The organism is Streptomyces sp. NRRL F-6492, from assembly GCF_001280125.1.
In the GTDB taxonomy this organism is placed as follows: Bacteria; Actinomycetota; Actinomycetes; order Streptomycetales; family Streptomycetaceae; genus Streptomyces.
Genome location: NZ_LGEG01000024.1, coordinates 55,394 through 105,479 on the forward strand (window position 1 = coordinate 55,394; position 50,086 = coordinate 105,479).

Below are 50,086 nucleotides of genomic sequence, written 5' to 3' on the forward strand. Positions count from 1 at the left end.
GCGCCGGGTTTCGAGGTGCCACGCCGTGTACTCGAAGGTCTCGAAGAGCTTGGCGAACTCCTCGAAGGTGATGACCCGGGGTACGCGCTCGACCTCCTTGGGGCCGTGGTTCACCAGGAGTTCGCGCGGAACCACCACGGCGGCGTCCCCGGTGCCGAAGTGCTGCAACCGGGCGATGTCCTCGGGGTCGGTGAGGGGCTTCCCCTGAACGACGATCTCACCGGTGTCGAGGTCTTCGTGCAAGGCGGGACACGCACCGTTCTTGCTGTCGGTTCCGTTGAAGCGGAGTCGTCGCGGCATGGCGTCCTCTCCTCGGGGTGATGTGCGTTCAGCATCCCTGCGGCTCGGATGCTCGCGCCACAGGACGTAGACCTCCACGTGAGAACTTTCGAGAACATCCGGTCGGTCCACGAGAACGGTCGAGAACATGGCGTGGTGTGCCCGACCGGGCGTCCCTACCTTCGGGTTCATGGCGAACGACAACACGACCATGAGCGACCCGGTCCACCTCACGCTCCCCTCCCCGGACCCGGAACCGGTCGAAGGCTGCGCGGGCTGCGTCGAACTCGCGAACGTGCGGGACCACGCACGGGCCGGCGGGGACCTCACCACCGTCTCCGACTGCAACGTCTTCCTGCGACGGCACCCCGAGGGGCACTCGTGATCACGTGTCGACACGTCGGCAGACGGGTCCGGGACAGCACGGGAAGGACCGGCATCCTGTGCGACGTCATCGCCGACTACGAGGATCCGGCAGAACTGCCCGGCGAGCGCCGGAAACAACCCATGGCGTTCCTGAGGCCCGAGCGCGGGGGCAGGGAGTGGCTGGTCCCACCGGACACGGTCCTCCCCGTGACCCTGTACGGAAGGGTGTCTGCCACTCCCCTGTAGGGAAGCAAGCGAATGCCGGCCATCTGTCCCGACCGGGACGAGCCGCCCCCTGATCAGGAGGGAACCGCTTTACATGGGCAGGACCGAGTACTACAACGACCCGAACGCCCCCAAGGCCAACACCTTGATCCCCGCCAGCAACCTGCTGGTCGTCGACGACAGCGGCGCCGTCCTGCTCCAGCGCCGCCGGGACACCGGCCAGTGGGCGCTGCCCGGCGGGGCTCAGGACATCGGCGAGACGGCGGCCGAGTGCGCGGTGCGCGAGTGCCTGGAGGAGACGGGGATCGTCGCCGAGGTCACCGGCTTCCTGGGCGTCTACACCAACCCGCACCACATCGTGGCGTACACCGACGGCGAGATCCGCCAGCAGTACGAGAACACCTACATCGGCCGCCCCGTCGGCGGCGAGCCCACCGTCAACGACGAGGCCGACGGCGTCCGCTTCGTCCGGCCGGCCGACCTCGACCGGTACGACATCCACCCCAGTATGCGTCGGCAGATCGGCGACTACCTCGCCGGCACCTACCCCCACCTCGGCTGAGCCGTCGGCAACGCCTGTGCCCCAGGAGGTCAGGGGCTGGAGTCGGGTGTCAGGTGTAGACGAGGGGACAGCCGCGCCGGATCGAGTGCTGGGCGGCGCGCAGGAACAGTGCCACGTAGAAGGCCGTGTCCAGGTCCTCGCCCCACGGCCCCGTTCGGGCGGCGGCCGGAGTTTTCGCCCGGTGTCCGAACCACGTGCTCAGGTCGAGGTTGTCGCACGTCGCGGGGATTTCGGGAGGCAGATCGAGGACCGCCGCCAGTTTCTCGGCGAGCGGCAGTACCTGGGGGGCTCCGGCGACCATGGACTCGTGGTCGTCGGAGTCGACGGGCAACCAGATCTCCTCGTCGAGCGAGAAGGGCACGAGCACGGTCCAGCCGCAGAGGGTCTCCAGTTCCCCTCGTGACAGGTGCGCCTCGCACAAGGTGAGGAATCCGGTCATGGGCGGGGCGAGCTTCTCCTCGAAGGCCTGCCCGGATCCGGGTGCGAAGGCCGTCTCCGGGGGAACGTCCTCGTAGGGCGGCAGGCCCCGCCGCCCGAGTTCGGCGTTGAGGGCCGAGGCGACCTCGCCCCATCCGTCTTCCCCGTCTTCGAACCACTCTTCCGCGCCGACACTCACCAAGTACAGCCCCATGCGGGGACGTTACCGCGCGTGTCCGACATCGGTCGGGGTGAGGGCCGGGTCTCCGTCCGCGGGGGGCATGGGCGGAGGGTATGCGGTCTGCGCCCGCCGCAGCCTTTCGTGTGGAAGCTCGGACGACTTCGTAGGAGCGTCGGGATGCGCACGCGGCCGACGCCTGCCTTGCGACAGGACCGGACCGAGAACCTGACCGCTCACTCCCGAGGAACCCACCACTGTGCCCGGTGCCCGAGCACCCGGCTTTGTCCGGGATCGGCTTTCGGACAGAGCGTCGGCGGACCGGCGGCTGCCGTCATACGAGGCGGGCCAGGTGAGCTTCTCGCTTCGCCGCGGTTCGGACTGTTTGCAGCTGCCCGTTCCCGGTGGCCTGTTCCAGGAGCCTCTCCCTCAGATCGACCTCAACTCGGTAGGAGCGTCAAAGCTGTTGTGCTTGTGTTGATCGCAGCGGACCGACCAGCCGCTTGCATCTCAAGGGGGAGATCCTCATGGCATCGATCTCTCGTAAGGCCACCCTGGCGGGGGCCCTGGCCCTCGGGGCCGGGATGCTCATCGTTCCTCAGGCGCAGGCCACGACGCCTGGAGAGGAGGCCTGTCCGCCGGACGTGTGGACCAAGGTCGTGCGGATCAAGTCCGGCTATGAGCACATCGGTCCTACCACAGGGAAGAAGAACGGAGGAGGGGGCACGTCTCGTCTGACCTACGCCATGACGACGACCACCGCGAAAGAAACCAAGTGGACCTCCGGACTGACCGGCAGCGCCTCCTGGGGAATCGCGAAGGTCGAGGCGTCGGTATCCCGCGACATCGTCAACAAGACCGAGAAGGGCGTGACGGTCACCAACTGGATCGAGGTGCCCGCGGGCAAGTACGGCTACACCACCCCGAAGATCGAGCGGACCGACTACGTCGTCGAGCGCTGGCAGGACACCGCCGGCTGCGGCGCGAGGTTCCTCGGTAACGAAGGCAGCCTGGCCGCCATCACGGTCTACCCGTTCTTCTCGGAGTGCATCGCCAATAGCCCTTGCACGCCTAAGCCGTAGCAACACCGCGCGGGGGCCGATCCCACAAGGACCGGCCCCCGCACGTGTCCGCCACGACCCGTCACACCGCGCCAAGGAGCTCCCGTGCCCGCAGCCACCCCCCGTCTCCGTGTCGCCCTGCCATGGCTCACCACCGCCGTCCTCGGCGCCCTGGTGCTGACCGGATGCGACAGCGACGAACCCCAGGCGGCGCCCCCGCGAGGCATCGTCCTGAACCTCGGAGGAAGCATCGGCGTCCTCGACGAGATCGACTCCCCTGTGAAGATCGCGGCGAAGCGTCCCGCAGGAGCCGAGCCGGACGAGGACATCTACACGCTCAACGAGCAGAGCCAGCTGTCCTCCGGCGAGATCGTCGGCATCGACGACGGCACCCTGGTCTCCCTGGATCCGGCCCGCCCCGAACGGGCCACCGTCCTCGGGCCCGCCGTGACCTGGTTCCCCTCTCGGCAGGGGCACAAGGCCTGGGCCGTCACCGAACAGCCGGCTGCTACGGCGTGTGCGGGCGAGACCCTGCCCGCATCGGTGACCGCCCGCTATGCAGTACGGCAGCATGATCTTTCCGGACGGCCCGGGCCGGCAGGCCACACCCTTCCTTGTGGGATCCGGCCTCTGGCCGACAGCACCCAAGGCGTGATCGGTCTGCTCACCACGGCGGATGAACCCGGCACGGGCAACGCGAAGAAGGCGCGAACCGATGTCGTCCTCCTCGACGGGAAGACCCACCTTCTTATTCGCACGCTGGCCGAGAACGCCTCCGTCGTCAGCACCGGGCCTTCACGTGTGATCTGGCGGCAGGCGGACTGTGACAAGAGCGGCTGCGTCACCGCCTACGACACCACGGCGGACAAGAACACCTCTCTGCCCGACTGCGCCGTCGGCACCCCTGCCGGACGGGGCGTGATCTCCGCCGACGGACGGTGGTACGCCACGGTGCTCAACACCACCACGGCAGTCAACCACCTGGCAGTCCTCGACCTTGCCGAAGGCCACTGCAAGGATCTGGGCCGACAGGCGAACCTGACGGAGGCGGACCTGGACGGGCCCCTCAAGGTGGCCTGGTCCAAGACCAACCTCCTCGTTCTCGACACCACGAACGGTGCCCTCACCAACTTCGATGCCGTCTCCGGCGAGCAGACCGACCGCACATCGAACTTGTCGATCACCGGAACGGCACAGATCTGGGGTACCCGTCTGAACCGATCCGGTCCTGCGCGGTCCTGGTGACGGCGGTGCCTTCGGTGCCTTCGGTGCCGATGAGTGCTGCCGGGGAACGCTCGGCCGCCTTCCCGTCGGAGTAGTGGCTCTTGGCCGTCTCAAGAGCCGCGGCGCAGGACCGCAGAGCGCTGGCAGCCTTGTCGTACCCCTCGGCCAAGTCGGCCAGGAGCCTGCGGGCCTCTCCGACACGCTTCACGTCCTGTTTGCTGCCCTCGCCGCGCCAGTGCGTCCTGGTCTCGGCGCGACCGGCCGGGCTGTCGACGGACATGAGGCAGGTCCCTCAGACGCCGGTGCTCGTCCGCGCTCCGTTCGACGAGAGCCGGGCTGCAGTCCGCCGGGAACTCGACGTCCTCGCGGTGGCCCATGCCGATCACCGGGCCTCCGGAGAAACGAAGTCACCATGGAGCACGGCTTCCAGGAAGGCCGTGGCTCTCTCGTCGTCCACGGTCACGAGGGTGTTCCCGGCAGAGCTCAGTTCGGTGGAGAGAGCGGTGAAGAGGGCGACGCCGTCGAGGAACCGGTCGTTCGCGAATGCGCTGAACCGGTGCACCTGCGCGGCGACGTCATCGTGTGCCCGGGGAGCTCGCGCCATCGTCGAGAGCTCTCCGGCCGGTCGCCCCTCGTGCAGGAGTCCCGCGATCTCCACCAGAAGGTTCGCGTTGCCGTTGATCGAGTCCCTGTCGTACTCGGGGCCCTCACCGCCCCCGACGTTCGGCCCACCTTGATCCGCCACCTGATTCAGGCGTGTTCCGGTGGACTGACGGGCCAGCGCCGCAGCCTTCAGTCGAGACCACTCTTCCTCGAACGACATGCGGTCCCCCCCAGCCGGCGCGCCGGAGAGGGACAATCCCACTGATACTGGCGGCGCTCGCTCTGACGTCCGGATCGACGTCGAGGAGACGCCCCGGCATCCCCGGGGAGGGGCGCGACCCGCAGCACCCCGCCCCTCACACCCCCACCGCCGCCCCCTCCTCGTACGGGAACAGCGCGAGCGGCGTCTCCCCCTGGAAGAAGGTCTTCGCGCGGATCAGGGCCTCCTCGTCGGCGCGGACGCGGCCCGGGCGGGAGCCCGTGCCCGTCAGGACGCCGCCGAAGCGCATCCGGAGGTAGGCGGCCGAGTGGTGCAGGGAGGTGACCAGGCCCTCGGCGACGACGTGCTCGTCGTGGGACAGGGCCGTCACGCCCCACAGGGTGCGGTCCGCCATGCGTGCCTTGAAGTCCGAGCCGGGGAAGTTCAGCCAGCCCGACCAGTAGTCGAGGTAGCGCTTGGTCTGGGCGGAGAAGCTGTACCAGTACAGGGGCGAGACGATGACGACGTCGGTCGCCGCGACCGTCGCCTCCAGGAGCATCTTCTCCGTCTCGTTCACCGGCGGGCCCGCGATCTCGTGCCGCCCGTCCTGGAAGTCCGGCAGCGACAGCTCGTTCAGGTCCACCCAGCGCTGCGGGACGCCCGCCGGCAGGTGCGCGGCCGCCTCGCGGGCCAGGATCTCCGAGTTGCCGTCCGCGCGCGAGCTGCCCAGGACGAAGAGGAACGAGCGGTTCGAGAAGTCCGGGGAATCCGGGGAATCCGGGGCGTGCGGGGTGTCCAGGGGCATGGCTGGGGCTCCGTCTCGTCGTGAGGTCTCCGGTGCCAACTCCGCCTCCCGCGCAGGTATTCCGGCCCCTGCCGTCACCCGGCCCCGGCCTCGGCCGCCCGCCGCGACTGCCGCCGATCGGCTGAGGATCGAAGGCCGTACCGGCCCGGTGCGCGGACGGCCGGTGGCCGGGGGCCTAGCTTGCGGAGTGCCGCGCTCGCGCGGAGTACCCCGTCGTTCTACCGAGAGGTCTTCCATGCGTTCCCTGCTGACCGCCCTCGCCGCCGCCGCCCTCGTCCTGGGGGCCGCCGGTGCCGCCAGCGCCGACGTGTACGTCGACTACGAGCCGGAGGACTCGTACACGATCGTCTTCGGCGACTGGCTCCAGTTCGCGGGCGGCGACGTCTTCAGCGCCGGTCACGACAACACCGTCGGCTCCGACGACTGAGACCGGGGCGGGGGGCCTCGTCGAGAGGCCCCCGGGTCCGTCAGGCCTCGTTCTCCTCGCCCCGCTCGCGCCGCTTCAGTTCCTCCTCGCGGCGCCGCAGGTCCGCCTCCCAGTCCTTGAGGAGGTCGTCCTCCTCGTCGCGCTTCCCCGGCGCGTCGTCCTTGAGGGACTTCAGGAACTCGGGGTTGTCGTCGGGGGCCACCCAGCCGCCGCCCCTCGTGCCCCCCGGGCCGGGGCGGCCCTTCGGCCCGCGCTCCTTGCCCGCGACGATCCAGCCGATCGCGCCGACGATCGAGAACAGCAGCACGACGATCGCCCACACCGGCTTCGGGAGGTGCTTGACCTCCTCCTCCGGGGTGTTCAGGCAGTCGATGAAGGCGTAGATCATCAGCGCCAGCGGCAGGATGAACAGCAGCGCCCTGAGCATGTGGGACAGCCCCCTGGAAGCGGTGGCGGGGGCGCGCTTCGGCGGCCCCGGTGACAGGTCCAGGGTAGCCGGTGACCGATACTTGCCCCTATGGCTTACGACGATCTCCGCTCGCTGCTCAGGGCTCTTGAGCGTGATGGCGACCTCAAGCGCATCAAGGCCGAAGTCGACCCGTACCTGGAGGTCGGGGAGATCGTCGACCGCGTGAACAAGGCGGGAGGCCCGGCGCTCCTCTTCGAGAACGTCAAGGGCTCCTCGATGCCGCTGGCGATGAACGTCTTCGGGACGGACCGCCGGCTGCTCAAGGCCCTCGGCCTGAAGTCGTACGGCGAGATCAGCGAGAAGATCGGCGGGCTCCTCAAGCCGGAGCTGCCGCAGGGCTTCGTCGGGGTCCGCGAGGCCTTCGGCAAGCTGGGCTCGATGGTCCACGTGCCGCCGAAGAAGGTGAAGTCCGGCGACGCGCCCGTGCAGGAGGTCGTCCTCACCGGCGACGACGTCGACCTGGACCGGCTGCCCGCGCTCTTCACCTGGCCGAAGGACGGCGGCTCCTTCTTCAACCTGGGGCTCACCCACACCAAGCACCCCGAGACCGGCGTCCGCAACCTCGGCCTCTACCGGCTCCAGCGCCACGACAAGCGCACCATCGGCATGCACTGGCAGATCCACAAGGACAGCCGGAACCACTACGCGGTGGCGGCCGAGCGGGGCGAGCGGCTGCCGGTCGCGATCGCCTTCGGCTGTCCGCCGGCCGTGACGTACGCCTCGACGGCCCCGCTGCCGGGCGACATCGACGAGTACCTCTTCGCCGGCTTCGTGCAGGGCAAGCGGATCGAGATGGTCGACTGCAAGACCGTGCCGCTCCAGGTCCCCGCGCAGGCCGAGGTCGTGATCGAGGGCTGGCTGGAGCCGGGCGAGATGCTCCCGGAGGGCCCCTTCGGCGACCACACCGGCTTCTACACCCCGCAGGAGCCCTTCCCCGCGCTGCGGATCGACTGCGTGACGATGCGGAAGCGTCCGCTGCTCCAGTCGATCGTGGTCGGCCGGCCGCCGAGCGAGGACGGGCCGCTCGGGCGGGCGACGGAGCGCTTCTTCCTGCCCCTGCTCAAGATCATCGTGCCGGACATCGTGGACTACCACCTGCCGGAGTCCGGCGGCTTCCACAACTGCGCGATCGTCTCGATCGACAAGAAGTACCCGAAGCACGCGCAGAAGGTCATGCACGCCATCTGGGGCGCGCACATGATGTCGCTGACCAAGCTGATCGTCGTGGTCGACAAGGACTGCGACGTCCACGACCTGCACGAGGTCGCCTGGCGGGCCCTCGGCAACACCGACTACGCCCGCGACCTCACCGTGGTCGAGGGGCCGGTCGACCACCTCGACCACGCCTCCTACCAGCAGTTCTGGGGCGGCAAGGCGGGCATCGACGCCACCAAGAAGCTGCCCGAGGAGGGCTATACCCGGGACGGCGGCTGGCCGGACATGGTCGAGTCGGACCCCGATGTCGCCGAACGGGTGACCCGTCGCTGGAAGGAGTACGGGCTGTGAGCAGCGATGCCATGCTCGGCAACGGCAGTGCGGAGCCCGTCGGCCCCCGCAAACGCGGGGGTGTCCCGGCCTTCCTGCGGCTCGTGATGATCGAGCACTCGGTCTTCGCGCTGCCCTTCGCGTACATCGCCTCGCTCACCGCGATGTTCCAGACGGACAGGAGGATCCACTGGTGGACGCTGCTGCTCGTCACCGTCTGCATGGTGGGCCTTCGGACCTTCGCCATGGCCTGCAACCGGATCATCGACCGCGAGATCGACGCGCGTAATCCGCGCACGGCCGGTCGGGAGCTGGTGACCGGGGCGGTGTCCGTGCGCTCCGCGTGGACCGGGGCCGGGATCGCCGTCGTGGTGTTCCTGGGGGCCGCCGCCCTCCTGAACCCGCTCTGCCTGGCGCTCGCGCCGCTCGCCGTGGTGCCGATGGTGGTCTATCCGTACGGCAAGCGGTTCACGAACTTCCCGCACGCCATCCTGGGCCTGGCCCAGGCGATCGGGCCCGTCGGCGCCTGGCTGGCGGTGACCGGGGAGTGGTCCTGGGACGCGGTGGTCCTGGGGCTCGCGGTGGGCGTGTGGATCGGCGGCTTCGACCTGATCTTCGCCTGCCAGGACGTGCAGGCGGACCGGGCGCACGGCGTCATGTCGGTGCCGGCCCGCTTCGGGATCCCGGCCGCCCTGTGGGGCGCGCGGGGCTCGGCGGTCGTGACGACCGGACTGCTCGTCTGGTACGCGCTCGCCACCGGCGCCGGGGTCTTCTTCTGGGTCGGCCTGGCGGTCGTCGTGGTGGCGTTCTGCTACGAGCACACGATCGTGAAGCCGCACGACCTGTCCCGGCTGAACCGCGCGTTCTTCACGACGAACGGCTTCATCGGGATCAGCCTGTTCGTCTGCGCGCTCCTCGACCTGCTGGTCCGCGGGCTCGCCCCGTAGCCCCGGCGTCCCGGACCCGTCCCGCACCGCCCCGGATCGTCCCGGACCCCTCACGGATAGGCTCGACGGCATGAACGACGGCAAGCGCACCCCCTGGATCGTGGGGGTTTCCGGGGCGTCGGGCACGCCGTACGCCGCCGCCGTCCTGAGGGGGCTGCTCGCCGCCGGGGAGAGCGTCGACCTGGTGGTGTCGCGGGCCTCGCGGCTGACCCTGCTCGACGAGACCGGGATCTCCTTCCGGGACGCGCACTGGCGCGAGGACCTGGCGGCCTGGCTGGCGCGGGGCGCCGACGGGAAGCCGGACACCTTCGACGCGGACCTGGCGGACGTGCGGTACTGGCCGGCCGGCGACCTGGGCGCGGGCCCGTCCTCGGGGTCGTACCCGGCGAAGGGGATGCTGGTGGTGCCGGCCTCGACCGCCGCGGTGGCGGGAGTGGCACTGGGGCTCTCGAAGGACCTGCTGCAGCGGGTCGCGAGCGTGACGCTGAAGGAGCGGCGGCCGCTGGTGGTCGCCGTGCGGGAGACCCCGCTGAACGGGCAGACGCTCCGGCACATGGTGGCGCTGGACGAGGCGGGCGCCGTGGTGCTGCCCGCCTCTCCGGCGTTCTACGCGGGGGCGACGCACATCCAGGATCTGGTGGACTTCGTCGCCGGGCGGGTACTGGACGCGGCGAAGGTGCCGCACCGGTTGTACCGCCGCTGGGAGGGAGAGCTGGGTGCGGCTCTCCGGTCTGATTAGCGCTTCTTCGCGCGCTCCCGGGGGGCGCGCTTCGAGGCGGGGACGGGCTGGTGGGCACGCGAGCGGTTGGCCAGGTCCTGCAGCTCACGCATGCGGGCGTAGGCCATCTCGATCGTGTACACGGTGAACACCACTCCTGAAGGTTCCGAACCCGAAGGTTCTCAAAGATCGACTGTGATCTGTTGAAAGATTCACAGGGTGTCGCCCCTGTGTACCTTAGATTCTATACCCAAACTCGCGGTATCGCTGGACAATGGAAGGCCTCATACCTATGGACGCCGTGGACAGGCAGCTCATCCAGGCCCTGCGCGAGAACGGACGTGCCTCGTACGCCGAACTCGGCCGGCTCGTCGGGCTCTCCGGCCCCTCCGTCACCGACCGCATCAACCGCCTGGAGGCGGCCGGGGTCATCACGGGCTACCGCGCCACCGTCGACGCCGCCTCGCTCGGCCTCGGCGTCACCGCCCTCATCGGCATCTCCCTCTCCGACGCCGCCGACCACGAGGACGTGGCCCGCCGGCTCAAGGACCTCGCCGAGATCGAGGACTGCTGGTTCATCGCCGGCGACGACTCCTTCATGCTCAAGGTGCGCGCGAACGACGTCGACGGCCTGGAGAAGACGATCCGCCGGCTCAGCGGCACGAAGGGCGTCTCCCGCACCCGTACGACGATCGTGCTCTCCACCAAGTGGGAGAACCGCGTCGGGGAGCTGCCCGAGGAAGGCTGACGGCGGGGCTGGGAGTACGGTGAACGACGAAGTCCGATGTCGGAGGAAAAGGGAGGCGGCCGCATGGACGCGGGGCTCAAGCGTGAGCTGGAGCAGAAGGTCCGGGACGGTGAGCGGCTGAGCCGTGAGGACGGCATCGCCCTGTACGAGTCCGACGACCTCGCCTGGCTCGGCGGTCTGGCCCACGAGGTCCGGACCCGCAAGAACGGCGACGTGGTCCACTTCAACGTCAACCGGCATCTGAACATGACCAACGTCTGCACCGCCTCCTGCGCCTACTGCTCCTTCCAGCGCAAGCCGGGCGAGAAGGACGCGTACACCATGCGCATCGAGGAGGCCGTGCGCCTCGCGAAGGCGATGGAGAACGAGAACCTCACCGAGCTCCACATCGTCAACGGGCTGCACCCCAACCTGCCCTGGCGCTACTACCCGCGCTCCCTCTCCGAGCTGAAGAAGGCCCTGCCGAACGTCTCCCTCAAGGCGTTCACGGCCACCGAGATCCACCACTTCGAGACGATCTCCGGGCTCTCCGCCTCCGACATCCTCGACGAGCTGATCGAGGCCGGTCTGGAGTCGCTGACCGGCGGCGGCGCCGAGATCTTCGACTGGGAGGTCCGGCAGCACATCGTGGACCACCGCACCCACTGGGAGGACTGGTCCCGGATCCACCGGCTCGCCCACGAGAAGGGGCTCAAGACCCCCTCGACCATGCTGTACGGGCACATCGAGGAGCCCCGGCACCGCGTCGACCACGTGCTTCGGCTGCGCGAGCTCCAGGACGAGACGAACGGCTTCCAGGTCTTCATCCCGCTGCGCTACCAGCACGACTTCGTGGACATGAAGGACGGCAAGGTCCGCAACAGGCTCCAGGCGCGCACCACGATGGCGACCGGCGCCGAGGCCCTGAAGACCTTCGCGGTCTCCCGGCTGCTCTTCGACAACGTGCCGCACGTCAAGGTCTTCTGGGTCATGCACGGCGTCCAGACCGCGCAGCTCGCGCTCCAGCACGGCGCCGACGACATGGACGGCTCGGTCGTCGAGTACAAGATCACGCACGACGCCGACAACTACGGCACGCCGAACAAGCTGGGCCGCGAGGACCTGCTCGAACTGATCAGGGACGCCGGCTTCCGCCCGGTCGAGCGGAACACGCGGTACGAGATCATCCGCGAGTACCCGGGCCCGGACGCGGAGCTGCGCGAGTCGCCGCAGCCGATGCGGGTCTGACGTCCGCCGGAGTTCGCGGAAGGGCCGGTGAGGGGTTCCCCACCGGCCCTTCCTCACGTCTCCGTGCGCTCCACCGGGATCCACAGCTCCGCCCGCGCCGTCGTCCGGTCCTCCGAGGGGTGGACGGTGAGCAGCTCGGGACCCGGCCGGCTCGCGTACGGGTTGGACGGGAACCACTGGGTGAAGACGTCCCGCCAGAGGTACTGGAGGGCCTTCGGGTAGGGGCCCTCGTTCTCGAAGACGGCCCAGGTCCCGGCGGCCACGTCGAGCGCGTCGAACTCCTCCGGGACGCCGGCGCCGCTCACCGCCCCGTGCCAGTAGTCCAGCTCGGCGCCCTCCTCGCGGCTGCCCGAGAGGTGGGTCACCGCCGACAGGACGCCTCCGGGCTCCCCGTCCGAGAGGCGGGCGAGCCGGGCCAGGCCCTCCTGGCCGATGGACCGGACGTGGGCGGCGATCGCCGGGTTCTCGCCCTCGTGGACCAGGGGGACCCGGGCCCCGCGCCCGACGATCCGGAAGGCGTCCTTCTCCACGATCCTGTACCGCATGGTGCTGTTCCCTTCGACGACGAGGCGGAAGGACATGCGCGGCTGGGAGCGCAGCGCGGCCCCGGTGCGGCGGGCCTCGCCGGGGCCGACGCCGTGCACCGCGCGGAACGCGCGGGCGAAGGCCTCCCCGGAGCCGTAGCCGTACCGCACCGCGACCTCCAGGAGCGTCCGCCCGCCGGCGAGCACCTCGGCGCCCGCGACGGTGAGCCGCCTGCGCCGGACGTACTCCGACAGCGGCATCCCGGCGAGCGCCGAGAACAGCCGCCGGAAGTGGTACTCCGAGGTCGTCGCGATCCGGGCGAGCACGGCCGGGTCGAGGTCGTCGCGCAGGTGCTCCTCGATGTGGTCGAGTGCCTGGTTCAGCCGCTCCAGCACGTGGTCCGTCCTTCCTTTTCCGTGCCCTCACCGTAGGAGGGGGGCCCGGTGCCGGACCCGACGTTTCCGTGCCCGGTCCGGTCGGGTGCGGCCCGCCGGGCCGGTCGGGTGCGGCCCGCCGGGCCGGGTCGGGCCGGGTCGGGTCAGGTCAGCGGGAGCAGCATGACGATGTCGTCGCGGTCGTCCCCGGGGGCGACCCGGATCGCGCCGGGGACGCGGCCGACCTCCTTGTAGCCGGACCCGGCGTAGAAGCGGTCGACGCCGGTGCCGCCCCGGCAGGTCAGCCGGATCGCCTCGACCGCCTCGAAGCCCCCGGCGGTGCGGGCGGTGCGCTCGACCGCCGCCATGAGGTCGCGGCCGTACCCCCTGCCCTGGTGCCGGGGGTGGACCATCACGGTGTAGAGCCACACCCAGTGCCTCATCAGGGGGTGGGCGTTGAAGGTGAAGAAGGCGGTGGCGGCGACCTCGCCGTCCCCGTCGCGGCCGACGAGCAGGCGGGTGTCGCCGCGGGCCATGTCGACGAGGTGCCCGAGCAGGGCGGGGCGGATCTCGTCGGGGGTCACGGGCGGGACGAAGCCGACGGCGCCGCCCGCGTTGGAGACGTCGGCCCAGAGGGCGAGGACGCCGTCGCGCAGGGCGGGTCCCACCGCCGGGTCCACCTCGAACGTAAGGGTCATGGGGCGAGATTATCCATTACCCGAGGGGTGCTCAAGAGGGCCGATGGCCGAGGAGCCGCGGCCCCGTGCTTCACTGGGAGGACGCTCGTCCCATAGGGGATCTTTTCGGAACGGAAGAGTGGACTGACATGCTCCGTTACACGGTGCTGCGGCTCGGGATCTTCGCCGGGTGCTTCCTCGCCCTGTGGGGCCTCGTCTACGTCGGCGCGCTGCCGCGCGGCCTCGGCGACTCCAACCTGCTCTGGGTCCTCGTCCTCTCCATCGTCGTCTCCGCTCCGCTCAGCTTCGTCCTCCTGCGCGGACAGCGTGACGAGATGAGCGCCGAGATCGTGGGGAAGGTCGACCGCGCGAAGGACCGCCTCGCCGAGAACCGGTCCCGCGAGGACGTGTAGGAGGGCGCCGCCCTCCCGCCGTGGAGACCGCGTAAGGATTCCGTAAGTTTCATCACACATCTACCCCCGGGTAGGAGCTTCCAAGGCTCCGGCCTGGGGGTTTCTGTGTTTCGGAGGCGGAAGGGCGCCTCCGTACCCCAAAGAAGAGCTTTGAGGTTCTCAAAGTTCAAGTGTTAACGTGTTCGACATGAAGACCGCAGCGCGCACCTCCGACGCCATGAGCCCTCCGCTCGTGGCGCGCCTGCACGTCGACCTGTGCCGCTGCATGTCCGCGGTCTGTCGCCGCGAGCTCTGACCTTCCCGGCATTCATGCGGCGGCCCGCGCCCGAGCGCGTTCCCGTGGCCGCACCCCCGTCCCGTATTCCCCCGATACGCACCTGTGGAGTGTGTCTCTGTGTCCGCGTCCGTTGAGACCCCCGAGGCCAAGCCCTCGTCCCGGATACCCAAGGTCCCCTTCTGGGCCCAGATCATCGTCGGTCTGGTCCTCGGCGCCCTGCTCGGCTGGATCGCCCGCAGCCAGGACGTCTCCTGGCTGAAGGAGACCCTCGGCCAGGTCGGCGACATCTTCGTCCAGCTGCTCAAGCTGGCCGTCGCCCCGCTCGTCTTCTTCGCGATCCTGGTGTCGATCACCAACCTGCGGAAGGTGAACAACGCCGCCCGGCTGGCCGGCCGCACCCTGCTCTGGTTCATGATCACCTCCCTGATCGCGGTCGCCATCGGCCTCGCGATCGGCCTGATCACCAACCCGGGCTCCGGCACCGGCCTCACCCCGCAGGACGGCAAGCTGCCGAAGCGCGAGGGCTCCTGGATCGACTTCCTCACCGGCATCGTCCCGACGGACGTCATCACGCCCTTCACCGAGCTGAACGTCCTCCAGATCGTCTTCATGGCCGCCGTCGCCGGCATCGCCGCCCTGAAGCTCGGCGACCGCGCCAAGCCGATCCTCGCCCTCTCCGAGTCGGTCCTCGAACTGCTCCAGAAGGCCCTGTGGTGGGTCATCCGCCTCGCCCCGATCGGCACCGTCGGCCTCATCGGCTTCGCCATCGCGGACTACGGCTGGGACCTGATCGGCAAGTACGCCACCTTCACCGCCGACGTCTACGTCGGCTGCGCGATCGTCCTCTTCGGCGTCTACCCGCTGCTGCTCGCCACGGTCGCCAAGGTCAGCCCGCTCCACTTCTTCAAGGGCGCCTGGCCCGCCATCCAGCTGGCCTTCGTCTCCCGCTCCTCGGTCGGCACCATGCCGCTCACCCAGAAGGTCACCGAGCGCCTCGGCGTCCCGAAGGAGTACGCCTCCTTCGCCGTCCCGTTCGGCGCCACCACCAAGATGGACGGCTGCGCCGCGATCTACCCGGCGCTCGCCGCGATCTTCATCGCGCAGATCTTCGACGTGCAGCTCGGCATCCAGGACTACCTCCTGATCGCCTTCGTCTCGGTGGTCGGCTCGGCGGCCACGGCCGGCCTGACCGGCGCGACCGTCATGCTGACCCTGACCCTCTCCACCCTGGGCCTCCCCCTGGAGGGCGTCGGCCTGCTCATGGCGATCGACCCGATCATCGACATGATGCGCACCGCCACGAACGTCGCGGGCCAGGCGCTTGTCCCGGTGATCGTCGCCGCCCGCGAGAAGATCCTCGACCACACCGCGTACGAGAACGCCTCGTCGTCCCCGGTCGACGACCCGACCGAGGCGCGTACGGAGGACGAGAAGGTCCTGGTCGCGGCCTGACCGGTCGACCCGTACGGAGAAGTCCCCGCTGTTCCTCGTGCCCCCGCCCCTGCCGGGCGGGGGCACTAGGCTGCTCGGGGGCGGTCGGACGATCTTGTGGACGGTGGGAAGCGGGGGTGGGTGCCATGGCCGGCGGTGCGAAGGCGCGGCGGCTGCCGCGTGCCGTGCGGGAGCGGCAGATGCTCGACGCGGCCGTGCGGAGCTTCGCGCGGCACGGGTACCAGACGGCCTCCATGGACGAGATCGCCGAACTCGCCGGGGTCTCCAAGCCGCTGGTGTACCTGTACCTGAACTCCAAGGAGGAGCTCTTCACCGCCTGCATCCGGCGGGAGGCCGGGGCGCTGCTCGCCGCCGTGGCCGCCGGGGTCGGGGACGGGGAGCTGCCGCCCGACGAGCGGCTGTGGGCGGGACTGCTCGCCTTCTTCACGTACGCCGCCGACCACCCCGACTCCTGGGTGGTGCTGAGCCGGCAGGCCCGGACGCAGGGGGAGCCGTTCGCGACCGAGGCGTCCCGGATGCGGGAGGAGATCGCGGTCTACGTGGCGGGGCTCATCGGCGAGGCGGCGCGCGGGGCGCACGGGGCCGGGACCATCACGGAGCGGGACGTGACCGCGCTCGCGCAGGCCCTGGTCGGCTCGGCCGAGTCCCTCGCGACCTGGGCGAACGAGACGCCGGGGGTGACGGCGAAGGAGGCGGCCGCGACGCTGATGAACTTCGCCTGGGCCGGGCTCGGAAACCTCATGAAAAGCGAGCGCTGGTCTCCCCGTTGACCCTTACCGCACAGTAAGGTTACCGACTGGTTAAGTCGTTGCGGGCCTCAACGCGCCCGCGTGTCAGCCCAGTTCGACCCCACTCGTCCCTCTCGGTACGTCCTCGACCCGCTCTCGTCCCGCTCTCGTCCCGCCCGCGGATCGCCCGCAGGTCGCCCGCCGATCGACCTCAGCACGTCCTCAGCACGTCCTCAGCACGTCCTCAGCACGTCTCAGTCCGTCGCGAAGACCGAGGAGCCGCACGTGTCCGTCGCCACCGCCGCAGCCGGGACCGAGCCGGTCGAACCGCACAAGTTCCTGGTCGACGGGAAGGTGCGGGAGGCCTCCGTCCCCGCCCTCGTCCCCCGGATCGCCCGGGGCTCCCTGGCCGACCTGCCGTACGACAACGCCCGCCAGGACCCCGAGGCCCCGCTCTTCTCCCGCAGGGGCCCCGGGGGCGAGTGGTACGACGTCCCGGCCGCCGTCTTCGCCGCCGAGGTGCACGCCGTCGCCAAGGGCCTCGTCGCCCACGGCCTCCAGCCGGGCGACCGGCTCGCCCTGATGGCCCGCACCACCTACGAGTGGACCCTGCTCGACTTCGCCGCCTGGGCCGCCGGACTCGTCACCGTCCCCGTCTACCCCACCTCCTCCGCCTTCCAGACCCGCTGGATCCTCCAGGACTCCGGCGCCGCCGCCTGCGTCGTCGAGGACCCCGCCCAGGCCCGACTCGTCGCCGCCGAACGACCCCGACTGCCCGGCCTCGCCCACCTCTGGACGATCGACGCCGGCGCCGTCGACCTGCTCCGCCGGGCGGGGGAGCGGATCTCCGACGAGGCCGTCACCGCCCGCCGGGGACTGCTCACCCCGGAGACCCTCGCCACCCTCGTCTACACCTCCGGCACCACCGGCCGCCCCAAGGGCTGCGCCCTCACCCACGCCAACTTCTTCGCCGAGGTCGACAACGCCGTCCGGCTCCTCCACCCCGTCTTCGTCTCGGAGAGCAGGGAGCCCGCCGCCACCCTGCTCTTCCTGCCGCTCTCCCACGTCTTCGGACGGATGGTCTCCGTCGGCTGCGTGCGCGCCCGGGTGCGGGTCGGGCACGCGCCCTCCGTCGAGGGCGAGGAGCTCCTCACCGACCTGGCCGCCTTCCGGCCCACCTTCCTCCTCGCCGTCCCGTACGTCCTGGAGAAGGTCTTCAACACCGCCCGCGCCACCGCCGAACGCGGCGGGAGGGCCGCCTCCTTCGACCGGGCCGCCCGGATCGCCCGCCGCTACGGCCGGGAGGCCTCGCCCTCGCTGCCGCTGCGCGCCGCCCGCGCGCTGTACGACCCGCTGGTCTACCGGCGGATGCGGAACGCGCTCGGCGGACGCGTGAAGTACGTGATCTGCGGCGGCTCCCCGCTCGGCGCCCGGCTCGCGGAGTTCTTCGCGGGCGCGGGCGTCGAGGTCTTCGAGGGGTACGGCCTGACGGAGACCACGGCGGCCTCCACGGTCACCCCGCCGCGCCGGCCGCGCACCGGGACCGTCGGCTGGCCGCTGCCGGGCACCGCCGTCCGGATCGCCGACGACGGCGAGGTCTGGCTCAAGGGCGGCCACGTCTTCGCCGGGTACTGGGACGCGCAGCGCGGGGCGGCCGTGCCGTACACCGACGACGGCTGGTTCCCCACCGGCGACCTCGGCTCGCTCGACGCCGACGGCTATCTGCGGATCACCGGCCGCAAGAAGGACCTCATCGTCACCTCGGCCGGCAAGAACGTGGCCCCCGCCCCGCTGGAGGACTGGCTGCGGGCCCACCCCCTGGTCGCCCAGTGCGTCGTGCTCGGCGACGACCGCCCGTACGTCACGGCCCTGATCACCCTGGACCACGAGGGCCTGTCGCACTGGCGGCGGATGCGGGGCAAGGAACACCTGGCGCTCTGGGAACTCACCCGCGACGAGGAACTCCTCGCCGCCCTCCAGCGGGGCGTGGACGACGCCAACCGCCTCGTCTCCCGCGCCGAGTCCATCCGCGCCTTCCGCGTCCTGACCACCGACTTCTCCGAGACCTCGGGCCACCTGACCCCGTCCCTGAAGCTCCGGCGGGGCGCGGTGCTGCGGGACTTCGCGCGGGAGGTCGAGGAGATGTACCCGGCGGGGAGCGAGTAGGCCTCGCCGAACGGGCGCCACGGCCCCGACGACCGCTACGGCCAGAGGAGTTCGCGGATCCAGCCGTCGGGCGTCGACGGGTCGCGGCGGTAGCGGAGCCGTACGTGGCGGCGGCGTTCGTCGCCCTGGAAGAACTCGACCTCGGCCGGTTCGACCGTGTACGGGGTCCAGGTGGGGGCCGGGGCGTCCGGCTCCGCCTCCGCCCGGTGCCAGGCCGCCGTGCTCGCCGCGGCGAGGGTCTCCGGGGAGTCCAGCACCTCGCTCTGCCGGCCGACCAGGGCCGCCGCGAGGGCCCCGGTGGTGCGGGCGTGGAGGTCCGCGTACGCCTCCTCGGGGGTGCCGGTGGCGACGGGGCCCCTGACCCGGACCTGGCGGCCCTGGACCGGCCAGTAGAAGCCGAGCGCGGCCTCCGGGCGGGCGGCGAGCTGGCGGCCCTTGGCGCTGGTGGAGTGCGAGGCGAAGTGCCAGCCGCGCGCGTCGGCGCCGTGCAGCATCACCACCCGCACGTCGGGGCGGCCCTCCTCGTCCACGGTGGCCAGGGACGGGGTGTGCGGCTCGGTCTGGCCGGCCGCGACGGCCGCCGTGAACCAGTCGTGGAAGAGGGCGAGCGGGTCGGGCGGGGCGCCCGCCGGGTCGAAGGCGGGCAGCGCGGTGTCCCAGACCCGCAGGGAGCGCAGGGCGCGGTCGAAGTCGGTCGTCATGGGGTCACGGTAGTCACGGGGGCGGAGGGTTTCCGCCGCGGAGACGGCGACGCCGGCGGCGGTCCGTGGGGGCGGGCCGCCGCCGGCGTCGGCGACAGGACGGATGGAGGGGAGGGGGGCTATCTCACCGGCTTCTTGCCGGTGATGCCCAGGTGCACCAACAGGGCCAGGTTCGGCTTCAGTTCGGCCTGCTTCACGCCCCAGGTCTGGAAGCCCTTCTGGTGTCCCGCGACCGCGGCCAGCATCGTCACCAGGGAGCCGGCCATGGCGGCGGGGCCGACCTCCTTGTCGACCTTGCCCTTGGCCTGGAGCTCCTTCACCGCGTCCGTCAGGGAGTTGGTGACCGAGTTCAGGATCTTCATGCGGATCTTGTAGAATCGCTTGTCGCCCTCGGCGGCGCCGAGGTCCACGACCCGGAGGATCGCGTCGTGCTTCCGCCAGAAGTCCAGGAAGCCCTCGACCAGTTCCTCGGAGGACTGCCAGCCGGCCTTGCCGACCCAGGAGCGGCCGGAGGCCAGGCCGGCCAACCCGGCGCCCTCCTTCGCCATTTCCTCCGCGATCTCCAGAACCGCTCCCTCGACGTCCGGGAAGTACTGATAGAACGTCGCGGGTGAAGTACCCGCCTTCCGGGCCACGTCGATGACCTTGACGTCCCGGTAGGGCGAGGAGCTGAGCATCTCACCGAGGCAGTCGAGCAGCTTCTGCCGCGTCGCCTGACCGCGTCGACCGGCCACGCGGCCGTCGACGGTGCGTACTTGTCCTGTCATGCCGTCAGCTTACCGACGGGGCCTCGGGGCGCGATTCGGCCGACTGCAAATGGGGTGCACCCCGGTGCGAACGCGTTCTGCGAGGTGGGAGTGAGTGCGGGGCGGAGAGTGAGGGAGAGGGGACGGTCGGTATTGAGCCAATGTTCATGACGGGGGCGAGGCCGTGGCGGTGTCGGGCCGGTGCCGGCCGGCGGTGGAGAGGGGGCGGCGGCGCCGGGGGAGCGAGGGCCGATCGGGGGACCCCGTACCCGAATAGAGTTATGAACAGTCTGTGGACAACTTCGGTGGACAACCCGGGCGCCGCAAGGGTCCCACCCCGTCGAACCGTCTCTTTGTTCGCATGTCGGGGCATGCGCGGCCGGCGCCGCCGCCCTAGCGTGGAGCCATGGCCGTACGTACTGAGGGCACCCCGTGCTGGGTGGACGCGCAGCTCCCCGACCTGGAGGCGGGCAAGCGCTTCTACGGCGAGCTCTTCGGCTGGACCTTCGACCCCGACCGCGACGAGGCCCTGCTGCGCGGGCGGCGCGTCGCCGGGCTCCTCCCCAAGCGGGACGGCCGCATGCCCACCACCTGGACCGTCTACCTCGCCACCGAGAACGCCGGCACCCTCGCCGCCCGGATCAGGGCCGCCGGCGGCCGGATGGTCATGGATCCGTACCCCGTCGGCCCCTTCGGCGTCCTGGCGCTCGCCGCCGACCCCGGCGGCACCGTCTTCGGCCTCCGCCAGGCGGGCGAGGACGACGGCTTCGCGGCGGTGAACGAGCCGGGCGCCTTCTGCTGGATGGAGGTGTACACGCGGCGGCCGGACGCCGTCGACACCTTCTACGCCACCGTCTTCGGCTACCTCGGCCGCCAGGCCGACCCCGAGGAGGAGGGCGCGGGCCCCGACCTCGACTACCGCGTCTGGTCGCCCCCCGGCTCCCGGCCCGGCGACGACAGCGCCTTCGGAGGCCGGGCCGTGATCACCGACGACTTCCCCGCCGAGATGCCCGGCCACGTCCTCGCCTACTTCGCCGTGGACGACTGCGACGAGGCCCGCGACACCACCGTCCGGCTCGGCGGCCGGGTCGTCACCCCCGCCCGGGACACCCCGCACGGCCGCGTCGCCGTCCTCCGGGACAACCAGGGCGCCCTCTTCGCGGTGCTCGCCGAGCCGAAAACCGACCGTACGGGCGGATAGGTCCGCAACCGTCCGGCCCGGCGCGCCCCGCACCGGACCGCCCCCCGCGCCGGGCGACACCCCGATCCGCCCCCGGGTTCGCCACCGGGCCCCCGGACAGGAAGAATCAGGGCCACGGGGCCGTACCCTCATGGCCCGTACGGGGAGGTGGCAGGCAAGTGGAGCAGCTGACGCAGCACGACCCGAGACGCATCGGGCCCTTCGAGGTGCTGGGCCGGCTCGGCGCGGGCGGAATGGGCCTGGTCTATCTCGCGCGCTCGGCCTCGGGCCGGCGCGTGGCGATCAAGACCGTGCGCACGGAGCTCGCCGAGGACCAGCTGTTCCGGGTCCGCTTCACCCGGGAGGTGGAGGCCGCACGGGCCGTCTCGGGCTTCTACACGGCCGCCGTCGTCGACGCCGACCCGCGCGCCGCCGTGCCCTGGCTGGCCACCGCCTACGTGCCGGCGCCCTCCCTCGAAGAGATAGTGAACGAGTGCGGGCCGCTCCCGGCCCAGGCCGTGCGCTGGCTGGCGGCCGGCGTCGCCGAGGCCCTCCAGTCCATCCACGGGGCGGGCCTGGTCCACCGCGACCTCAAGCCCTCCAACGTCCTCGTCGTCGAGGACGGCCCCCGGGTGATCGACTTCGGCATCGCGTCCGGCGTCTCCAACACGCGCCTGACCATGACCAACGTCGCCGTCGGCACCCCCGCCTACATGTCGCCCGAGCAGGCCCGCGACTCGCGCAGCGTCACCGGCGCCAGCGACGTCTTCTCGCTCGGCTCGATGCTGGTCTTCGCCGCCACCGGCCACGCGCCCTACCACGGCGCCAACCCGGTCGAGACCGTCTTCATGCTGCTCCGGGAGGGCCCCGACCTGGAGGGACTGCCCGACGAGCTGCGGCCCCTCATCGACTCCTGCATGCAGACGGACGTCACCCGGCGGCCCAGCCCGGCCGACCTCCAGGCCCAGCTCGCCCCGCACCTCTTCGGTCCCGGCAGCGACGACAGCGGCACGGCCTCGGCCTGGCTGCCGCTGAGCGCCACCGCCATGATCGAGCGGCGCCGCGGCGGCGGCCGGACCCCCGCCGCGCCGCCCGCCCCGCCGGTCCCCCCGCCGCCGGCGGACCCGCCGGGCCCGTTCCCCGACCCGTACGGCCCGGAGCGCGGGCCCGGGGGCGGCGGCAGGCCCGAGCCCGCCCCCGTCGGCGGCCGGCACGCGGGTCCCGCCGAGAGCGCGGGCGGCCCCGTGCGCCTCGGCGGCGGGGCCGTGCCCATCGGCCCCGGCCCCCGGGTCGCCGACACCCGGGCGGCGCTCGCCGTCGGCCGGGGCGCCGACGCGGGCCCCGCGACCGGCTGGATCCGGCCGCCCGGCGGCGGCCCGCACGGCGCCGAGCCCGGCCCGCCGCCGGGCTCCCGCCCGCTGAACGTGCCCGCGCAGGGCGGCACGGGACCGAACCCGCCCCCGCCGGAGCCCGGCCACTGGAGGCCCTGGCGCTTCCGCATGTCCAACGACGTCTGGGGCACCCCGGTCGTCGACGGCGACCTGCTGTACGTCACCTCCTTCGAGGTGCACGCCCTGGACACGGGCAGCGGCCGGCGCCAGTTCAAGACCCGGGACGTGGCCTGGTCCATGGCCGTCGCCGGGGGCCGCATCCACGCCTCCGACGGGCCCACCCTGTACGCCCTCGACGCCGGCGACGGCGGCGAGCGCTGGCGGCTGCACACCGACGCCTGGGTGTACGCGCTGAAGGTCGACCGGGGCACGGTCGTCACCGGTACGCGCGGCGGCGGGGTCCAGGGCCGGGAGGCCTCCAACGGCGCCAAGCTGTGGGAGGTCACCGGCGCGCAGACCGACTTCGAGACCCCGGAGGCGGGGCCCGCCGTGCACGGCGACACCGTGTACGTGTGGCGGGACGCCCGGCTCCAGGCCCTCGACGCCCGGACCGGGACGGAGCGCTGGTCGTACCCGATCGGGGACGCCGCCTCCTGCGGGGGAGTACCCGTACGGGTGGCCCCGGCCGAGGACGGCCACGTGTACGTGTCGGCCGGGACCCGGGTCCTGTCCATCGACATCGCGGGCGGGCACGTCCGCTGGCACTTCGAGGCCCCGGCCGTCTTCCTCTCCCCGCCCGCCTTCGCGCCGGGCCCGGCCGTCACCGGCGGCGGGGTGTACCTCGCCGACCACCTCGGCACGGTGTACGCGCTCGACGCCACCACCGGCCAGGACCGCTGGCGGATCGCGACCGAGCAGCGCCAGTCCACCGAGCCGGTGCTCGTCGCGGACGGCAACGTGCACGTCGGCAGCGGCAGCGCGCTCTACACGCTCGACGCGGTCACCGGCACGCCCCGGTGGCGGTTCGCCGCGGGCGGCGAGCTGGTCGGCTCCCCGGTGGTCGCGGACGGCCGGATCCACTTCGGCTCGGCCGACCACGTCCTCTACACCCTGGACGCGACCGGCGGCCAGCTCCGCTGGAAGCTCGCGACCGGCGGCGAGATCACCGGCTCGCCGGTGGTGAAGGGCGGGGTCGTGTACGCGTGCAGCAAGGACCGCTGCGTGTACGCGCTCGACGCGGTGAAGGGCACGGCGACGGGCCGGGGGCCGGCGGCGGCGCGCTGACGGGCCCGGCGCCTCAGCGGGGCCCGGGACCGTCCTGGTCGGGGTCCCGGCCCTGATCCCGGCCCTGATCCCGGTCGGGCATCTCGAAGGTCCGGGTCGGCTCGGACCCGTAGGGGTCGTACGAGCCGGGGGCGGCGGACTCCCGGGGATCGCCCGCGGGCGCCCCGTAGGGGTCGGCGACGGGGGCCTCCCGGGGGTCGGGACCGCGCGCTTCGCGGGGGTCGGGGCCGTCGGCCGGGGGCGCGTACGCCCGCGGCTCCTCCGGCCACGTCCGCCCCGTCCGCTCCTCCGGATCCTTCCGGGCCTCCCGTCTCCGCCCCGACATGACGAGCGCGCCGAGCAGCAGCAGGATCCCGCCGCCGAGGGCGTTCGCGACCCCGTCGCCGAGGCCCGCACCGCCGCCGCCGACCGTGAGGCTGCCCTCGTACTGTCCGACCCGCACCATCCAGAAGACGGTGAAGCCGAGGACGACGAACCCGGCGAGGGCGACTAGGGGGCGGGAGCGGAGCACCACGCCGACGAGGGCGAGGAGGGCGGCGAGGGCGAAGGGCAGCAGGAGCGACCACCAGAGGTCGGCCTTCGCCCCGGTGATGCCGGTGAACAGCTCGCCGAGGGCGTAGTCGCGTCCGTGACGGCCGTCGTACCAGGCACGGAAGGGGCTCAGAACGGCGGCCGTCGCTCCGGCGAGAGCCAGGACGGCGCCGACGACATTGCGGATCATCGAAGCGGCCTCCTGAGTGGTCCGGCTCTCGCTCCCGACGCTACGCCCGCTCGGAGGGGCCCGCCATGCGGCGCGGACGGCCCGCTCCGGCACCGCCTCGACGCGCGCCGGCGGCCGGACGCGCCGAAGGGGCCGGGCAGGTGCCCGACCCCTCCTCGTGCGGTGGTCCGATCGCGTCGCGCACGGGCCCTGTCCGGCGGATCCCCCCTGGTTCCGCCGGACGTCCCCCGAGCCCGTGTGCTCCCCCGTCGACCGGACCCCTCGGGCCCCGGCGGCTCCCCCGAAGTCGCCGCCGCGGCCCTTCCCCGTCGGGATGGACTACTTGGCCGGTTCCGACGTGGCGTGCATGTTGTCGGTCGTGGCCGTGCCGGCGTTGCCGTCGATCGGCTCCGTGGTGGCGTGCATGTTGCCGTTGACGCCGATCTTCGCGGCCACGGAGTCGGCGAGCGGAGCGCCGGTCGCGTGCATGTTCTTGCTGACGATCTCTTCGCCGGCGGCGCTCGGCTCGGTGGGGTCCAGGTCGGCCATGCTGATCATCTCCCGTTGTTACTTCGGATGGGGCGGGTGGGACCGTCCGGCCGTTCCCCCGTGGACTGCTGGGCGGTCCCACCCGGAGCCGTTCACCCTAGTGCGACGGTGTGACGGCCTTACCGGCGACCCGTCTGCCCCCCGACGCGACGGATCGTGGGGAGAAGACTGCCCCAGGCCCATAAACGAACGATGAACGGGCAGTTCAGCGGCTACGCGGCGGCGGTCTCCAGCAACAGGGCCCGCACGTCCGATTCCTCCGGCGAGCCGAGTTCGACGAAGATGTCCAGCGCCTCCTGCCAGCAGACCCGTGCCCGGCCGTGCTGCCCTATCCCGGACAGGGCGCGGCCGAGGACGACGAGGACCTGTCCGCGACGCCACTCGCCGCCGACCCCGCGGAGGACGACCAGCGCCAGTTCGGAGTTCGAGGCGGCCTGGGCGTACCGGCGGGCGGCGATGTCCACCTCGGCGATCCGGAAGAGCGACATGCCCTCCCAGAGGCGTTGCCGACTGTCCCGGAAGACTTCGAGGGCCTCGGCGAGCCGGGACGAGGCCTCGTCGAGCCGCCCGCTCGCGGTCAGCGCGAGTCCCAGCGCGTAGCGGCCGTTGGCGCCCTTGAGCGCGTGCCCCATCGAGGCGTACATCTCGGTTCCGCGCTGGGCGAGTTCGACCGCGACGTCCGTCTGGCCCATGGCCAGGTGAATGCGGGAGAGGTTGCACAGGGCGCTGGCCTCACCGGCTTCGTCGTCGCAGGCGCGGAACGCCGTGGTGGCCTGGGTCAGGAAGCGTTCCCCGTCCTCGGTGCGCCCCTGGTAGAGCGCCATGATCCCGAGGGCGTTGGCGGCCCAGCACAGCGGGAGGGCGTCCCCGGTCGAGGACGCCAGGTCCATCGCCTCGTGAGCCTCGCCGTCCGCCTCGTCGAACCGGCCCGTCACGTGCTGGACGTACGCCAGGGTGAGCGCCGCACGGCCCTTCGCCCGGACGTCGCCCGCCCGTCCCGCCGCCTCCCGCAGCACCGTCGCCACCGCCTCGTACTCCCGGGAGTTCGCGCCCGATTCCGCGAGGTCGAGGGAGGCCCACAGCAGGTCGACGCCCCGCCGCAGCGTCCCCGGCGAGGCGGCGGACCGGCGGACCGTGGCCAGGAGGCAGTCGGCCTCCGCGTAGAGCCAGTCCTGGGCCTCGTGGCGGTCGGTGAAGGCCAGGCCGTCGTACGCGGTGGGCTCCAGGTGGTCGACCAGCCGGTCGCCGGGGCGTTCGATGGCGTACACGCGGGCGGCGGTCGACAGGTAGAAGTCGAGGAGGCGGGAGAGCGCCGCCTCCCGCTCCGACGGGGGCTGCTCGTCCCTCTCCGCGCACGCGCGCGCGTAGAGCCGGACCAGGTCGTGGTACCGGTAGCGGCCCGGGGCCGCCGATTCGAGCAGGGACGTGTCGACCAGGGCCTCCAGGAGGTCCTCGGTGTCCCGGAGGGGCAGGTCGAGGACGGCGGCCGCCGCCGCGAGCGAGATGTCCGGGCCGTCGGCCAGCCCGAGGAGGCGGAAGGCGCGGGCCTGGGCCGGCTCCAGCTGGCCGTAGCCCAGCTCGAAGGTCGCCTTGACCGCCAGGTCGCCCGCCTGGAGCTCGTCGAGCCGCCGCCGCTCGTCCGCCAGCTTGGCCGCCAGGACCGACACCGTCCACGTGCGGCGGGCCGCGAGCCGGGACGCGGCGATGCGGATCGCCAGGGGCAGGAAGCCGCAGGCGGCGACCACGTCGAGGGCGGCCTCCCGCTCGGCCCGGACCCGCTCCTCGCCGACGATCCTCAGGAAGAGCTGGAGCGCCTCCTCCGGGGACATCACGTCCAGGTCGACCAGGTGCGCCCCCGCCAGGTCGACCATCCGGATCCGGCTGGTGACCAGGGCCGCGCAGCCCGCCGTGCCGGGCAGCAGCGGGCGGATCTGGGCGGCGTCGCGGGCGTTGTCCAGGAGGACCAGGACCCGGCGCCCGTCGAGCGTGGAGCGGTAGAGCGCCGCCCGGTCGTCCAGGGAGTCGGGGACGGCCGAGTCCGGGGTGCCGAGCGCGCGCAGGAAGGAGCCGAGGACGGTCTCGGGCGCGGCGGCGCGGGACCCCGCGCCCTGGAGGTCGACGTACAGCTGCCCGTCCGGGAAGTGCGGCCGGGCCTCGTGGGCCACGTGCACGGCGAGGGTCGTCTTGCCGACGCCGCCGATGCCCGCGAGCGCCGAGACCGCCATGACGTGGCCCTCGGCGGTGGCGAGCCGGGCGCCCAGCTCCCGTACGAAGGAGGCGCGGCCCGTGAAGTCCGGCACGGTCGCCGGGAGCTGCGCCGGGCGCGCGACGGGCGCGGCGGCCGGGGCGGGCTCCTCGACGGGCCGGGCGAGCTCGGCGTCGGCCCGGAGGATGCGCTGCTGGAGCCGGGAGAGCTCGGGGTTCGGGTCGACGCCCAGCTCGTCGGCGAGGAGCCGGCGGGTGTCGGCGTACACGGCGAGCGCCTCGGCCTGCCGTCCGCCGCGGTAGAGCGCCAGCATGAGCAGTTCGCGCAGGCGCTCGCGCAGCGGGTGCGCGGCGGTGAGCGCGGTCAGCTCGGAGACGGCCTCGGCGTGCGCGCCGACCTCCAGGTCGATGTCGAGCCGGGTCTCCAGGAGGGTGAGCCGCCACTCCTCCAGGCGGGTCCGCTGGGTCTCGGCGTACGGGCCGGGCACGGAGGCCAGGACCTCGCCGTCCCACAGGTCGAGGGCCCCGGCGAGCCGTGCCCGGGCGGCCGCGCGGTCCCCGCAGGACCGCAGCTTCTCGGCCTCGGCGGCCAGCTCCTGGGCCGTGGTGAGGTCGAGCGCGGTGGCGGAGGCGCGCAGGGCGTAGCCGCCGGACTCGCTGACCAGGACCTCGGGGCCGAGGGCCTTGCGGAGCCGGGAGGCGTAGGTGCGGACGGCCGCGAGGGCCTGGGAGGGCGGTTCCTCGCCCCAGAGGGCGTCGATCAGCTCGGCGGCGGTGGCGGTGCGTCCGCCGCGCAGGAGGAGGGCGGCGAGCAGGGCGCGCTGCTGCGGCGATCCGGTGGGCACGGCCTCGTCGCCCCGCCAGGCCCGCACGGGCCCGAGCACTCCGAAACGCAGCGTCCCGCCGCCGGCGGCACCCGCGCCGCGGCGCACGCCCGCGCCCTCGTCGGCCCCGGTCACCGGGGCCACCGGGGCCACCGGGGCCGCCGTCCCCGCCGGAATCACCGGGGCCTCCGGGGCCACCGGAACCTCCGGGGCCTCCGGAACACCTCGGCCCGCCGGGTCCACCGGGGCGTTCCCGCCCGTTTCCGCAGCCCGCTGCGCCGGGACTCGCGGCCCGTCCTCACGGTCCATAGCTCCCCCTGCCGTACCGCCGGTTCCGCCCATGACAGTCTGCCTTGTCCGGAGGGAGTCCGTCAGCATCGGGCCGACCGGAGCGGAGCCGTTGCCGGACCGTTGTACGGAGCGTCAACTGATGTCCCGTCAGGAGCGCGGGAGCGGAGTCCGGCGGGGGCGCGACGGAGGGCGTGGCGGGGCGCGACGGAGTCCGGTGGGGTCCGACGGGAGCCGGAGGGGGCCGGAGGGGGCCGGCCGGGTCCGTCGGCGCCCCCGGTGGCCGCGCGAAAAATTCCTCGGGAAAATTTCGAAACGGACATTTGGGACTGCGCTGCGGTTCCCGCATATCGGACATCGATCGACGGACCTACCGGTTGGTCGGGTGGTTCGGTTGGTCGATCTTTCAATCATTGGTGAGCGTCCGCTTCGACCCCCGCAATGCAAGGCGGTGATCGATCACCCAAGCGGATTTCACACTTCCGGATGTGGAAACCGCAGCATTTAACGTCCTGTTCATGACTCAGGTGGAAGCGCGGCCGCGGGCCGGAGACACGGTAAGGGGCGCCGACGCCCCGGGCGACGCCCACGGCGTGCGCACCAAAGGACTCGGCGGGAACTCCGTCGGCCTCCTCGGCAGCGCCGTCATCGGCGTCTCCACCGTCGCCCCGGTCTACTGTCTGACCTCGACGCTCGGCTCCACGGCCGGCGAGGTCGGGCTCCAGATGCCCGCCGTCTTCCTCGCGGGCTTCCTCCCGATGCTCCTCGTCGCCTTCGCGTACCGGGAGCTCAACAAGGCCATGCCGGACTGCGGCACCTCCTTCACCTGGACCGTGAAGGCCTTCGGGCCCAAGATCGGCTGGATGTGCGGCTGGGGCCTCGTCATCGCGACGATCATCGTGCTCTCCAACCTGGCGGGCGTCGCGACCTCCTACTTCTGGCTCCTCGCGGGCGAGATCACCGGTAGTGACTCGGTCGCCGCGCTCGACGGCAACAAGGCCGTCCACATCGTCACCTGCCTCGCGCTCATCGCCGCCGCCACCGCGATCAGCTACCGCGGCATGACCGCCACCAAGGGCGTGCAGTACACCCTCGTCGGCCTCCAGCTCGTCGTCCTCGCCGTCTTCGTCGGCATGGCCCTGACGAAGGCCGGCTCCTTCGAGACCTCGGTCGACTTCTCCTGGTCCTGGATGAACCCCTTCGCGGTGCAGTCCTTCGCCGCCTTCACGGCCGGACTCTCGCTCTCGATCTTCATGTACTGGGGCTGGGACGCCTGCATGGCGACCAACGAGGAGACCACCGGCAGCGCCAAGACCCCCGGCCGCGCCGCCCTCATCGCGATGGTCGTCCTGGTCGGCTCCTACCTGGCCACCGGCATCGCCGCCCAGATGACCGTCGGCTCCGGCGAGCAGGGCCTCGGCCTCGCCAACCCGGAGACCTCCGACAACGTCTTCGCCGCCCTCGCCGGCCCCGTCATGGGCCCCACCCTCGGCGTCCTGCTCTTCGTCGCGGTCCTGGCCTCCGCCGCCGCGAGCCTCCAGACCACCTTCATCCCGGTCGCCCGCACGGTCCTCGCGATGGCCACGTACGAGGCGCTGCCGAAGTCCTTCACCGAGGTCCACCCGGTCTTCAAGACCCCCGGCCGGGCCACGGTCGTCGCGGGTGTCGCCACCGGCGTCTTCTACACGGTGATGACCCTGGTCAGCGAGCACGTCCTGGTCGACACCATCTACGCCCTCGGCCTGATGATCTGCTTCTACTACGCGCTCACGGCCTTCGCCTGCGTCCGGTACTTCCGCAAGGAGCTGTTCCGCTCCTTCCGCGACTTCGCCTTCAAGGGCCTGATGCCGCTGCTCGGCGGCCTCATGCTCACCGCCGTCTTCGGCAAGACCCTGTACGACATGTGGGACCCGGCGTACGGCTCCGGCTCCGCCGTCCTCGGCATGGGCTCGGTCTTCGTGATCGGCGTCGGCCTGCTGCTCCTCGGCGTGGTGATCATGCTGGTCATGCAGCGCCGCAGCCCCGCCTTCTTCCGCGGCGAGGTCCTGACCAAGGAGACCCCGTCCCTGGTGGTGGCGGACTGACCGGAGACTCCTGAGTCGCGCGGACGCGAAGGCGGCGGGCCCGTGGGGGGTCCCGCCGCCTTCGTCCGTTCCGTACGCCCGTACCGCCCGCCCGCCCGTACCGCTCAGCGGCGGCCCGGCAGCAGGCGCTCCACCGCCGCGTTCGCGAGCGGCGGGGCGGGCGCGCCGGCGGCCCCCGCGGCGCCGGCGGCGGCGAAAGCGGTCAGGGCCACCGCGGTGAGGATCCTCTTCATGTCCGCTCCAGCGCGGAGGGGACGGATCCGGTCACGACCTTCCTAGGATGCCGTCCATGAGATCCGTGGAAGAGACGACGGTGAACTGGGCGCTGCGCCCGGGCCGGGCGGCGGACGTCGAGTCCGTCGCCGAGCTGCGGGCCGAGGTGCTGCGGGACGACCTGGTCCGGCTCGGCCGCTACGACGAGCACCGGGTGCGGCAACGGCTGCGCGACGGCTTCTCGCCCGCGCACACCTCCGTCGTCGAGGTGGACGGCGCCTTCGCGGGAAGCGTCACCCTGCGCCCGCACGAGAGCGGCGAAGGGCTCTGCCTGGAGCACTTCTACCTGGCCCCCGGAGTGCAGGGGCGGGGGCTCGGGACGGCGGTGCTGCGCGAGCTGCTCGACCGGGCCGACGCGGACGGGGTGCCCGTCCGCCTCGTGGTCCTCCGGGGGAGCGCGGCCCGCCGCCTCTACGAGCGGGAGGGCTTCACGACCGAGTCCGAGGACCCGGTCGACGTCCTGATGGTGCGCGGGGCCCGTACCGTCAGACCGCCACGCCGGCCGGCTGCCGGACGGTGACGTTGAGCCGGTTGAAGAAGTTCGTCAGGCCGATCATCAGCACGAGCGAGGCGAGCTGCTTCTCGTCGAAGTGGTCGGCGGCCGCGTCCCACACCGGGTCCGGCACGGCGTCCGTGCTGTCGGCGATGCGGGTCGCGTGCTCGGCGAGCGCGAGGGCCGCCCGCTCCTCGTCGGAGAAGTACGGCGCCTCGCGCCACGCGGAGACCGCGAACAGCTTCTCGTCGCTCACGCCCGACTTCCGGGCGTTCTTCACGCCGTAGTCGACGCAGAAGCCGCAGCCGTTGATCTGGCTGGCCCGCAGGTGCACGAGCTCCAGGATCTCCTCGGAGACCCCGCCCTGGCGGGTGGCCTTCACGAGGCCCTGGATCGCGGGGCCGGCGTCGGGCAGGACGTAGGCGGGGTTGGTCATGCGGGCCTCGGGGGTGTGCGCCATGGTGATCGCTCCTCGGCGTCTCGTTCGGCGGGTGCCTTCACCGCAATGACGGGGCGGGCACCGGGGATGTGACACGGCCGGGAAACTTTTCCCGAAAGTCCTCCCGGACCCCGGACCCCGGATCCCGGACCGCGTACGGCCTCCGGCCTTCGCCCCTCGCCTCCCTACGCCTCCGCGATGAGCGCGGTCGCCACCGTGCGGAAGCCGAGCCGGCCGTAGAGCCGGGCCACGTCCGCGTCCGAGGCCGACAGGAACACCAGCTCCGCGCCCCGGGCCCGGGCGTCCGCGACCAGGGCCGCCGTGACCGCGAGGCCGAGCCCCCGGCGCCGGGCCGCCGGGACGGTGCCGACGCCGACGACCTCGGAGACGTCCCCCACCGGCTGGTGCTGCCCGGCCGCGAGGGCGGCGGACCCCTCCGCGCCGACGGCGAAGGCCGCCGCGAGCCGGGTCAGCCCGGCCGTGATCCGCTCGGCGGTCCGCTCGGCCGTCCCGGGCTCGGGCGGGAAGCCGAAGGCGGCGTACGGGGCGGCGACGGCGCTGGGGAGGCCCGGGTCGTCCGCGTCCAGCATCCGCACGGTGACGCCCCCGGGCTCCGGCACGGCGAGCCCCTCGCCCGCCAGGACCATCAGCGGGTGCTCGTGCACGGTGAGCCCGCTCGCCTCCACGGCCGCCCGCAGCCCCGGCGCCGTCTGCGCGACCCACTCGAAGGCCTCGGGCACCCCCAGCTCCCGCTGCCGGGCCCGCACCCGCTCCACGGCCGCGACCGGGACCTCCCCCTCGTGCCCGAGCGCGGGCCGCGCGTAGAAGGGCCAGCCCTCCCCCTCCCGTACGAACAGGGTCAGCGGCCCGAACTCCTCGGCGCGGGCGGAGGACCGGGGCACGGCGTCGTAGTACGCCTCGATTCGCTTCAGCACCGGGCCACGGTAGGGGGTGGGGCGCGAGGGGCGCAGGCGGATTTCCGGGCCGAAGGGGAACCGGGGGTGGCACGTGCCCGTCATCGGGGGCGGACCTGCCGGGGGACGGAGGGGGAAGGCGCGTGAGCGGGACGCACGACTGCCCGGGTGCGGGAAGGACGACCGGGTGCGGGCGGTGCCCGCCGTGTACCTCGCGGGCCGGGACGCGGCGACCGGCCGCGAGCGGGACCGGGACGGCGACGTGCGGACCGTGACGCGGACGGTGACCACCGGGCTCTCCGACGCCCTGGCGCCCGTGCCCCCGGCGCCGGCCCACGGGCTCGGCCGCCCGGGCGCCCCCGGCCCGCCGCTCCCGGCGTACCCCTCGGAAAACCCCGCCCCACCCCCTACCGTGCCGGTATGCGGATCTCGACCACGATCTTCCTGACCGACGAGACCATCACCCCGGTGCGGCTCGCGCGCGAGCTGGAGGAGCGCGGGTTCGCCGGGCTCTACCTGCCCGAGCACACCCACATCCCCGTCGAACGGACCACGCCCTACCCGGCGGGCGGCGAGCTGCCCCGGGAGTACGGCAGGACCCTGGACCCCTTCGTCGCCCTCGGGCAGGCCGCCGCCGTCACCGAACGCCTCGGGCTCGGCACCGGCGTCACCCTGATCGCCCAGCACGACCCGATCTCGCTCGCCAAGCGGATCGCCACCCTCGACCACCTCTCCGGCGGCCGCCTCACCCTCGGCGTCGGCTTCGGCTGGAACCGGGAGGAGGCCGCCGACCACGGCGTCGACTGGGCGTCCCGCCGGCGGCTCGGCCGCGACCGGATCGACCTGATGAAGGCCCTGTGGGCCCCCGAACCCACCGCGTACGCCGGGGAGTCGGGGGAGTCCGTGCGCGCCTCCGAGGCCTGGCCCAAGCCGGCCGGCGGCGCGCCCCGGATCCTCCTCGGCGGGGCGGCGGGCCCGCAGCTCTTCGCGCGGATCGCCGCGCAGGCGGACGGCTGGCTGCCGATCGGCGGCCGGGGCCTCGCGGACGCCCTCCCGGTCCTGCGGACGGCGTGGGAGGAGGCCGGCCGCGACCCGAAGGCGCTCCGGGTCGTCCCGTACGCGGTCCTGCCGAACCCGGACAAGTTGGCGTACTACGCGGACCTCGGCTGCGAGGAGGTGGTCCTCCAGCTGCCGCCGGGGGAGGAGGGGGAGGTGCTGGGGGTGCTCGACGGGTACGCGCGGTACCTGTGAGCGGGGAGCACGGGTACGGGGCCGGGTGCGGGAAGTCGGGTACGGGGACCCGAACCCCCCTCCCCGTACCCGCTCGTATGCTCGGTCCATGACCGATCACCAGGCAGCACGCCCCACCGAGAACGCCATGCGACGGGCCCTCAGGCGGGCCAGGGACGGGGTCGCGCTCGACGTCGCCGAGGCCGCCGTGCTGCTGCGGGCGCGCGGGGACGACCTGGCGGACCTGGTGGCGTCCGCCGGGCGCGTGCGGGACGCCGGTCTGGAGGCGGCCGGGCGGCCGGGCGTCGTCACGTACTCCAAGAGCGTGTTCGTCCCGCTCACCCGGCTCTGCCGCGACAAGTGCCACTACTGCACCTTCGTCACCGTCCCCGGCAAGCTGCGCCGGGCCGGGCACGGGATGTTCATGTCGCCCGACGAGGTCCTCGACATCGCCCGGCGCGGCGCCGAACTCGGCTGCAAGGAAGCCCTGATCACGCTCGGGGACAAGCCCGAGGACCGCTGGCCGGAGGCGCGCGAGTGGCTCGACGCGCACGGCTACGACGACACGATCGCGTACGTGCGGGCCATGGCGATCCGGATCCTGGAGGAGACCGGCCTCCTCCCGCACCTCAACCCCGGGGTGCTGTCCTGGACCGACTTCCAGCGCCTCAAGCCCGTCGCGCCCTCCATGGGGATGATGCTGGAGACGACCGCGACCCGGCTGTGGTCCGAGCCCGGCGGCCCCCACTACGGGTCCCCCGACAAGGAACCGGCCGTGCGGCTCAGGGTCCTGGAGGACGCCGGCCGCTCCTCCGTCCCCTTCACCTCGGGGCTGCTCCTCGGCATCGGGGAGACCCTGGAGGAGCGGGCCGAGTCGCTGTTCGCGCTGCGCCGCGTCGCCCGCGCGTACCACTCGATCCAGGAGCTGATCATCCAGAACTTCCGTGCCAAGCCGGACACGGCGATGCGCGGGATGCCGGACGCCGAGCTCGACGACCTGGTCGCCACCGTCGCCGTCGCCCGCCTGATCATGGGCCCCTCCGCCTGCCTCCAGGCCCCGCCGAACCTCGTCGACTCGGAGTACGGGCGGCTGCTCGCGGCCGGCGTCGACGACTGGGGCGGGGTCTCGCCGCTGACCATCGACCACGTCAACCCCGAGCGGCCCTGGCCGCAGATCGAGGAGCTGGCCGCCCGGTCCGCCGCCGCCGGGTTCGAGCTGCGCGAACGCCTCTGCGTCTACCCCGAGTTCGTCACCCGGGGAGAACCCTGGCTCGACCCCCGGCTCCTCCCGCACGTCCGCGCCCTCGCCGACCCCGGGACGGGCCTGGCGAACCCCGACGCGCCCGTGCGCGGCCTGCCCTGGCAGGAGCCCGACGAGGCCTTCGCCGCCACCGGCCGCACCGACCTGCACCGCACCATCGACACCGAGGGCCGCACGGGCGACCGGCGCGACGACTTCGACGAGGTGTACGGGGACTGGGAGGCGCTGCGCGAGGCCGCCGCCCCCGGGATGGTGCCGCAGCGCATCGACACCGACGTCCGCGAGGCGCTCGCCGTCGCCGCCGACGACCCGACGCGCCTCACCGACCCGCAGGCCCTGGCCCTCCTCCACGCGGACGGCCCGGCCCTGGACGCCCTGACCCGGATCGCCGACGACCTGCGCCGCGACGTGGCCGGCGACGACGTCACGTACGTCGTCACGCGGAACATCAACTTCACCAACGTCTGCTACACCGGCTGCCGCTTCTGCGCCTTCGCCCAGCGCCGCACCGACGCCGACGCGTACACCCTCTCCCTCGACCAGGTCGCCGACCGCGCCGAACAGGCCTGGAACGTCGGCGCGGTGGAGGTCTGCATGCAGGGCGGCATCCACCCCGACCTGCCCGGCACCGCCTACTTCGACATCGCGCGCGCGGTGAAGGAGCGCGTCCCCGGCATGCACGTGCACGCCTTCTCCCCGATGGAGGTCGTCAACGGCGCCTCCCGCACCGGCCTGTCGATCCGCGAGTGGCTGACGGCCGCGAAGGAGGCCGGGCTCGACTCGATCCCCGGCACGGCCGCCGAGATCCTCGACGACGAGGTCCGCTGGGTCCTCACCAAGGGCAAGCTGCCCACCGCCACCTGGATCGAGGTGATCACCACCGCCCACGAACTGGGCCTGCGCTCCTCCTCCACGATGATGTACGGACACGTGGACCAGCCCCGGCACTGGCTCGGCCACTTCCGCACCCTGGCCCGCATCCAGCAGGAGACCGGTGGTTTCACCGAGTTCGTGACGCTGCCCTTCATCCACACCAACGCGCCCGTCTACCTGGCCGGCATCGCCCGCCCCGGCCCGACGGCCCGCGAGAACCGGGCGGTCATCGCGATGGCCCGGCTCCTCCTCCACCCGCACATCCCGAACATCCAGACCAGCTGGGTGAAGCTGGGCACGGAGGGCGCCGCCGAGATGCTCCGCTCGGGCGCCAACGACCTGGGCGGCACCCTGATGGAGGAGACCATCTCCCGGATGGCCGGGTCGAGTTACGGCTCGTACCGCTCGATCAAGGACCTGGAGGCCATCGCGGAGGCGGCGGGCCGCCCGGCGAAGCCCCGCACGACCCTCTACGGGGAGGTCCCGGAGGAGCGGCGGCGCACGGCGGAGGCCTCCGACGGGCACCTGCCGGAACTCCTCCCGGTGCTCCCGGCGGAGTGAGAACACCACCGTCGGACTGTGGTCAAAACCGGCCCCGAGGGCGTCGGAACACATAACGTTCCGTCCCCCGGACGGGCACACCCGGTCCATTACAGTGCGGCGAGGGAACCGACAGCGAACCGCCGACCGGGGGAGGGCACGTCGTGGCCACGACAGCCGCAGCCGTGTGGGGCCGTGCCGAGCAGCAGGACTTCCGGGCCCGGGTGCGGGGCTGTCTGCTCGGCGGGGCGCTCGGCGACGCGCTGGGGGCGGGCGCCGCCGGATCCTCCCTCGCGGAGCTGCGCGAGGCCCACGGACCTGACGGACTCACCGACCCCGTCCCCGCCTTCGGCCGCCGGGGCGCCGTCACCGCCGCGACCCAGATGACCCTCTTCACCGTCGACGGCCTGATCCGCGCCCAGGTCCGCCGCGACACCGGCGCCTGGCACCCGCCCACCGACGTCCACCGGGCCCATCTGCGCTGGGCCGCCACCCAGCGCGACTGGGGGCCGGACGAGCGCCGCAAGGACAACGGCTGGCTGGCCCGGGAGGAGTGGCTCTACGCCCGCCGCAACCCGCCCCGCGCCTGCCTCACCGGCTTCGGCGACGAGCACCTCGGCACCCCCGGCAAACCGAAGAACCCGGAGGCCGGCGACTCCGGCGCCCTCGTCCGCTCGGCCCCCTTCGGACTGCTCGTCGGCTGGGAGCCGCAGCTCGTCCGCCGGCTTGCCGTGGAGTGCGCCGCCCAGACGCACGGCGCCCCGGCCGCCCTCCTCGCGGCGGGCGCCTTCGCCCTCGTCGTCCACGGCCTGGCCCGCGGCGGCCCGGCGGAGGCCGCGGTGGCCGCGGCCCTGGAGCAGCTCGCGGAGAGCCCCGGCCACGAGCCGGTCACCGAAGCCCTCGGCCGCGCCCTCGGAGCCGTACGGGAAGGGGTGCCGGACGCGGGGCGGGTGGCCGCCCTCGGGGCGGCCGAGGACCGGGCCGAGGGGCAGCTGGCGGCGGCCGTCTACTGCGCCCTGGTCGGCGAGGACGTGCGGCACGGGCTGCGGCTCGCCGTGAACCACGACGGGCCCTCGCCGGTGACCGGCGCCCTCACCGGGGCCCTGCTCGGCGCCCTGCACGGCGACACGGCCCTCCCGCCGGCCTGGCTGGCCGATCTGGAGGGCCGCGGGACGGTCCTGGAGCTGGCGGACGACTTCTCGATGGAGATGACCCAGGGCGCCGCCCTGCACACCCCCGAGGAGTCCGCGCCGGGCTGGCTGGCGCGCTACCCGAGGGGCTGAGGGGCGCGAGCGGATCGCGCCGGAAAAGGACCGAGCCCCCTCGGCCAGGACGGCGGACCGGACGAGAGGGCTCTTTCGTGCTGCTGGTGACCGCGTGCGGGCACCGGGACTAGAGGGCCCCGGTGCTCACCTCGCCGACGAAGGCGCTCCAGGAACCCGGTCCGAACGAGAGGGACGGGCCCTCGGGGGCCTTCGAGTCCCGCACCGCGATCGCGGCCACGACGGGGGACTTCACTTCGACGCAGGCCCCGTTACCACCCGAGTAGGAGGACTTCGTCCAGGTGTCCGTACCACCCTGAATAATCGCCATGCTGCTCAGCTCCGGTTCTGCCAGTTTCTGCCAGTGGTTGTCGCGCCAACGTTCTTGACGACGTGATCGACGCTACTCGCCGGTCCCGGGCGACGGGACCGGCGTTCACACGTCCGAGTGGCATATTCCAACTGGGCTTCCGTGGGAGCGATCACGGGGTGTACGGTGCCTGCCCCGCGGTCCGGGCCTCACCCCTGGGCGTGCTTCTTGGCCATCTTCGAGATGAACTCCCTGGTCTGGTCGACGTTCAGCGCCTGCGCCCTGAGGTGCTCGTACATGACGCTGTACTTGCCGACGTCCTGGGCCTTCTCCAGGTACAGGTCGCTCGTGACGCCCTCGATGTAGACGACGCTGGAGTCCGAGGCGTCCGGGAACTCCAGGATCGAGTACTGCCCGCTGATCCCCGGGTGCGCGCCCATGTCGAACGGCATCACCTGCACGGTGACGTGCGGCAGCTGCGACTGTTCGAGCAGGTGCTCCAGCTGCTGCACCATCAACTGCCTGCTGCCCACGATCCGGTGCAGCGCGCCCTCGTCGATGACGGCCCACAGGCGCAGCGGACGCTCCTCGTCCCGGATCCGCTCCTGGCGGCGGGTGCGGACCTGGACCCGCTTCTCGATGTCCGCGGGCGTCGACTCCGGCAGCGCGCCGGCGATCACGGCCTCGGCGTACTCGTGGGTCTGGAGCAGTCCGGGGATGATCTGCGGCTCGTACATCCGCAGGCTCTCCGCGTCCGTCTCCAGGCCGATGTAGACGCTGTACGGGATGTCGCCGAAGGCGTGCCACCAGCCCTGCTGGCGCGAGTCCTTGGCCATCTGCATGAGGGAGTCGACCATGCGCTCGTCCTCGACCTCGTACACGCCGCACAGGTCGCGGACGTCACGCTGGCTGATCGAGCGGCGGCCGTTCTCCAGCCGGCTGATCTTGGACTGGGAGACGAGGAGGCGCTCGGCGACCTGCTCGGCCGTCATGTTCTTCGCCTCCCGGAGCTTGCGCAGCTCCTGGCCCAATCGGCGTCGCCTGACGGTGGGGTTGACGTTGGACGCCACGGAAACTGCACCTCCGGCTGTCTGCTGCGTAGCTGTGCGTGTCTGACGCTTGGCAGACTGCCACCAAAGGCCGTGCGTGCGCTGGGAAACGGTGACAACGCACATGTGCGGGGCGGTCGTCGAGACCGCCCCGCACTGCTGTGCGGCTCCCGGGATGGTTCGTTCGCCCGGCGGGTGCGCTCAGTGCGCCGCCGCGCGGGCCATGCCGCCGTGCGGCTGCGCCGGAACGCCCTGGGCGCTTCGGCGCGGTTGCGCCCCCGCGCCGTTCTGGACGTCCATCACGGCGTGCGCCACGAGTCCGCCCATCGGGTCGTGCCGGATCAGGTCGCGCAGCCGGGACCGCGACGACCGTCCTTCGTTGCCGGGGTAGAGGTGCTTGCCGAGACCGACCGCGTGGGCCAGCGCGGCGAGCGCCGCGGTCCGCGGGTCCGGCGGTACGCCGGTGCGGATCGCACTGTCCAGCCGGGAACGGATCTCCCGACTGATCGCCGTGTCCGTCGCCTGGTAGCGAGTCGTCGGCAACACCCCGCACATCTGGCCCTCCACGGCATGCACCATGCCGCATCGCTCCAGATGCGAGAGATACGTCTGACGGAGCCCCAGTCGGGGTCCGCCTATCCAGTGGACGGCCCGAACCGGGCTGCCGCGCCTGCGCAGCAGTTCCAGTGCGGAGTCCAGTGTCGGATCTCCGGTCGGCCGTGGCATCACCACGGCGATACGATCCCCGTCAGGGGCTATCCGGCCTGCCAGCGCCAGCTCCACTAGCTGTGCTCCGGCCAGGCCGAGGTCGAGCGACTGCGGCTGCGCTGTGGTACCCGTGGTCGGGTCCAGAGCGAGCAGCAGAAGCTCCTCCGGAATGGTTCTGCGGCTCCTGCCCATCCATGCCTCCCCGCGTGGATGAATGACAGGGTGACCCCTCTCACATTCATCTGTCGAGAGCGCCCGGGTGGTTCATCCGGGAACCGGCAGGTATGTCGTTCTCGTCTAGCACGGGGGCCAAGGGGTTCACACAGGACACTGGTAGACGGTTCGGACGTACGCATGACGCATGGAGGAGGCACGGTGGCGGGCGATTCCCCCGACAGGGCGGAGCAGCAGGGGTCGTCGCAGGAGACGGCGGCGGCTTCGGGCGGCGGCGGCCGGGATCCCCGGCTCTCCGCGCTCCGGGAGTCAGAGCCCGCGTCGACCGCGTCGACCGCGTCGCCCTCCGAGGAGACCTCGGACTCCCCGGTACGGGTCGACCGGCCGACCGCCGTGTTCAAGACGCTGACGCCGCGCACGTCCGAGGACGACGCGCCCGGGGGGACCGTCGAGCCGGAGGCCGAGCCGGAGACGAAGGCCCGGCAGGAGCCGGAGGGCGAGCGGCTCAAGGCGGCCGTGGCGGCGTGGGTCGCCACGGCGGCGGAGGAGCCCGGCAAGGGCGCCGGGGAGGCCACCGGGGAGCCCGGGACGGCCTCGGAGCCCGCTGGGGCCGCCGCGGTCGCGGACGGGGCCCGGGCGGACGACGAGCCGGAGGGCGAGCCCGACGCCGAGCCCGAGGGCGACGTCACGGACGAGGACGAGGACGAGCCGGTCGAGGAGACCGCCGAGCCCGCCGGGGCCGCCGGGGCCGTCGGGGCCGCCGCGTCCGTCGGGGAGACCGAGGACGCCGAGGAGACCGAGGACGTCGAGGACGCCGACGGCGTCGACGCCGTCGAGGAAAAGGCGCCCGTCGACTCCTGGTTCGCCGCCCGGAAGCCGTCCGCCGACGCCAAGCCCGAGCCCGAGTCCGAGGCTGAGGCCGAGTCCGAGCCCAAGACTGAGGCCGAGTCCAAGGCTGAGTCCGAGTCCGAGAGGACCCCGGCGCCCGCCGAAGACTCCGCCGACGCCGAAGACTCCGCCGACGACGAGAAGCCCGTCGACCAGCCGACGGCCATGTTCAAGATGATCCGCCCGCCCGTGGACCAGCCGACGACCGCCCTGAAGCTTCCGGCCGGTCTGGCGGACGCGGACGCGGCCACGGCCACGGACCCCGACAGCGAGCGCACCAGCACCTTCCTGCCGCTGCGGCCCGACATCCCGGCCGAGCGGAAGGCCCCGGAGGACGTCCCCGCGGCCAAGGCCGCCACGGAGGCCCCCAAGGCCCCCAAGGCCGCCGAGGCCCCCGCGCCCGCCCCCGCGGCGCCGTCGCTCGCCGAGCCGGAGCGGACCCGGCAGCAGCCGCTGCCGCCGCTCCCCCCGCTCGACCTGCTCGCGGAGCTGACGAACACCCCGCCCCCGCCGCCGAGCCCGCTGCGGACGACCGTGCGCCGGGTCCGGATCTGGACCCCGCTGGTCCTGCTCCTCCTGATCGTCTTCGCGATCGCGCAGATGGTCCGCCCGCTGCCCGCGCCCGCCCTGACGCTCTCCGCCGCGCCGGCCTTCACCTTCGAGGGCGGCGAGCTGAAGATGCCGTGGCCCGGCGAGGGGCAGGGTGCCGTCGAGGTCGAGGGCGTCGGCTCCATGGGCGCGTACGGACCCCAGCGGCCGGCCCCGATCGCGTCCGTCACCAAGACGATGACGGCGTACGTGATCCTCCGCGACCACCCCCTCAAGGGGAAGCAGACCGGTCCCGAGATCGAGATCGACAAGAAGGCGGCCGACCAGGGCAAGGCGGAGCACGAGTCGACCGCGGCGGTCCAGGAGGGCCAGACCTACTCGCAGAAGGAGCTGCTCCAGCTCCTGATGATCCCCTCCGCGAACAACGTGGCCCGGCTGCTCGCCCGCTGGGACGCCGGTTCCGAGGCCGCGTTCGTCGAGAAGATGAACGCCGCCGCCAAGGAGCTCGGCATGACCCGGTCGACGTACACGGACCCGTCCGGCCTGCTCGACAGCACGGTCTCGACCCCGCAGGACCAGCTGAAGCTGGCGAAGGCGGTCATGCAGTACGACGTGTTCCGCGAGATCGTGAACATGCCGAACGTGACCATCGACGGCATCCCCGGCCGGATCGAGAACAACAACAACATCCTGCTGAAGCCGGGTGTGGGCGGCATCAAGACCGGCTCCTCCACCCCGGCCGGCGGCAACCTGCTCTGGTCGGCGAACACCGTCGTCGACGGCCAGAACCGCCGGATCCTCGGCGTCGTGATGGGCGCCAAGAACGCCCCGTACCTGAACGACAAGCTCCAGCTCTCCATCGACTACAGCTACGAGCTGATCAAGCGGGCGCAGAAGGACGTCACCTCGGCCGCCGTGGTCCGCAAGGGCCAGGTCCTCGGCTACGTCGACGACGGCCTCGGCGGGAAGACCCCGGTCGTCGCCACCAAGGAGCTCAAGGCGGTCGGCTGGCCCGGCCTGAAGGTGGAGCTGGAGCTCACCGACGATGGCAAGGCCGTCCCGCACAGCGGTAGGGCGGGCGACGTCGTCGGCCAGGTGTCGATCGGCACGGGCGCGGGCCGGGTCAGCTCCCCGGTGGCGCTCCAGGCCGACCTGGTGGAGCCGGGCTTCGACAAGAAGCTGACCCGGGTGGGCTGACCGCCCGCGACGGCGGGTGGCCGGGAAGCCACCCGCCCGGCCGGACGCCCCGGTTCTCCGGGGCGTCCTGCTGTTAGCGTTTCCGGGCGACGAGAAGCGCGTGGACCTCCGCGCGGAGCGAGACGGGACGTAGGGGAGAGGGCCGCAGTGACCACCGCCGAGCCGACACGCGCCGACCGCGCGGACTCGCCCTCCGATCCCCTCCCGGGCTCCGCCGCCCCCTCGGCGGGCGGTACGGGGGCCGGCGCCGACCCCCTCACCGGGCCCGGAGCCGGAGTCCTCCCCGCGCCCGACGACGCCTCCCCCGGAGCCGCCGCGTCCGGGCCCCTCGCCGTCCCCGGGACCGCCGCCGCGCCAGCGGTTCCTTCGCTCTCGCGAATACCGCTTCCGGCGCAGCGGCCCGCCTCGGAGCGACCCGCACCGGAGCCGGCCGCTCCGGTGCGGCGGCGCAAGCGCCGTCACACCGTCATGGTGGCCACGGGGCTCGCCGCCCTCACCCACGTCCTCTGGTTCTTCCTCGTCGCGAACAGCGGCGGGGACCTGGCCGCCCAGGACGCGTGGGCCGAGTTCGTCGGACGGCACCCGGACTCCGCGTACAACCTCGCCTGGTACGGCGGGATGCACCCGGTCTCGTACAGCGTCGTCTCGCCGTACCTGATGTCGGTGCTCGGCGTCCGCACCACGATGATGATCACCGGCACGCTGTCGGCCGCGCTGACCGCGCTGATCCTGGTGCGGGTGCGGACGGTCCGCAATCCGATGGCCTGCGCGGTCGCGGGCGTCTTCGCCTTCCTCTGCAACGCCCTGTCGGGCCGGGTGACCTTCGGCCTCGGCATGCTGTTCGCGGTCGGCGCGGTGGCCGCGGTCTTCTGCTGGCCGCACCGCTGGCGCCGCAGGCGCTGGGCCAAGGCCGCGGTCGCCGCCCCGCTCGCCGGGCTCGCGACCGCGTGCAGTCCGGTCGCCGGGCTCTTCCTCGGAGTGGCGGCCGCGGCGCTCTTCCTCAACAAGCGGCGCCCCGGCGCGTACGCCCTCGGGCTCGCGCCGGTGGTCGTGGTCGCCCTCTCCTCCTGGCTCTTCCCCTTCTCGGGCACCCAGCCGATGGCCTTCGGCTCGGCCGCGCTGCCGATGATCTTCGGGGTCCTGATCCTCGTCCTCGTGCCGAAGGACTGGCGGACGGTCCGCACCGCCGCCGCCGTGTACGCGGTCGGCACCTTCCTCACCTGGGCGATCGACTCGCAGATCGGCTCGAACATCTCGCGGCTCCCGATGCTCTTCGCCGGGGTCGTGCTGCTCGCCGCCCTGCCGTACACCGCGCCGCGCTCGCGCCGCTGGTACGCGCTGCTGCTCGCCTTCGCGGGCCTGAACCTCTGGATCGGCTTCAAGGGCGTCGACGACGTCATCCGCACCGCCCCGGACGCCTCCTGGGCGCGCGAGCTGGCGCCGCTGGTCAACCAGCTCCAGGTGCGGGGCGCGGGCAAGGCGCGGGTCGAGGTCGTGCCGGCCTCCAGCCACCGCGAGTCCTCCGCGCTCAGCCCGTACATCAACCTGGCGCGGGGCTGGAACCGGCAGGCGGACATGGAGCGCAACCCGCTCTTCTACGACGACACCCTCAACGCCGTGAACTACCAGGACTGGCTCGACCGCTGGGCCGTCCACTTCGTGGTCCTGCCGACCGGCGCCCCCGACTCCGGCGCCGAGCGGGAGGCGGAGCTGGTCGACGAGGGCCTGCCGTACCTGAAGCAGGTCTGGTCGGACGCGAACTGGCGCCTGTACGAGGTCGCGGATCCGACGCCGCTCGCGGAGCCGCCCGCCCGGGTCGAGAGCGTGGCGGCGAACGAGGTCGTGATCCGGGTCGACAGCCCCGGCCGGGTCCTCATCCGCGTGCCGTACTCGCCGTGGCTCGCCCTCATGGACGCGGACGGCGGCAAGATCGAACCGCCCCAGGAGACCGAGGAGTCGAAGCTGGCCCGCGAGGAGGCGGAGACCGAGCCGCCCAAGGTCTTCGCCAACGTGGAGGGCTGCCTCTTCAAGACGGAGGCGGACGCGGAGGGCGACGAGTGGACGGAGCTCGTCGCGCCGAAGGCGGGCGTCTACCGCCTGGGCTCCCCGTACAAGCTCTCCCGGGGCACGGCCTGCCCGGAGGAACTGCGCTGAGCCCTCCGCCGGCCGCTCCGTAAGGCCTCCCCGGACGCCCCCGGACGCCCCCACCGAGTCGCGGAAACGGACATCCCGGACAAGGATGTCGGTGCGTGGGCCGTGGCGCCCCGCACGGCGCCTTCTGGAGGTGGACAGGGATGTCCGAGCTCATCGTCATCGGCTACGACGACCCCGCCGAGGCCGAGCGGGCCCTCGGCACGGTGCAGGACCTGCAACGGGACCACGTCGTGCGCCTGAACGGGCTCGCGACGGTCTCGGTCGACGCCGACGGGCGCACCCACGTCGACACCTCCAGCCGCGTCGTGGCCTCCACCGCCGCCACCGGCGCCCTGTGGGGAGCGATCTTCGGGATCCTGTTCCTGCTGCCCGGCGTCGGCCTCGTGACCGGCGCGGCCCTGGGCGGCCTGGTCGGCAGGCTCGCCAGGTCGGGCGTCGACGACCGCTTCCGCGAGCAGGTGGGCGATCTGCTGAAGCCGGGCTCGGCGGCGGTCGTGATCATGGCGTCGAAGATCACGGACGACAAGTTCACGGCGGCGATGCGGCCGCACGGCGGCACGGTCCTGAAGACCTCGCTCAGCGACGAGGACGAGCGGGACCTGTCCGAACAGCTGACGGGCCCGGACGGCCAGGACTCCGGGCACACCTCCGGGCACACCTCCGGCCAGGACTCCGGTCCCGGTCCCGGTCCCGGTCCCGGTCCCGGTCACGGCCACGGTCATCGCCCCGGCCCCGGACCCGTCGCGATCCCGTAGACCGGGCCCCGCCCCGTACGCGCGACGGGCCCCGTCCCACGAGGGGTCCGCCCCGCGACGGGCCCCGTCCCACGAGGGGTCCGCCCCGCGACGGGCCCCGCCTCCTCCCCCCACCCGAAAGGCCTCCCATGCACCCCGCGCTCAGCGCCGACGCGCTCGCCAAGCTGCGCCGGCCCCGCCCGTACCCCGCCGTGTCGCTCGTGATGCCGACACACCGCCGTGAGCCCGACAGCGCCCAGGACCCCGTACGGCTGCGCAACCTCCTCGCGCGGGCGGAGAAGGCCCTGGAGGAGGACCCGGGCGTGACGCGGGAGCGGCGCGCGGACGTGCGGGACCAGCTGGAGCGGGCCGCCGCCGAGATCGACCTCGTGCACGCGGAGGACGGCCTGGTGATCTTCGTGGCGCCCGGCGAGCACCAGGTGTGGACGGTGGCCCGGGAGGTGCCGGAGCGGGTGGTCCTCGCGGACACCTTCCTCACCCGCAACCTCGTCGCCGCGCAGGCCGCCGAACGCCCGTACTGGGCGCTGACCGTGGCCGCCGACCGGGTCTCGCTGTGGAGCGGCGGGCCGGAGCGGACCGTCGAGCACACCGGGGACGGCTTCCCGTTCGCGCGGAGCCTGGAGCCCCAGGACGTGGAGCGCGAGGAACGCGTCGGGGACGTGCCGAGCACCTTCCGGGACGAGGACACCCGCGCCTTCTTCCGGGACGCGCACCAGGCGCTGCGGACCGTCCTCGCCTCCGAGTCCCGCCCGCTGTACGTGCTCGGCGAGGCGCCCGCCGTCGCCCTCCTGGAGGAGACCGGGTCCCTGCCGCAGGGGACCACCCCGGTCCAGCAGGGCGGCCTGGGGCACGGGCCCGCGGAGGCCGTGCGCAAGGCGGTGGAGCCCCTGATCGCCGCCCACGAGGCGGCCCTGACGACCACCGTCCTGGCCGAGCTGGACGCGGCCCGGGGCCGGCGGGAGTACGCCGGCGGCCTCGACGAGGTGTGGCAGGCCGCGCGGGAGGGCCGGGTCCACCTGCTCGCCGTCGAGGAGCACTACCGCACGGTCGTGCGCGACTACGGCGACCACCTCGAACCGGCGGAGGCCTCCGACCTCGACGCCCGCGACGACATCGTGGACGAGATCGTCGAACAGGCCCTGGAGACCGGGGCCGAGGTGCGGTTCGTCCGGGACGACTCCCTGGCCGACGTCGCCCGCATCGCCGCCGTACTGCGCTACTGACCCGACCGCACGCCGCACCACCGGAGGTCTCCGTGAACAGCTCACCGTCCCGCGGGGGACGAACCGTCCGCACCCGGGCGGCGGGCGCCGCCGTCGCCGTCGTCGTCACCGCGCTCGGCGCGGCCGGCCTGGTCTCCTGCGACTCGGGGGGCGACGAGGGCCGCGCCCCGACGTTCAGCGACGGCCCCACGCCGCCCGACACGGCCTCGTTCTCCGGCACCGCCCCCTCCGCCCTCGCCTCGGCGGCGGAGTCGGCGGCCTCCGCCGCGCGCGAGTCGGCGTCGTCCGCGGCGGCCTCGGCCTCCGCGCGGGAGTCCGAACGCGCGGCGTCGATCGGCGCCGAGGCGGAACGCTCCCGCAAGCAGGCCGAGGCCGCGCTGAAGGGCGTGGAGGGCCGGGGGAACGCGCTGGGCGAGGTCGCGATGACGGGCAAGCCGAGGGCCGGGACGGACGGCCGGCTCGCCGTGGTCGTCACCATCACCAACAAGACGGACGAGAAGGCTTCCTACGCGGTCCAGGTCGACTTCCTCGACCCGTCGGGGAAGGTGGTCGAGACGCAGTTCACCGGCGCCGAGGACCTCGCGCCGGGCGGGCGGAAGCAGCCCCTGGTCATCAGCCGGCAGCCGGCCGAACCGGTGCTGACGCCGAGGCTCACCAAGGCGCAGCGGTACTGACGCGCCGCCCCGCCCCCGTACGGAGGAGAACCGCATGTCCGAGCTCATCGTCATCGGCTACGACGACCACGCCGTCGCCCGCAAGGCCTTCAAGACGGTCCAGAAGCTCCGCGACGACCACGTCGTCGAGCTGAAGGGCCTCGCCGTCGTCCGGGTCGACGAGGACGGCGAGACCCATGTGGACACCCCCGCCAAGAGCGAGGAGATCGCCCTCTCGGCCACGGCCGGGGCGCTCTGGGGGCTGGTCCTCGGCATGATCGTCCTCACCCCCGGCATCGGGGTGGTGGGCGCGGCCCTCGGCGGCCTCATCGGCAAGCTGAACCAGATGGGCGTCGACCGGGGGTTCCGCCAGAAGGTGAGCGACTTCCTCGAACCCGGCTCGGCCGCGGTCGTCGTCATGGCCTCCAAGATCACCGAGGACCGGTTCGCCACCGCGATGGAGCCCTTCGGCGGCACCGTGCTGAAGACCTCCCTCCCGGAGCAGAGCGAGCGGGAGCTCGCGGAGCAGCTCACGGGGCCGGGGTCGGAGACGGCCTGAGACGACGGGCCCGCGGGTCCTCCCGTACGACGTCACGTGGCGGTGGCGGGGGAGGAGGACCGGCGGGCCTTCCGGCGCCCGGGAGGAAGCTCTCGGACCGATCACGTGTGTTCGTCCGCCCCCTGCGTAGCGCGTTCCTGGTTCTGCTTGAGGGAGCGGCCCTTGTCGTCCCTCCACTCGTCCCGGCCGTTCTTGCTTCCGCCGGACAGAACGCTGGCGGCACTGGACGGGCTGTCGAATATGTAGGTCCTGGTCAACCTGATCTGGTCATCCGCGTGATCCACCAGGGTTCCATCGTCCATGAGCCTGGTGCGCAGCGCCTCGTACGCTCGCGACATGACCTTCTTGTCACGACGGCCGAGTGAGCCTTCCATGACGGCGAACCCACGGGGGTCGTCGCGTCCGGTGGCATCCGTGAGCTGAGTGCGCAGACGGTAGGTCACGCCTTCCGCCGGGGTCACGGCGACCGAGGTGGAGGGGCTCCCCGGGGAGTCCTTCAAGATTTCGAACAGCGTCACACCGACGAGCGGCAAGAGCGTCAGCGCGTTCTCCAGGAACCACAGCATGTCGGCCTGGTCGGACTCGCTCAAGTAGGGCAGCGACGGGGCGGTGCCGTTGTCCAGGTCGGCCGTACCGGCCTCCGCGGCGATCTGGAGGAGCCTGGCTTCCAGCCACCTCACGTGAGCTTTGTTGAGGGAGTCGTCCTTCGTCGTGAGAACGTAGCCGTGCGTCCAGAAGTCCTTCTCTCGCTGATGACTGTCGAGACGGACGCGCACGTCGTCGCCTTCCCCGACATAGACGCGTGGCCGGCTGTTCTCGTCCTGCCCCACCAGCACGTAGACGCCCGTCTGCCGGACCTCGCTCCTTTGGCGCGCCTCCGCGTAGTCGGCGCGGGCGAACGCGAGGCACGTACCGGTCCAGAGGGTGCGGTCCACGACACGGAGGCCCTGCGGGGTGCCGTCGACCAAGAAGACCCTGAGCGTCACACCACGGGCCCCGAGAGCGTTTGTCATGCCGACATGCTCACACGGCCGCCTTGACCAGGGAGCCGGTTCGACGGGCCTCGTGGAACGACCCGTGCCGTACGGGTGGCGGACACGGGCGCCGGGCAACCTCCTCCGGAGGGCGTGAGGCCGTCGGTCACATGGGCCGGCTGCTCAAGGGGCGGCCCGGTCGTCTGTGGCCGCTGTCGCCGATGTCAGGCGTGGACGGCGAAGGGCACCCAGCAAGCAACGTTGCTGGGTGCCCTTCGCCCTTGTGCCCCCGGCAGGATTCGAACCTGCGACACCCGCTTTAGGAGAGCGGTGCTCTATCCCCTGAGCTACGAAGGCGGGGGCTTGGAGAAAACCTTGGAGAAAAGCCAGTGAGTGGATCTTCGTCAAGGAAGCCAAGCCCGCTGGTCAGACGCGGTACGGATCCCGCTGAGCAGCATCGCTGCCCGACAGGAGCCGCGCCAACGGCCGACCAGGGAACAGGGTAGCGGATGGACGTCCGTGTGAGGTCTTGGATGGCTGGTGCCGAGCGATGCGGTCAGGCGCTTAGGACGCTGACCTGCAGCTTCCCCCGGATGCTTCTCGAAGGACGCACGCGGGACGGCGCTTCAGCAATGGTCGTTTTGGCCGTTCCGTTCCAGGTGCGGACTGAAGGAGGTTGGTCAGCTTCAGTCCTCTGGCCTCCGGCAGGGTCGCCGAGTCGCCTCGCGAGAGGAGACGCAGTCTGCCCTGCTGTCAGTGGTGGGCATCACAATGGCGGCATGGCGATCAGAGACATGTCCTTCTGGCAGCCCACGCTCTTCGGCGAGGCGGACCTGAGCCAGGTGCTTCACAACGAGATGGCCGCGTTGAAGAAGGGTGTCTTCGACTGGCCGGCAGAGACGTTCCTCCGCACGTCGCAGACCGAGATGGTCGACTACTTCGTCGACCGCCACTCTGTGGTCGTTCCGCAGCTGGACCTTGGAGGTATTCAGCAGCTGCCTGTCGACGAGACGACCACCTTTGTCGAGGACATCGCGGGGCATCCGCACGAGCGCCGTCTCACGGTGAGCCCATTTCATCTTGGCGTTGACCTGGCCAGATGAAGCGTGAGGACGGCTCGGACAAGGTGAGTGATCCGGTTGGTGCTGCATCGGATCTTGCGGA

General features: G+C 72.5%; 48 protein-coding genes and 1 tRNA gene (1 of these 49 only partly in view). 28 read left to right on the top strand and 21 right to left on the bottom strand.

Translation table 11 applies throughout. The features are described 5' to 3' along the window. A protein-coding gene (locus tag ADL08_RS04495) for a DUF6879 family protein (RefSeq protein ID WP_053640716.1) crosses the window boundary here: on the bottom strand, window positions 1–300 show its 5' end (the start). The gene continues 453 nt to the left of window position 1, outside the view; only the first 300 of its 753 coding nucleotides appear in the window; its start codon is at window positions 298–300; its stop codon lies off the left edge, out of view. Window positions 301–469: 169 nt separating this feature from the next. Between ADL08_RS04495 and ADL08_RS04500 the strand changes: the two genes are divergently transcribed. After that, window positions 470–664, top strand: a complete 195-nt coding sequence (locus tag ADL08_RS04500; RefSeq protein ID WP_053640717.1) for a hypothetical protein — start codon at window positions 470–472, stop codon at window positions 662–664. Between the two features lie 300 nt (window positions 665–964). Next, window positions 965–1,432 carry an NUDIX hydrolase gene (locus ADL08_RS04510; RefSeq protein ID WP_053640719.1) on the top strand — a complete coding sequence of 156 codons (468 nt, stop codon included), beginning with the start codon at window positions 965–967 and terminating at the stop codon, window positions 1,430–1,432. 49 nt (window positions 1,433–1,481) lie between these two features. Here the strand turns inward: ADL08_RS04510 and ADL08_RS04515 are convergent, their stop codons facing one another. After that, entirely contained in the window at window positions 1,482–2,063 is a 582-nt protein-coding gene (locus ADL08_RS04515) for a hypothetical protein (protein ID WP_053640720.1), read from the bottom strand. Window positions 2,064–2,554: 491 nt separating this feature from the next. On the opposite strand from ADL08_RS04515, the gene ADL08_RS37035 reads away from it, so the two are divergent. Both ADL08_RS37035 and ADL08_RS04525 read left to right on the top strand, forming a co-directional pair. After that, window positions 2,555–3,109: a hypothetical protein gene (locus ADL08_RS37035; protein WP_159042982.1), complete on the top strand. Its 555-nt coding sequence runs from the start codon at window positions 2,555–2,557 to the stop codon at window positions 3,107–3,109. Between the two features lie 84 nt (window positions 3,110–3,193). Next, complete coding sequence (locus ADL08_RS04525) at window positions 3,194–4,333, top strand: hypothetical protein (RefSeq protein ID WP_053640722.1); 1,140 nt, start codon at window positions 3,194–3,196, stop codon at window positions 4,331–4,333. 361 nt (window positions 4,334–4,694) lie between these two features. Here ADL08_RS04525 and ADL08_RS04530 read toward each other — a convergent pair whose 3' ends face one another. Continuing rightward, a complete protein-coding gene (locus tag ADL08_RS04530) occupies window positions 4,695–5,135 on the bottom strand; it encodes a hypothetical protein (RefSeq protein ID WP_234351992.1) in 441 nt (146 codons plus the stop codon). Between the two features lie 136 nt (window positions 5,136–5,271). Further along, the gene (locus ADL08_RS04535) at window positions 5,272–5,919 is read right to left on the bottom strand and encodes a flavodoxin family protein (protein WP_053640724.1); all 648 of its coding nucleotides are present in this window, start codon (window positions 5,917–5,919) and stop codon (window positions 5,272–5,274) included. A 235-nt stretch (window positions 5,920–6,154) separates the two neighbouring features. Between ADL08_RS04535 and ADL08_RS04540 the strand changes: the two genes are divergently transcribed. Next, entirely contained in the window at window positions 6,155–6,346 is a 192-nt protein-coding gene (locus tag ADL08_RS04540) for a hypothetical protein (protein ID WP_053640725.1), read from the top strand. 40 nt (window positions 6,347–6,386) lie between these two features. Here the strand turns inward: ADL08_RS04540 and ADL08_RS04545 are convergent, their stop codons facing one another. Next, entirely contained in the window at window positions 6,387–6,773 is a 387-nt protein-coding gene (locus ADL08_RS04545; RefSeq protein WP_053640726.1) for a PLD nuclease N-terminal domain-containing protein, read from the bottom strand. A 90-nt stretch (window positions 6,774–6,863) separates the two neighbouring features. Here ADL08_RS04545 and ADL08_RS04550 point away from each other — a divergent pair, with 90 nt between their 5' ends. The 3 genes from ADL08_RS04550 (at window position 6,864) to ADL08_RS04560 (ending at window position 9,986) form a co-directional block, all read left to right on the top strand. Beyond that, window positions 6,864–8,321 carry a menaquinone biosynthesis decarboxylase gene (locus ADL08_RS04550; RefSeq protein ID WP_053640727.1) on the top strand — a complete coding sequence of 486 codons (1,458 nt, stop codon included), beginning with the start codon at window positions 6,864–6,866 and terminating at the stop codon, window positions 8,319–8,321. Window positions 8,322–8,332: 11 nt separating this feature from the next. Next, window positions 8,333–9,247, top strand: a complete 915-nt coding sequence (gene mqnP / locus ADL08_RS04555; RefSeq protein ID WP_053640728.1) for a menaquinone biosynthesis prenyltransferase MqnP — start codon at window positions 8,333–8,335, stop codon at window positions 9,245–9,247. A 70-nt stretch (window positions 9,248–9,317) separates the two neighbouring features. Further along, the gene (locus ADL08_RS04560) at window positions 9,318–9,986 is read left to right on the top strand and encodes a UbiX family flavin prenyltransferase (RefSeq protein WP_053640729.1); all 669 of its coding nucleotides are present in this window, start codon (window positions 9,318–9,320) and stop codon (window positions 9,984–9,986) included. On the opposite strand, the gene ADL08_RS37040 is transcribed toward ADL08_RS04560, so the two are convergent. Further along, a complete protein-coding gene (locus tag ADL08_RS37040; RefSeq protein ID WP_159042984.1) occupies window positions 9,983–10,120 on the bottom strand; it encodes a hypothetical protein in 138 nt (45 codons plus the stop codon). The two genes, ADL08_RS04560 and ADL08_RS37040, sit on opposite strands and share 4 nt — an antisense overlap. 137 nt (window positions 10,121–10,257) lie before the next feature. Here ADL08_RS37040 and ADL08_RS04565 point away from each other — a divergent pair, with 137 nt between their 5' ends. Both ADL08_RS04565 and mqnE read left to right on the top strand, forming a co-directional pair. Beyond that, the gene (locus ADL08_RS04565; protein WP_017241016.1) at window positions 10,258–10,713 is read left to right on the top strand and encodes an Lrp/AsnC family transcriptional regulator; all 456 of its coding nucleotides are present in this window, start codon (window positions 10,258–10,260) and stop codon (window positions 10,711–10,713) included. 63 nt (window positions 10,714–10,776) lie between these two features. Further along, on the top strand, window positions 10,777–11,940 hold the full coding sequence (gene mqnE, locus ADL08_RS04570; protein WP_053640730.1) for an aminofutalosine synthase MqnE: 1,164 nt from the start codon (window positions 10,777–10,779) through the stop codon (window positions 11,938–11,940). A gap of 53 nt (window positions 11,941–11,993) precedes the next feature. Here mqnE and ADL08_RS04575 read toward each other — a convergent pair whose 3' ends face one another. After that, on the bottom strand, window positions 11,994–12,860 hold the full coding sequence (locus tag ADL08_RS04575; RefSeq protein ID WP_053640731.1) for an AraC family transcriptional regulator: 867 nt from the start codon (window positions 12,858–12,860) through the stop codon (window positions 11,994–11,996). A 143-nt stretch (window positions 12,861–13,003) separates the two neighbouring features. Continuing rightward, window positions 13,004–13,537: a GNAT family N-acetyltransferase gene (locus ADL08_RS04580; protein WP_053640732.1), complete on the bottom strand. Its 534-nt coding sequence runs from the start codon at window positions 13,535–13,537 to the stop codon at window positions 13,004–13,006. Window positions 13,538–13,665: 128 nt separating this feature from the next. Between ADL08_RS04580 and ADL08_RS04585 the strand changes: the two genes are divergently transcribed. The 4 genes from ADL08_RS04585 to ADL08_RS04600 all read left to right on the top strand — a co-directional run bounded on the left by ADL08_RS04585 (window position 13,666) and on the right by ADL08_RS04600 (window position 18,552). Beyond that, complete coding sequence (locus tag ADL08_RS04585) at window positions 13,666–13,929, top strand: DUF4229 domain-containing protein (protein WP_053640733.1); 264 nt, start codon at window positions 13,666–13,668, stop codon at window positions 13,927–13,929. 394 nt (window positions 13,930–14,323) lie between these two features. Beyond that, window positions 14,324–15,658, top strand: coding sequence for a dicarboxylate/amino acid:cation symporter (locus tag ADL08_RS04590; protein WP_053640734.1), 1,335 nt, complete (start codon window positions 14,324–14,326; stop codon window positions 15,656–15,658). Between the two features lie 125 nt (window positions 15,659–15,783). Beyond that, window positions 15,784–16,428, top strand: a complete 645-nt coding sequence (locus tag ADL08_RS04595; RefSeq protein WP_053640735.1) for a TetR/AcrR family transcriptional regulator — start codon at window positions 15,784–15,786, stop codon at window positions 16,426–16,428. A 243-nt stretch (window positions 16,429–16,671) separates the two neighbouring features. Continuing rightward, window positions 16,672–18,552 carry an AMP-dependent synthetase/ligase gene (locus tag ADL08_RS04600; protein ID WP_053640736.1) on the top strand — a complete coding sequence of 627 codons (1,881 nt, stop codon included), beginning with the start codon at window positions 16,672–16,674 and terminating at the stop codon, window positions 18,550–18,552. Between the two features lie 35 nt (window positions 18,553–18,587). On the opposite strand, the gene ADL08_RS04605 is transcribed toward ADL08_RS04600, so the two are convergent. Beyond that, window positions 18,588–19,253, bottom strand: a complete 666-nt coding sequence (locus ADL08_RS04605) for a pyridoxine/pyridoxamine 5'-phosphate oxidase (RefSeq protein WP_053640737.1) — start codon at window positions 19,251–19,253, stop codon at window positions 18,588–18,590. 119 nt (window positions 19,254–19,372) lie between these two features. Then, window positions 19,373–20,020, bottom strand: a complete 648-nt coding sequence (locus ADL08_RS04610) for a TetR family transcriptional regulator (protein ID WP_053640738.1) — start codon at window positions 20,018–20,020, stop codon at window positions 19,373–19,375. Window positions 20,021–20,405: 385 nt separating this feature from the next. On the opposite strand from ADL08_RS04610, the gene ADL08_RS04615 reads away from it, so the two are divergent. Both ADL08_RS04615 and ADL08_RS04620 read left to right on the top strand, forming a co-directional pair. Next, window positions 20,406–21,200 carry a VOC family protein gene (locus ADL08_RS04615; protein WP_053640739.1) on the top strand — a complete coding sequence of 265 codons (795 nt, stop codon included), beginning with the start codon at window positions 20,406–20,408 and terminating at the stop codon, window positions 21,198–21,200. A 158-nt stretch (window positions 21,201–21,358) separates the two neighbouring features. Further along, window positions 21,359–23,794, top strand: coding sequence for a PQQ-binding-like beta-propeller repeat protein (locus ADL08_RS04620; RefSeq protein ID WP_053640740.1), 2,436 nt, complete (start codon window positions 21,359–21,361; stop codon window positions 23,792–23,794). Window positions 23,795–23,807: 13 nt separating this feature from the next. Here the strand turns inward: ADL08_RS04620 and ADL08_RS04625 are convergent, their stop codons facing one another. The 3 genes from ADL08_RS04625 to ADL08_RS04635 form a co-directional block, all read right to left on the bottom strand. Beyond that, complete coding sequence (locus ADL08_RS04625; RefSeq protein ID WP_053640741.1) at window positions 23,808–24,515, bottom strand: hypothetical protein; 708 nt, start codon at window positions 24,513–24,515, stop codon at window positions 23,808–23,810. 318 nt (window positions 24,516–24,833) lie between these two features. Then, window positions 24,834–25,052 carry a hypothetical protein gene (locus tag ADL08_RS04630; RefSeq protein ID WP_234351993.1) on the bottom strand — a complete coding sequence of 73 codons (219 nt, stop codon included), beginning with the start codon at window positions 25,050–25,052 and terminating at the stop codon, window positions 24,834–24,836. A 203-nt stretch (window positions 25,053–25,255) separates the two neighbouring features. After that, complete coding sequence (locus tag ADL08_RS04635) at window positions 25,256–28,381, bottom strand: AfsR/SARP family transcriptional regulator (protein WP_234351994.1); 3,126 nt, start codon at window positions 28,379–28,381, stop codon at window positions 25,256–25,258. Window positions 28,382–28,878: 497 nt separating this feature from the next. Between ADL08_RS04635 and ADL08_RS04640 the strand changes: the two genes are divergently transcribed. Further along, window positions 28,879–30,444, top strand: coding sequence for an APC family permease (locus tag ADL08_RS04640; protein ID WP_053640743.1), 1,566 nt, complete (start codon window positions 28,879–28,881; stop codon window positions 30,442–30,444). 104 nt (window positions 30,445–30,548) lie between these two features. Here ADL08_RS04640 and ADL08_RS38665 read toward each other — a convergent pair whose 3' ends face one another. After that, window positions 30,549–30,677, bottom strand: coding sequence for a hypothetical protein (locus ADL08_RS38665; RefSeq protein ID WP_267889546.1), 129 nt, complete (start codon window positions 30,675–30,677; stop codon window positions 30,549–30,551). Between the two features lie 56 nt (window positions 30,678–30,733). Here ADL08_RS38665 and ADL08_RS04645 point away from each other — a divergent pair, with 56 nt between their 5' ends. Beyond that, on the top strand, window positions 30,734–31,237 hold the full coding sequence (locus tag ADL08_RS04645; protein ID WP_053640763.1) for a GNAT family N-acetyltransferase: 504 nt from the start codon (window positions 30,734–30,736) through the stop codon (window positions 31,235–31,237). Here the strand turns inward: ADL08_RS04645 and ADL08_RS04650 are convergent. Next, complete coding sequence (locus ADL08_RS04650; protein WP_053640744.1) at window positions 31,203–31,670, bottom strand: carboxymuconolactone decarboxylase family protein; 468 nt, start codon at window positions 31,668–31,670, stop codon at window positions 31,203–31,205. The genes ADL08_RS04645 and ADL08_RS04650 overlap by 35 nt on opposite strands. 164 nt (window positions 31,671–31,834) lie before the next feature. Then, complete coding sequence (locus ADL08_RS04655; protein WP_324610421.1) at window positions 31,835–32,584, bottom strand: GNAT family N-acetyltransferase; 750 nt, start codon at window positions 32,582–32,584, stop codon at window positions 31,835–31,837. A gap of 399 nt (window positions 32,585–32,983) precedes the next feature. On the opposite strand from ADL08_RS04655, the gene ADL08_RS04660 reads away from it, so the two are divergent. From ADL08_RS04660 to ADL08_RS04670, 3 genes are all read left to right on the top strand, one after another. Continuing rightward, window positions 32,984–33,814, top strand: a complete 831-nt coding sequence (locus ADL08_RS04660) for an LLM class F420-dependent oxidoreductase (RefSeq protein WP_053640745.1) — start codon at window positions 32,984–32,986, stop codon at window positions 33,812–33,814. 88 nt (window positions 33,815–33,902) lie between these two features. Beyond that, a complete protein-coding gene (locus tag ADL08_RS04665; protein WP_053640746.1) occupies window positions 33,903–36,488 on the top strand; it encodes a bifunctional FO biosynthesis protein CofGH in 2,586 nt (861 codons plus the stop codon). Between the two features lie 143 nt (window positions 36,489–36,631). Next, the gene (locus ADL08_RS04670; protein WP_053640747.1) at window positions 36,632–37,750 is read left to right on the top strand and encodes an ADP-ribosylglycohydrolase family protein; all 1,119 of its coding nucleotides are present in this window, start codon (window positions 36,632–36,634) and stop codon (window positions 37,748–37,750) included. A 109-nt stretch (window positions 37,751–37,859) separates the two neighbouring features. Here the strand turns inward: ADL08_RS04670 and ADL08_RS04675 are convergent, their stop codons facing one another. The 3 genes from ADL08_RS04675 to ADL08_RS04685 form a co-directional block, all read right to left on the bottom strand. Further along, window positions 37,860–38,060: a DUF397 domain-containing protein gene (locus ADL08_RS04675; RefSeq protein ID WP_053640748.1), complete on the bottom strand. Its 201-nt coding sequence runs from the start codon at window positions 38,058–38,060 to the stop codon at window positions 37,860–37,862. Between the two features lie 188 nt (window positions 38,061–38,248). Further along, window positions 38,249–39,109 carry a helix-turn-helix domain-containing protein gene (locus ADL08_RS04680; RefSeq protein WP_053640749.1) on the bottom strand — a complete coding sequence of 287 codons (861 nt, stop codon included), beginning with the start codon at window positions 39,107–39,109 and terminating at the stop codon, window positions 38,249–38,251. Between the two features lie 180 nt (window positions 39,110–39,289). Further along, window positions 39,290–39,988 carry a GOLPH3/VPS74 family protein gene (locus ADL08_RS04685; protein WP_053640750.1) on the bottom strand — a complete coding sequence of 233 codons (699 nt, stop codon included), beginning with the start codon at window positions 39,986–39,988 and terminating at the stop codon, window positions 39,290–39,292. A gap of 183 nt (window positions 39,989–40,171) precedes the next feature. Here ADL08_RS04685 and ADL08_RS04690 point away from each other — a divergent pair, with 183 nt between their 5' ends. The 6 genes from ADL08_RS04690 to ADL08_RS04715 all read left to right on the top strand — a co-directional run bounded on the left by ADL08_RS04690 (window position 40,172) and on the right by ADL08_RS04715 (window position 47,948). Next, window positions 40,172–42,604 (top strand): D-alanyl-D-alanine carboxypeptidase family protein, encoded by a 2,433-nt coding sequence (locus ADL08_RS04690; protein WP_053640751.1) that lies wholly within the window; start codon window positions 40,172–40,174, stop codon window positions 42,602–42,604. A 147-nt stretch (window positions 42,605–42,751) separates the two neighbouring features. Beyond that, complete coding sequence (locus tag ADL08_RS04695) at window positions 42,752–44,758, top strand: MFS transporter (protein WP_199836948.1); 2,007 nt, start codon at window positions 42,752–42,754, stop codon at window positions 44,756–44,758. A 140-nt stretch (window positions 44,759–44,898) separates the two neighbouring features. Further along, entirely contained in the window at window positions 44,899–45,513 is a 615-nt protein-coding gene (locus tag ADL08_RS04700; protein ID WP_078967975.1) for a DUF1269 domain-containing protein, read from the top strand. A 128-nt stretch (window positions 45,514–45,641) separates the two neighbouring features. Continuing rightward, window positions 45,642–46,736, top strand: coding sequence for a chemotaxis protein (locus ADL08_RS04705; protein WP_053640752.1), 1,095 nt, complete (start codon window positions 45,642–45,644; stop codon window positions 46,734–46,736). A 32-nt stretch (window positions 46,737–46,768) separates the two neighbouring features. Further along, window positions 46,769–47,410 (top strand): FxLYD domain-containing protein, encoded by a 642-nt coding sequence (locus tag ADL08_RS04710; RefSeq protein WP_053640753.1) that lies wholly within the window; start codon window positions 46,769–46,771, stop codon window positions 47,408–47,410. Window positions 47,411–47,444: 34 nt separating this feature from the next. Next, window positions 47,445–47,948: a DUF1269 domain-containing protein gene (locus tag ADL08_RS04715; protein WP_053640754.1), complete on the top strand. Its 504-nt coding sequence runs from the start codon at window positions 47,445–47,447 to the stop codon at window positions 47,946–47,948. Window positions 47,949–48,049: 101 nt separating this feature from the next. On the opposite strand, the gene ADL08_RS04720 is transcribed toward ADL08_RS04715, so the two are convergent. Then, window positions 48,050–48,961, bottom strand: coding sequence for a GIY-YIG nuclease family protein (locus ADL08_RS04720; RefSeq protein WP_063885234.1), 912 nt, complete (start codon window positions 48,959–48,961; stop codon window positions 48,050–48,052). Window positions 48,962–49,206: 245 nt separating this feature from the next. Continuing rightward, window positions 49,207–49,279 (bottom strand) — tRNA-Arg (locus tag ADL08_RS04725). Between the two features lie 422 nt (window positions 49,280–49,701). Between ADL08_RS04725 and ADL08_RS04730 the strand changes: the two genes are divergently transcribed. Beyond that, window positions 49,702–50,025, top strand: coding sequence for a hypothetical protein (locus tag ADL08_RS04730; protein WP_053640756.1), 324 nt, complete (start codon window positions 49,702–49,704; stop codon window positions 50,023–50,025). Window positions 50,026–50,086: the final 61 nt, after the last annotated feature.

Bases quoted from the DNA above. Each gene is read 5' to 3' on its own strand.
- ADL08_RS04500 (WP_053640717.1), top strand. From the start codon at position 470: ATGGCGAACGACAACACGACCATGAGCGACCCGGTCCACCTCACGCTC.
- ADL08_RS04510 (WP_053640719.1), top strand. From the start codon at position 965: ATGGGCAGGACCGAGTACTACAACGACCCGAACGCCCCCAAGGCCAAC.
- ADL08_RS04515 (WP_053640720.1), bottom strand. From the start codon at position 2,063: ATGGGGCTGTACTTGGTGAGTGTCGGCGCGGAAGAGTGGTTCGAAGAC.
- ADL08_RS37035 (WP_159042982.1), top strand. From the start codon at position 2,555: ATGGCATCGATCTCTCGTAAGGCCACCCTGGCGGGGGCCCTGGCCCTC.
- ADL08_RS04530 (WP_234351992.1), bottom strand. From the start codon at position 5,135: ATGTCGTTCGAGGAAGAGTGGTCTCGACTGAAGGCTGCGGCGCTGGCC.
- ADL08_RS04535 (WP_053640724.1), bottom strand. From the start codon at position 5,919: ATGCCCCTGGACACCCCGCACGCCCCGGATTCCCCGGATTCCCCGGAC.
- ADL08_RS04540 (WP_053640725.1), top strand. From the start codon at position 6,155: ATGCGTTCCCTGCTGACCGCCCTCGCCGCCGCCGCCCTCGTCCTGGGG.
- ADL08_RS04545 (WP_053640726.1), bottom strand. From the start codon at position 6,773: ATGCTCAGGGCGCTGCTGTTCATCCTGCCGCTGGCGCTGATGATCTAC.
- ADL08_RS04550 (WP_053640727.1), top strand. From the start codon at position 6,864: ATGGCTTACGACGATCTCCGCTCGCTGCTCAGGGCTCTTGAGCGTGAT.
- mqnP (WP_053640728.1), top strand. From the start codon at position 8,333: ATGCTCGGCAACGGCAGTGCGGAGCCCGTCGGCCCCCGCAAACGCGGG.
- ADL08_RS04560 (WP_053640729.1), top strand. From the start codon at position 9,318: ATGAACGACGGCAAGCGCACCCCCTGGATCGTGGGGGTTTCCGGGGCG.
- ADL08_RS04565 (WP_017241016.1), top strand. From the start codon at position 10,258: ATGGACGCCGTGGACAGGCAGCTCATCCAGGCCCTGCGCGAGAACGGA.
- mqnE (WP_053640730.1), top strand. From the start codon at position 10,777: ATGGACGCGGGGCTCAAGCGTGAGCTGGAGCAGAAGGTCCGGGACGGT.
- ADL08_RS04580 (WP_053640732.1), bottom strand. From the start codon at position 13,537: ATGACCCTTACGTTCGAGGTGGACCCGGCGGTGGGACCCGCCCTGCGC.
- ADL08_RS04585 (WP_053640733.1), top strand. From the start codon at position 13,666: ATGCTCCGTTACACGGTGCTGCGGCTCGGGATCTTCGCCGGGTGCTTC.
- ADL08_RS04595 (WP_053640735.1), top strand. From the start codon at position 15,784: ATGGCCGGCGGTGCGAAGGCGCGGCGGCTGCCGCGTGCCGTGCGGGAG.
- ADL08_RS04605 (WP_053640737.1), bottom strand. From the start codon at position 19,253: ATGACGACCGACTTCGACCGCGCCCTGCGCTCCCTGCGGGTCTGGGAC.
- ADL08_RS04610 (WP_053640738.1), bottom strand. From the start codon at position 20,020: ATGACAGGACAAGTACGCACCGTCGACGGCCGCGTGGCCGGTCGACGC.
- ADL08_RS04615 (WP_053640739.1), top strand. From the start codon at position 20,406: ATGGCCGTACGTACTGAGGGCACCCCGTGCTGGGTGGACGCGCAGCTC.
- ADL08_RS04625 (WP_053640741.1), bottom strand. From the start codon at position 24,515: ATGATCCGCAATGTCGTCGGCGCCGTCCTGGCTCTCGCCGGAGCGACG.
- ADL08_RS04630 (WP_234351993.1), bottom strand. From the start codon at position 25,052: ATGATCAGCATGGCCGACCTGGACCCCACCGAGCCGAGCGCCGCCGGC.
- ADL08_RS04635 (WP_234351994.1), bottom strand. From the start codon at position 28,381: ATGGACCGTGAGGACGGGCCGCGAGTCCCGGCGCAGCGGGCTGCGGAA.
- ADL08_RS04640 (WP_053640743.1), top strand. From the start codon at position 28,879: ATGACTCAGGTGGAAGCGCGGCCGCGGGCCGGAGACACGGTAAGGGGC.
- ADL08_RS38665 (WP_267889546.1), bottom strand. From the start codon at position 30,677: ATGAAGAGGATCCTCACCGCGGTGGCCCTGACCGCTTTCGCCGCCGCC.
- ADL08_RS04645 (WP_053640763.1), top strand. From the start codon at position 30,734: ATGAGATCCGTGGAAGAGACGACGGTGAACTGGGCGCTGCGCCCGGGC.
- ADL08_RS04650 (WP_053640744.1), bottom strand. From the start codon at position 31,670: ATGGCGCACACCCCCGAGGCCCGCATGACCAACCCCGCCTACGTCCTG.
- ADL08_RS04660 (WP_053640745.1), top strand. From the start codon at position 32,984: ATGCGGATCTCGACCACGATCTTCCTGACCGACGAGACCATCACCCCG.
- ADL08_RS04665 (WP_053640746.1), top strand. From the start codon at position 33,903: ATGACCGATCACCAGGCAGCACGCCCCACCGAGAACGCCATGCGACGG.
- ADL08_RS04675 (WP_053640748.1), bottom strand. From the start codon at position 38,060: ATGGCGATTATTCAGGGTGGTACGGACACCTGGACGAAGTCCTCCTAC.
- ADL08_RS04685 (WP_053640750.1), bottom strand. From the start codon at position 39,988: ATGGGCAGGAGCCGCAGAACCATTCCGGAGGAGCTTCTGCTGCTCGCT.
- ADL08_RS04700 (WP_078967975.1), top strand. From the start codon at position 44,899: ATGTCCGAGCTCATCGTCATCGGCTACGACGACCCCGCCGAGGCCGAG.
- ADL08_RS04705 (WP_053640752.1), top strand. From the start codon at position 45,642: ATGCACCCCGCGCTCAGCGCCGACGCGCTCGCCAAGCTGCGCCGGCCC.
- ADL08_RS04715 (WP_053640754.1), top strand. From the start codon at position 47,445: ATGTCCGAGCTCATCGTCATCGGCTACGACGACCACGCCGTCGCCCGC.
- ADL08_RS04720 (WP_063885234.1), bottom strand. From the start codon at position 48,961: ATGACAAACGCTCTCGGGGCCCGTGGTGTGACGCTCAGGGTCTTCTTG.
- ADL08_RS04730 (WP_053640756.1), top strand. From the start codon at position 49,702: ATGGCGATCAGAGACATGTCCTTCTGGCAGCCCACGCTCTTCGGCGAG.